This window comes from Enterobacter sp. MGH119 (assembly GCF_001037675.1).
Taxonomy (GTDB): Bacteria; Pseudomonadota; Gammaproteobacteria; order Enterobacterales; family Enterobacteriaceae; genus Enterobacter; species Enterobacter hormaechei_C.
The window spans coordinates 1115556-1172450 of record NZ_KQ089929.1; the positions used below are offsets into that span (position 1 = coordinate 1115556).

Annotated in this window: 58 protein-coding genes and 4 pseudogenes (2 of these 62 running past the window's edge); 41 read left to right on the forward strand and 21 right to left on the reverse strand. The window is 52.8% G+C overall.

The window, feature by feature from the left end; genetic code table 11:
- Positions 1 to 94 carry the 5' portion of a 1,2-phenylacetyl-CoA epoxidase subunit PaaA gene (gene paaA, locus SK53_RS05180; RefSeq protein WP_003857355.1) on the reverse strand. 836 nt of this gene lie to the left of the window's left edge, so only the first 94 of its 930 coding nucleotides appear in the window; the start codon lies at positions 92 to 94; the stop codon falls past the left edge of the window.
- A gap of 285 nt (positions 95 to 379) precedes the next feature.
- Here paaA and paaZ point away from each other — a divergent pair, with 285 nt between their 5' ends.
- The 5 genes and pseudogenes from paaZ to SK53_RS05200 all read left to right on the forward strand — a co-directional run bounded on the left by paaZ (position 380) and on the right by SK53_RS05200 (position 6920).
- The gene (gene paaZ / locus SK53_RS05185) at positions 380 to 2419 is read left to right on the forward strand and encodes a phenylacetic acid degradation bifunctional protein PaaZ (RefSeq protein WP_045333010.1); all 2040 of its coding nucleotides are present in this window, start codon (positions 380 to 382) and stop codon (positions 2417 to 2419) included.
- A 225-nt stretch (positions 2420 to 2644) separates the two neighbouring features.
- Positions 2645 to 2776 (forward strand): annotated as a pseudogene (locus SK53_RS23740) (type VI secretion system tube protein Hcp); the annotation flags it as partial.
- A gap of 85 nt (positions 2777 to 2861) precedes the next feature.
- Positions 2862 to 3257 (forward strand): hypothetical protein, encoded by a 396-nt coding sequence (locus SK53_RS05190; protein WP_048208703.1) that lies wholly within the window; start codon positions 2862 to 2864, stop codon positions 3255 to 3257.
- A 159-nt stretch (positions 3258 to 3416) separates the two neighbouring features.
- On the forward strand, positions 3417 to 5693 hold the full coding sequence (gene tynA / locus SK53_RS05195) for a primary-amine oxidase (RefSeq protein WP_048208704.1): 2277 nt from the start codon (positions 3417 to 3419) through the stop codon (positions 5691 to 5693).
- Positions 5694 to 5813: 120 nt separating this feature from the next.
- On the forward strand, positions 5814 to 6920 hold the full coding sequence (locus SK53_RS05200; RefSeq protein WP_048208706.1) for a GGDEF domain-containing protein: 1107 nt from the start codon (positions 5814 to 5816) through the stop codon (positions 6918 to 6920).
- Between the two features lie 39 nt (positions 6921 to 6959).
- On the opposite strand, the gene SK53_RS05205 is transcribed toward SK53_RS05200, so the two are convergent.
- Positions 6960 to 8459 (reverse strand): aldehyde dehydrogenase family protein, encoded by a 1500-nt coding sequence (locus tag SK53_RS05205; protein ID WP_048208708.1) that lies wholly within the window; start codon positions 8457 to 8459, stop codon positions 6960 to 6962.
- Between the two features lie 241 nt (positions 8460 to 8700).
- On the opposite strand from SK53_RS05205, the gene feaR reads away from it, so the two are divergent.
- Positions 8701 to 9609, forward strand: a complete 909-nt coding sequence (gene feaR / locus SK53_RS05210; protein ID WP_023314084.1) for a transcriptional regulator FeaR — start codon at positions 8701 to 8703, stop codon at positions 9607 to 9609.
- Here the strand turns inward: feaR and SK53_RS05215 are convergent, their stop codons facing one another.
- The 3 genes from SK53_RS05215 to SK53_RS05225 are packed head-to-tail and all read right to left on the reverse strand — an operon-like array spanning position 9610 to position 12762.
- Positions 9610 to 9927 (reverse strand): YdbL family probable chaperone protein, encoded by a 318-nt coding sequence (locus SK53_RS05215; protein WP_022651144.1) that lies wholly within the window; start codon positions 9925 to 9927, stop codon positions 9610 to 9612.
- A 7-nt stretch (positions 9928 to 9934) separates the two neighbouring features.
- The gene (locus tag SK53_RS05220) at positions 9935 to 10126 is read right to left on the reverse strand and encodes a YnbE family lipoprotein (protein ID WP_003857369.1); all 192 of its coding nucleotides are present in this window, start codon (positions 10124 to 10126) and stop codon (positions 9935 to 9937) included.
- Positions 10123 to 12762 carry a YdbH family protein gene (locus tag SK53_RS05225; RefSeq protein ID WP_048208710.1) on the reverse strand — a complete coding sequence of 880 codons (2640 nt, stop codon included), beginning with the start codon at positions 12760 to 12762 and terminating at the stop codon, positions 10123 to 10125. Before SK53_RS05225 ends, SK53_RS05220 begins: the two co-directional genes overlap by 4 nt.
- A 210-nt stretch (positions 12763 to 12972) precedes the next feature.
- Between SK53_RS05225 and SK53_RS05230 the strand changes: the two genes are divergently transcribed.
- Entirely contained in the window at positions 12973 to 13962 is a 990-nt protein-coding gene (locus SK53_RS05230) for a 2-hydroxyacid dehydrogenase (protein WP_003857375.1), read from the forward strand.
- A gap of 660 nt (positions 13963 to 14622) precedes the next feature.
- Positions 14623 to 15459 carry an alpha/beta fold hydrolase gene (locus SK53_RS05235; protein WP_023324588.1) on the forward strand — a complete coding sequence of 279 codons (837 nt, stop codon included), beginning with the start codon at positions 14623 to 14625 and terminating at the stop codon, positions 15457 to 15459.
- A gap of 87 nt (positions 15460 to 15546) precedes the next feature.
- Here the strand turns inward: SK53_RS05235 and SK53_RS22520 are convergent, their stop codons facing one another.
- Both SK53_RS22520 and SK53_RS05240 read right to left on the reverse strand, forming a co-directional pair.
- Positions 15547 to 15720: a GnsA/GnsB family addiction module toxin gene (locus SK53_RS22520; RefSeq protein ID WP_003857379.1), complete on the reverse strand. Its 174-nt coding sequence runs from the start codon at positions 15718 to 15720 to the stop codon at positions 15547 to 15549.
- A 308-nt stretch (positions 15721 to 16028) separates the two neighbouring features.
- Positions 16029 to 16307 carry a YdgH/BhsA/McbA family protein gene (locus SK53_RS05240; RefSeq protein ID WP_003857380.1) on the reverse strand — a complete coding sequence of 93 codons (279 nt, stop codon included), beginning with the start codon at positions 16305 to 16307 and terminating at the stop codon, positions 16029 to 16031.
- A gap of 228 nt (positions 16308 to 16535) precedes the next feature.
- Here SK53_RS05240 and SK53_RS05245 point away from each other — a divergent pair, with 228 nt between their 5' ends.
- Positions 16536 to 17126, forward strand: coding sequence for a DUF4142 domain-containing protein (locus SK53_RS05245; protein WP_048208713.1), 591 nt, complete (start codon positions 16536 to 16538; stop codon positions 17124 to 17126).
- Between the two features lie 74 nt (positions 17127 to 17200).
- Here SK53_RS05245 and SK53_RS05250 read toward each other — a convergent pair whose 3' ends face one another.
- Positions 17201 to 19297 (reverse strand): pyrroloquinoline quinone-dependent dehydrogenase, encoded by a 2097-nt coding sequence (locus SK53_RS05250; protein ID WP_048208715.1) that lies wholly within the window; start codon positions 19295 to 19297, stop codon positions 17201 to 17203.
- Between the two features lie 10 nt (positions 19298 to 19307).
- Positions 19308 to 19673 (reverse strand): hypothetical protein, encoded by a 366-nt coding sequence (locus SK53_RS05255; RefSeq protein ID WP_022651139.1) that lies wholly within the window; start codon positions 19671 to 19673, stop codon positions 19308 to 19310.
- Positions 19674 to 20305: 632 nt separating this feature from the next.
- On the opposite strand from SK53_RS05255, the gene SK53_RS05260 reads away from it, so the two are divergent.
- The 3 genes from SK53_RS05260 (at position 20306) to SK53_RS05270 (ending at position 22728) form a co-directional block, all read left to right on the forward strand.
- Positions 20306 to 21568, forward strand: a complete 1263-nt coding sequence (locus SK53_RS05260) for an amino acid permease (protein ID WP_080461310.1) — start codon at positions 20306 to 20308, stop codon at positions 21566 to 21568.
- Between the two features lie 87 nt (positions 21569 to 21655).
- Positions 21656 to 21895 carry a DinI family protein gene (locus SK53_RS05265; RefSeq protein WP_045342839.1) on the forward strand — a complete coding sequence of 80 codons (240 nt, stop codon included), beginning with the start codon at positions 21656 to 21658 and terminating at the stop codon, positions 21893 to 21895.
- Positions 21896 to 22044: 149 nt separating this feature from the next.
- Entirely contained in the window at positions 22045 to 22728 is a 684-nt protein-coding gene (locus tag SK53_RS05270; protein ID WP_032609110.1) for an SOS response-associated peptidase, read from the forward strand.
- Positions 22729 to 22787: 59 nt separating this feature from the next.
- Here the strand turns inward: SK53_RS05270 and SK53_RS05275 are convergent, their stop codons facing one another.
- Entirely contained in the window at positions 22788 to 23279 is a 492-nt protein-coding gene (locus SK53_RS05275) for a 2-thiouracil desulfurase family protein (protein WP_003857394.1), read from the reverse strand.
- A 108-nt stretch (positions 23280 to 23387) separates the two neighbouring features.
- Positions 23388 to 24191: an AraC family transcriptional regulator gene (locus tag SK53_RS05280; protein ID WP_039268873.1), complete on the reverse strand. Its 804-nt coding sequence runs from the start codon at positions 24189 to 24191 to the stop codon at positions 23388 to 23390.
- 109 nt (positions 24192 to 24300) lie between these two features.
- On the opposite strand from SK53_RS05280, the gene SK53_RS05285 reads away from it, so the two are divergent.
- Positions 24301 to 25092: a sulfite exporter TauE/SafE family protein gene (locus tag SK53_RS05285; protein ID WP_045336409.1), complete on the forward strand. Its 792-nt coding sequence runs from the start codon at positions 24301 to 24303 to the stop codon at positions 25090 to 25092.
- Positions 25093 to 25218: 126 nt separating this feature from the next.
- On the opposite strand, the gene dcp is transcribed toward SK53_RS05285, so the two are convergent.
- Entirely contained in the window at positions 25219 to 27252 is a 2034-nt protein-coding gene (dcp, locus tag SK53_RS05290) for a peptidyl-dipeptidase Dcp (RefSeq protein ID WP_048208718.1), read from the reverse strand.
- Between the two features lie 143 nt (positions 27253 to 27395).
- On the opposite strand from dcp, the gene ydfG reads away from it, so the two are divergent.
- Both ydfG and SK53_RS05300 read left to right on the forward strand, forming a co-directional pair.
- On the forward strand, positions 27396 to 28142 hold the full coding sequence (gene ydfG / locus SK53_RS05295) for a bifunctional NADP-dependent 3-hydroxy acid dehydrogenase/3-hydroxypropionate dehydrogenase YdfG (RefSeq protein ID WP_003857402.1): 747 nt from the start codon (positions 27396 to 27398) through the stop codon (positions 28140 to 28142).
- Between the two features lie 90 nt (positions 28143 to 28232).
- Positions 28233 to 28919, forward strand: a complete 687-nt coding sequence (locus SK53_RS05300; protein ID WP_003857403.1) for a GntR family transcriptional regulator — start codon at positions 28233 to 28235, stop codon at positions 28917 to 28919.
- 35 nt (positions 28920 to 28954) lie between these two features.
- Here the strand turns inward: SK53_RS05300 and SK53_RS05305 are convergent, their stop codons facing one another.
- On the reverse strand, positions 28955 to 29386 hold the full coding sequence (locus tag SK53_RS05305; protein ID WP_048208721.1) for a universal stress protein: 432 nt from the start codon (positions 29384 to 29386) through the stop codon (positions 28955 to 28957).
- A gap of 287 nt (positions 29387 to 29673) precedes the next feature.
- On the opposite strand from SK53_RS05305, the gene ydfZ reads away from it, so the two are divergent.
- Positions 29674 to 29877, forward strand: coding sequence for a putative selenium delivery protein YdfZ (ydfZ, locus tag SK53_RS05310; RefSeq protein WP_003857405.1), 204 nt, complete (start codon positions 29674 to 29676; stop codon positions 29875 to 29877).
- 44 nt (positions 29878 to 29921) lie between these two features.
- Here the strand turns inward: ydfZ and SK53_RS05315 are convergent, their stop codons facing one another.
- From SK53_RS05315 to SK53_RS05335, 5 genes are all read right to left on the reverse strand, one after another.
- Positions 29922 to 31385 carry a mannitol dehydrogenase family protein gene (locus SK53_RS05315; protein ID WP_003857406.1) on the reverse strand — a complete coding sequence of 488 codons (1464 nt, stop codon included), beginning with the start codon at positions 31383 to 31385 and terminating at the stop codon, positions 29922 to 29924.
- Between the two features lie 222 nt (positions 31386 to 31607).
- Positions 31608 to 32987, reverse strand: a complete 1380-nt coding sequence (locus tag SK53_RS05320) for an MFS transporter (RefSeq protein WP_023314073.1) — start codon at positions 32985 to 32987, stop codon at positions 31608 to 31610.
- 73 nt (positions 32988 to 33060) lie between these two features.
- On the reverse strand, positions 33061 to 34080 hold the full coding sequence (locus tag SK53_RS05325) for a Zn-dependent oxidoreductase (protein WP_003857408.1): 1020 nt from the start codon (positions 34078 to 34080) through the stop codon (positions 33061 to 33063).
- A 14-nt stretch (positions 34081 to 34094) separates the two neighbouring features.
- Complete coding sequence (gene manD / locus SK53_RS05330) at positions 34095 to 35309, reverse strand: D-mannonate dehydratase ManD (protein WP_023314071.1); 1215 nt, start codon at positions 35307 to 35309, stop codon at positions 34095 to 34097.
- Positions 35310 to 35420: 111 nt separating this feature from the next.
- The gene (locus SK53_RS05335; protein ID WP_003857412.1) at positions 35421 to 35747 is read right to left on the reverse strand and encodes a YnfA family protein; all 327 of its coding nucleotides are present in this window, start codon (positions 35745 to 35747) and stop codon (positions 35421 to 35423) included.
- Positions 35748 to 35897: 150 nt separating this feature from the next.
- Between SK53_RS05335 and SK53_RS05340 the strand changes: the two genes are divergently transcribed.
- The gene (locus SK53_RS05340; protein ID WP_023300007.1) at positions 35898 to 36236 is read left to right on the forward strand and encodes a DUF1283 family protein; all 339 of its coding nucleotides are present in this window, start codon (positions 35898 to 35900) and stop codon (positions 36234 to 36236) included.
- Positions 36236 to 36796 carry a spermidine N1-acetyltransferase gene (speG, locus tag SK53_RS05345; protein WP_003857416.1) on the forward strand — a complete coding sequence of 187 codons (561 nt, stop codon included), beginning with the start codon at positions 36236 to 36238 and terminating at the stop codon, positions 36794 to 36796. Before SK53_RS05340 ends, speG begins: the two co-directional genes overlap by 1 nt.
- Before the next feature lie 17 nt (positions 36797 to 36813).
- On the opposite strand, the gene SK53_RS05350 is transcribed toward speG, so the two are convergent.
- Positions 36814 to 37524, reverse strand: a complete 711-nt coding sequence (locus SK53_RS05350; protein ID WP_048208723.1) for a YnfC family lipoprotein — start codon at positions 37522 to 37524, stop codon at positions 36814 to 36816.
- 192 nt (positions 37525 to 37716) lie between these two features.
- Here SK53_RS05350 and SK53_RS05355 point away from each other — a divergent pair.
- The 7 genes and pseudogenes from SK53_RS05355 (at position 37717) to SK53_RS05385 (ending at position 44111) form a co-directional block, all read left to right on the forward strand.
- Positions 37717 to 38570 (forward strand): annotated as a pseudogene (locus SK53_RS05355) (benzoate transporter).
- A 102-nt stretch (positions 38571 to 38672) separates the two neighbouring features.
- Positions 38673 to 38978 (forward strand): DUF1161 domain-containing protein, encoded by a 306-nt coding sequence (locus SK53_RS05360; RefSeq protein ID WP_003857424.1) that lies wholly within the window; start codon positions 38673 to 38675, stop codon positions 38976 to 38978.
- A gap of 130 nt (positions 38979 to 39108) precedes the next feature.
- On the forward strand, positions 39109 to 41547 hold the full coding sequence (gene ynfE, locus SK53_RS05365) for a selenate/tellurate reductase subunit YnfE (protein WP_048208725.1): 2439 nt from the start codon (positions 39109 to 39111) through the stop codon (positions 41545 to 41547).
- A 10-nt stretch (positions 41548 to 41557) separates the two neighbouring features.
- Positions 41558 to 42175: a DMSO/selenate family reductase complex B subunit gene (locus tag SK53_RS05370; protein WP_003858259.1), complete on the forward strand. Its 618-nt coding sequence runs from the start codon at positions 41558 to 41560 to the stop codon at positions 42173 to 42175.
- Position 42176: 1 nt separating this feature from the next.
- Positions 42177 to 43031 (forward strand): dimethyl sulfoxide reductase anchor subunit family protein, encoded by an 855-nt coding sequence (locus SK53_RS05375; protein WP_045343453.1) that lies wholly within the window; start codon positions 42177 to 42179, stop codon positions 43029 to 43031.
- Positions 43032 to 43075: 44 nt separating this feature from the next.
- Positions 43076 to 43690, forward strand: coding sequence for a Tat proofreading chaperone DmsD (gene dmsD, locus SK53_RS05380; RefSeq protein WP_015570619.1), 615 nt, complete (start codon positions 43076 to 43078; stop codon positions 43688 to 43690).
- A 109-nt stretch (positions 43691 to 43799) separates the two neighbouring features.
- Positions 43800 to 44111 (forward strand): YebG family protein, encoded by a 312-nt coding sequence (locus tag SK53_RS05385; RefSeq protein WP_032634159.1) that lies wholly within the window; start codon positions 43800 to 43802, stop codon positions 44109 to 44111.
- 175 nt (positions 44112 to 44286) lie between these two features.
- Here SK53_RS05385 and catA read toward each other — a convergent pair whose 3' ends face one another.
- Both catA and SK53_RS23515 read right to left on the reverse strand, forming a co-directional pair.
- Positions 44287 to 44964, reverse strand: coding sequence for a type A chloramphenicol O-acetyltransferase (gene catA / locus SK53_RS05390; RefSeq protein WP_048208727.1), 678 nt, complete (start codon positions 44962 to 44964; stop codon positions 44287 to 44289).
- Between the two features lie 85 nt (positions 44965 to 45049).
- Positions 45050 to 45497: pseudogene (locus SK53_RS23515) on the reverse strand (LysR substrate-binding domain-containing protein); the annotation flags it as partial.
- A gap of 105 nt (positions 45498 to 45602) precedes the next feature.
- Between SK53_RS23515 and SK53_RS24030 the strand changes: the two are divergent.
- From SK53_RS24030 to osmV, 16 genes and pseudogenes are all read left to right on the forward strand, one after another.
- A pseudogene (locus SK53_RS24030) lies at positions 45603 to 45752 on the forward strand (alpha/beta hydrolase); the annotation flags it as partial.
- 257 nt (positions 45753 to 46009) lie between these two features.
- Positions 46010 to 46759, forward strand: coding sequence for a YoaK family protein (locus tag SK53_RS05405; RefSeq protein WP_023314061.1), 750 nt, complete (start codon positions 46010 to 46012; stop codon positions 46757 to 46759).
- A 250-nt stretch (positions 46760 to 47009) separates the two neighbouring features.
- Positions 47010 to 47720 carry an osmoprotectant ABC transporter permease OsmY gene (gene osmY, locus SK53_RS05410; protein ID WP_003857442.1) on the forward strand — a complete coding sequence of 237 codons (711 nt, stop codon included), beginning with the start codon at positions 47010 to 47012 and terminating at the stop codon, positions 47718 to 47720.
- Between the two features lie 18 nt (positions 47721 to 47738).
- Entirely contained in the window at positions 47739 to 48638 is a 900-nt protein-coding gene (osmX, locus tag SK53_RS05415) for an osmoprotectant ABC transporter substrate-binding protein OsmX (RefSeq protein ID WP_048208731.1), read from the forward strand.
- 8 nt (positions 48639 to 48646) lie between these two features.
- Complete coding sequence (gene osmW / locus SK53_RS05420) at positions 48647 to 49294, forward strand: osmoprotectant ABC transporter permease OsmW (RefSeq protein ID WP_006808875.1); 648 nt, start codon at positions 48647 to 48649, stop codon at positions 49292 to 49294.
- A 1177-nt stretch (positions 49295 to 50471) separates the two neighbouring features.
- Positions 50472 to 50708, forward strand: coding sequence for a hypothetical protein (locus SK53_RS05425; protein WP_048208734.1), 237 nt, complete (start codon positions 50472 to 50474; stop codon positions 50706 to 50708).
- Positions 50709 to 50787: 79 nt separating this feature from the next.
- Positions 50788 to 51519 (forward strand): hypothetical protein, encoded by a 732-nt coding sequence (locus SK53_RS05430; RefSeq protein WP_048208736.1) that lies wholly within the window; start codon positions 50788 to 50790, stop codon positions 51517 to 51519.
- Between the two features lie 276 nt (positions 51520 to 51795).
- A complete protein-coding gene (locus SK53_RS05435) occupies positions 51796 to 52200 on the forward strand; it encodes a hypothetical protein (RefSeq protein ID WP_048208738.1) in 405 nt (134 codons plus the stop codon).
- A gap of 26 nt (positions 52201 to 52226) precedes the next feature.
- Positions 52227 to 52661, forward strand: a complete 435-nt coding sequence (locus SK53_RS23520) for a hypothetical protein (RefSeq protein ID WP_126336239.1) — start codon at positions 52227 to 52229, stop codon at positions 52659 to 52661.
- A gap of 276 nt (positions 52662 to 52937) precedes the next feature.
- A complete protein-coding gene (locus tag SK53_RS23525; RefSeq protein WP_126336240.1) occupies positions 52938 to 53210 on the forward strand; it encodes a hypothetical protein in 273 nt (90 codons plus the stop codon).
- 170 nt (positions 53211 to 53380) lie between these two features.
- The gene (locus SK53_RS05445) at positions 53381 to 53872 is read left to right on the forward strand and encodes a hypothetical protein (RefSeq protein WP_048208741.1); all 492 of its coding nucleotides are present in this window, start codon (positions 53381 to 53383) and stop codon (positions 53870 to 53872) included.
- Positions 53873 to 53874: 2 nt separating this feature from the next.
- Positions 53875 to 54264, forward strand: a complete 390-nt coding sequence (locus tag SK53_RS23530; protein ID WP_156174851.1) for a hypothetical protein — start codon at positions 53875 to 53877, stop codon at positions 54262 to 54264.
- Entirely contained in the window at positions 54264 to 54443 is a 180-nt protein-coding gene (locus SK53_RS05450; protein ID WP_048208743.1) for a hypothetical protein, read from the forward strand. Before SK53_RS23530 ends, SK53_RS05450 begins: the two co-directional genes overlap by 1 nt.
- A complete protein-coding gene (locus SK53_RS05455) occupies positions 54444 to 55340 on the forward strand; it encodes a cell envelope integrity TolA C-terminal domain-containing protein (RefSeq protein WP_048208746.1) in 897 nt (298 codons plus the stop codon). It begins immediately after the preceding gene.
- Positions 55341 to 55624: 284 nt separating this feature from the next.
- The gene (locus SK53_RS23535; RefSeq protein ID WP_126336246.1) at positions 55625 to 55870 is read left to right on the forward strand and encodes a hypothetical protein; all 246 of its coding nucleotides are present in this window, start codon (positions 55625 to 55627) and stop codon (positions 55868 to 55870) included.
- 197 nt (positions 55871 to 56067) lie between these two features.
- Positions 56068 to 56895 carry the 5' portion of an osmoprotectant ABC transporter ATP-binding protein OsmV gene (gene osmV, locus SK53_RS05460; protein ID WP_003857446.1) on the forward strand. 321 nt of this gene lie beyond the right edge of the window, so 828 of the gene's 1149 nt are visible here — the first part of the coding sequence; its start codon is at positions 56068 to 56070; its stop codon lies off the right edge, out of view.

Genomic DNA, 56895 nt, shown 5'->3' on the forward strand with positions numbered 1-56895 from the left:
TCAGCGTCTTGCGGTAGGCATCCGGCATCCAGTCCTGCGGCTCGATGGCCGTCTCCTGTGCGATGCGTTGCTCAAAGCGTTGTTCTTGCGTCACATAACCACCTTTGTGATTCGTTAAATCACCACAAATAGCAAAATGGTGAATCATTTGGTTTCTTAAAAGTTACACAAAGGTTAAATATAACCCCAAGAAGCGTTTGTTTATTTTGTGACGACGCTCGCAAGCCTTTTCATGAAATGCCGATGGCGCAAGGCTTTCTGTTGGTCAGGCCAAGCAATACAGATCACAACGTTAACAATTCATTAAAACTCAGCTTGATTTTTATGATTCGAGATCAAACTATTTATAGTGAAATCACGAAACATCTGGAGAGAAGAAATGCAGCAGTTAGCCAGCTTCTTGTCCGGCATCTGGCAATCAGGCCGGGGCCGCGAGCGCACCATCACCCACGCCATCAGCGGGGAAACGCTATATCAAGTCACCAGCGAAGGGCTGGATATGGCGGCCGCGCGCCGTTACGCCATTGAACACGGCGGAGAAGCGCTCCGCGCAATGAGCTTTATCGAGCGCGCCGCCATGCTGAAGGCGGTGGCCAAACATCTGCTGAGCCAGAAGGATCGGTTTTATGCCCTGTCAGCCCAGACCGGCGCGACGAAGGCTGACAGCTGGGTGGATATTGAAGGCGGTATCGGCACCCTCTTCACCTACGCAAGCCTCGGCAGCCGTGAGCTGCCGGACGATACCCTGTGGCCGGAGGATGAGCTGATCCCACTGTCGAAGGAAGGCGGCTTTGCGGCACGTCACGTGTTAACGTCGAAATCCGGCGTGGCGGTGCATATCAACGCGTTCAACTTCCCGTGCTGGGGGATGCTGGAAAAGCTCGCGCCCACCTGGCTTGCCGGGATGCCCGCCATCATCAAGCCCGCCACCGCCACCGCGCAGGTGACTCAGGCGATGGTGAAAGCGATCGTGGAGAGCGGACTGGTGCCGGACGGCGCCATCAGCCTGATCTGCGGTGGCGCGGGCGATCTGCTGAACCACCTCGACAGCCAGGACGTGGTGACGTTTACCGGGTCGGCCAGCACCGGGCAGAGCCTGCGCGTCCACCCGAATATCGTCGCACATTCCATTCCGTTTACCATGGAAGCAGATTCTCTTAACTGCTGCGTGCTGGGTGAGGACGTGACGCCGGAACAGCCGGAGTTTACGCTGTTTATCCGCGAAGTGGTGCGCGAGATGACCGCCAAAGCCGGGCAAAAATGTACCGCCATCCGCCGCATCATCGTGCCGGAAGCGCAGGTTGAAGCCGTCAGCCAGGCGCTGATTGCGCGGCTGGAGAACGTGGTCGTCGGCGATCCGGCCCAGGAAGGGGTGAAGATGGGGGCTCTCGTCAACAGTGAGCAACGTGCTGACGTGCAGGAAAAAGTCGATCATCTGCTGGCCTCGGGCTGCCAGATCCGTCTGGGTGGTAAAGCTGATTTGCAGGCGCCTGGCGCATTCTTCCCACCCACCCTGCTGTTCTGCCCGCAGCCGGACGAAACCCCGGCCGTTCACGCCACCGAAGCCTTTGGCCCCGTCGCAACCCTGATGCCCTGCCGTAACACCGAGCACGCCATGCAGCTGGCGCGGGCGGGCGGCGGCAGCCTGGCGGGAACGCTGGTTACGGCAGATACCCGCGTGGCGCGGCAGTTTATTGCCGGTGCCGCGCGCGCCCACGGACGCATTCAGATCCTCAACCAGGAATCCTCGAAAGAATCTACCGGCCACGGTTCACCGCTGCCACAGCTGGTGCACGGTGGTCCGGGACGTGCGGGCGGCGGCGAAGAGCTGGGCGGCCTGCGCGCTGTGAAGCACTATCTTCAGCGCACGGCTATTCAGGGCAGCCCGTCCATGCTCGCCGCGATCGGTAAACAGTGGGTTCGTGGCGCGGAGGTGCAGGAAGATCGCGTTCATCCGTTCCGTAAATACTTCGAGGAGTTACAGCCGGGCGACAGCCTGCTGACCCCGCGTCGTACCCTGACGGAAGCGGATATCGTGAATTTTGCCTGCCTGAGCGGGGATCATTTCTACGCCCATATGGACAAAATTGGCGCGGCGGAGTCGATTTTTGGTGAGCGCGTGGTACACGGTTATTTCCTGATTTCCGCCGCGGCGGGGCTGTTTGTCGATGCCGGGGTTGGGCCGGTTATTGCCAACTATGGCATGGAAAACCTGCGCTTTATCGAGCCGGTCAAGCCGGGTGATACCATTCAGGTGCGCCTGACCTGTAAACGTAAAACGCTGAAGAAACAGCGCACTGCCGAGGAAAAACCCACCGGCGTGGTGGAATGGGCTGTGGAGATCTTCAACCAGCACCAGCAGGCCGTGGCGCTCTACTCCATCCTGACGCTGGTGGCGCGCCAGCAGGGTGACTTTTAATCAATGCAATGGCATTAACCTTGCTGCCTCGAGTGTTTGAGCGCATCAAAATAAGCGGAAGGTAAAACAGGGACTGGATGGCTTTGATTAATCGAACCATCCAGTCTGCCTGGTTTGGATAAGTTACAACCGGAAACACTAAGCAAATTGACCATGTAGTTAGCATGGTTATTATTTGGCGCAGGGAATATTTCCGCATTAAATTACATGGATGATTAACAAACTATGGCAATTCCTGTTTACCTTTTCTTAACTGAAGATGGTGGGTCAAAAATTACAGGCTCGGTGGATGTTCGTTACCGTGAGGGAAGCATTGAAGTCACCGGCTTTACACACAATCTTCGCCTCCTAATTGATCCTGCCGAATTTGCAAAATTCCAGAACAATAATAATTACGGTAATGATCCAGTCGATCAGTTATGGATAAGGGCAGGAATAGATTATGCGCGACGTTCGGGTTTTTAACTGGCGAGCTGGAATTATTATCTTTATTTTTCTCATATTCATTGCATACCCTTTCCGCGATCTTTTTACCGTGTATGAAAATTTGCAGGAAAAAATCAAGGTTAACGATCGTTTAACTCTTTACATCACCCAGGTTGAGACGGGCTCGCTGTCTAAAAGCAGGTATCATATTTATCTCTTTGATGCGAAAAAAAGTCCGGAAGAATTCATGTCTAACATTAAGAATATCAATCCCGTCATGATCACCGATGATGATAAAGCTTCAGTGGCAATTAAAAATGGAGACATTTATCTTCGCGTTCGCGGTACGGTTTATTCGTTCACGACGGTAGGTTTTGATGTCCGCACGCATCACGATAGCTCGCCTTACTGAAGCGCACTTTATCTGCCATGGGGGTGTGATGCACCCCCGCTCTTTTTTAACCTGGCAAGACTGACAAACAACCTGGCAGATGCAGGCAAACGCTTTACGTGCGCGCCTGTCAGGATAACGCTGACACTACACAATAAACACAACAAGATGAGGTCTGCGATGGGAAGCAATTCTTCTTTTTCTGCCCGTAGAACGGCACTGGCCATGGCCGTTGCGCTCTGTTGCGCCTGGCAATCCCCTGTTTACGCTCACGGCAGCGAGGCGCATATGGTCCCGATGGACAAAACGCTTCAGGCGTTTGGCGCGGACGTGCAGTGGGATGATTACGCCCAGATGTTCACCATCGTCAAAGACGGTGCCTTTGTGAAGGTCAAACCCGGCGCAAATACCGCCATCGTTAACGGCAAACCGCTGACGCTCCAGGTGCCCGTGGTGATGAAGAACAATAAGGCGTATATCCCGGAGACCTTTATCAACGATGTCTTTCAGTCCGGTCTTGATCAGACATTCCAGGTTGAAAAAAGCCCCCACCCGTTAAACGCGCTGACGGCTGATGAAATCAACCAGGCCGTAGCAATCGTGAAAGCCTCAGCGGATTTTAAACCCAATACCCGCTTTACCCAGATTGCGCTGGCGGAGCCAGAAAAGGCCAAAGTCTGGGACTTTGTGCTTAACGGCACGGCGGTGGATGCGCCCCGCCAGGCCAATATCATCATGCTTGATGGTAAACACATCATCGAAAGCCGGGTGGATCTGAAGGAGAAAAAGATCCTCCGCTGGGAGCCGATCAAAGACGCGCACGGCATGGTGCTGCTGGATGACTTCAATACCGTGCAGCAGATCATCAATGAAAGCCCGGAGTTTGCCGTCGTGCTGAAAAAGCGCGGCATTACCGACCCGAAGAAAGTGATCACCACCCCGCTTACCGTCGGCTTTTTTGACGGCAAGGATGGGCTGAAACAGGAAGACCGCCTGCTGAAAGTGATCAGCTATCTCGACGTGGACGACGGTAACTACTGGGCGCACCCGATCGAAAACCTGGTTGCGGTGGTGGATCTCGAGCAGAAGAAAATCCAGAAGATTGAGGAAGGCCCGGTCGTGCCGGTGCCGCTCACGCCGCGCCCTTATGATGGCCGTGACCGCGTTGAAACGGTGAAAAAACCGCTGGAGATTATCGAGCCGGAAGGCAAGAACTACACCATCACCGGGGATAGGGTGCACTGGCAGAACTGGGATTTTCATCTGAGCCTGGACTCACGCGTCGGCCCGATAATCTCCACCGTGACCTATAACGACAACGGCAAAAAGCGACAGGTGATGTATCAGGGGTCGCTCGGCGGCATGATTGTGCCGTACGGCGACCCGGATATCGGCTGGTACTTTAAAGCCTACCTGGACTCCGGCGATTACGGCATGGGTACCCTGACCTCCCCGCTCGTGCGCGGCAAGGATGTTCCGTCTAACGCCGTGATGCTCAACGAAACCATCCCGGATTACACCGGCGCGCCAATGGAGATCCCCCGGGCGATCGCCATTTTCGAGCGTTACGCCGGGCCGGAATATAAGCATCAGGAATTAGGAAAACCCAACGTCAGCACCGAACGCCGCGAGCTGGTGGTGCGCTGGGTCAGCACCGTGGGTAACTACGATTACATCTTCGACTGGGTATTCCACGAAAACGGCACTATCGGCATTGATGCAGGGGCTACGGGCATTGAAGCGGTGAAAGGCGTGCAGACGAAAACCATGCATGATGCCACCGCGAAGGATGACACCCGATACGGAACGCTGATCCACCATAATATTGTCGGTACCACCCACCAGCACATCTACAACTTCCGTCTGGATATGGACGTGGACGGCATCAACAATAAGCTGGTGGCCATGGATCCGGACGTCAAACCGAACACCGCTGGCGGACCGCGCACCAGCACCATGCAGGTTAATCAGTATGATATTGATACCGAACAGCAGGCGGCGCAGAAGTTTGACCCGGGCACCATCCGCCTGCTGAGCAATACCAGCAAAGAGAACCGCATGGGCAACCCGGTCTCATATCAGATCATCCCTTACGCGGGCGGTACACACCCGGTAGCGTCCGGCGCGAAGTTTGCCCCGGACGAGTGGATTTATCACCGCCTGAGCTTTATGGATAAACAACTGTGGGTAACGCGTTACCATCCCGACGAGATGTACCCGGAGGGAAAATACCCGAACCGTTCCACGCACGATACCGGCCTCGGCCAGTACAGCAAAGATAACGAGTCGCTGAACGACCAGGATAACGTCATCTGGATGACCACCGGCACCACCCATGTCGCCCGTGCCGAGGAGTGGCCAATAATGCCGACGGAATGGGTGCACACGTTGCTCAAGCCGTGGAATTTCTTTGACGAGACGCCAACGCTCGGCAAGAAAAAAGCCGAGCAAAAATAAGCAAACGCCGGGCGCAATGCCCGGTTTTTTTGTGCAAACATTTGAGGAATAATCGAGCCTGCTTATAGTTAATACTACCTGGCTTTAGCGAGCTATCCACCGGACGGGAAGAAAACCATAATGGAAAAAAGACACAACGCAACGCCAGAACCTGCGACATGGCCTACCCGTAAATCAATGGTTGTTCACGGGCTGGCCGTGAACCTGCCGTGGCTCGCCTTTGTGAATGCCAGCTTTGCCCTTATGGTCCTGCTGCGCAATTCGCTGTTCGGCCATATCGATGCCCTCCTGCACATCAGCCCGCCTCTGCGGCAGATGATAGACGCCTCCATGCTGGGCGTGGTGATCCTTTCCGTGGCGCTGGTGATCATGGCCTGGCGCCACATCCGCGGCGTCAGCGCCGTTTTGTTTATGTGCAGTCTGCTGTGGTCGATAAGTTGTTACTGGTTTATCAACGTGTTACATCTTCCGCATCCCTGGCCTATATTCGTTACCCTGCTGATGGCCGGTATGACCGCGCTCTATTTTCACCCGGTGGCACTGCTCTGCTTCACCGTTCCGCTATGGATAAGCCTGCCCGTTGCCAGCATGCTGCTGAATCAGGAAATTAATTATCGCTTCGCCGGGCTGTGGGTGGTGTTCACCTTCATTCTCGTGTGCGGGCGCTATATCCTGTTGAGCTGGTTTGAAGAGGCGTGGCGTCGCAACCAGCAGAATCAGCGTTTAATTTCGCGGCTGGATGCGCTGGCCCATCAGGATCCGCTGACGAAAACGGCCAACCGGCGGGCGATGGAGCTGGTGCTGGAAAACGCCGTGGAGCAAGGCAAACGCTTCGCGGTGCTGATGCTGGATGTCGATTACTTCAAACTGTATAACGACACCTATGGTCACCAGGCAGGAGACGCGTGTCTCGCGAGGGTGGCAGAGGTGCTGAACACCTCGGTGCGCACGCCAGAGGATGTGGTTTCGCGCTACGGTGGTGAGGAGTTCGTCGTGATCCTCTTTGACTGTGAAGAAAGCGTTGCTGAGAAAGTCGCCGCGCGGATCCAGGCTGGCCTGCGCACCGCAGCCATTGCGCACAGCGCGTCGAAGGTGAGTGAATGTGTGACGGTGAGTATGGGCATTGCCGGCTATACCCCAGGACTGGCCGGCCCGGAAATCATCGCCCGCGCCGATGCGGCGCTGTACAGGGCAAAGGAGGCCGGGCGGGATAGGTGGTCGCGTTAAATAATGCCGGGTGCCGGCTTCGCCTTACCCGGCGTTTTATTAATACCGCACACACACCGACTTGGTTTCACACCAGCCATCCAGCCAGTCGGGGCCGAAATCGCGCCCGGTGCCAGACTGCTTCATGCCGCCGAACGGCAGGTTGGCGTCTATCAGCGTGTGGCTGTTCACCCACACGGTTCCTGCCTGTAACCTGTCGGTATACGCTAGCGCTTTACTGATGTTCTGCGTCCAGACGCTGGCCGTTAAGCCATATTCAGTGTCGTTCGCCAGCTGAAGCGCCTCTTCCCCGTCGTCCACACGAACCAGGTTTACCACCGGCCCGAAGACCTCTTCACGCGTCAGTCGCAGATGATTATCCGGGTTGACCACCAGCGTTGGCGAAACGTAATAGCCTTTGCCGTCTGGCCCCCGGTTCCCGGCGATCAGCTCCGCATTGTGCGCCTTCGCCTCATCCAGGAACGCCTGAACCTCATCGCAATGGGCGCGCGACACCAGCGGGTTGATAAACGCATCCGGCGACATGCCCGGCCCGACGCTCAGAGATTTCACGGCCTGTTCAAAGCCGCTGACCAGCGTGTCGAACAGCGGAGCCTCAATATAAATACGCGAGCTGGCCGCGCAGACCTGCCCCTGATTCAGGAAGCTGCCGGTCATCAGCCCTTCAATTACCCACGCCGGATCGGCGTCTTTCAGCACGATGGCCGGGTTTTTGCCGCCCAGCTCCAGCGTCACGCCCGTTAGCGTATCCGCAGCCACGCGGGCAATCTGCTTGCCCGTCGCCGTCGAACCGGTAAAGCTTACTTTGGCAATGCGCGGGTGCGAGGTCAGCGCCGCGCCACAGACGGCGCCACTACCGGTCACCACGTTGAACACGCCATCCGGGATCCCCGCCTCGCTCGCCAGTTCCGCCACCCGTAACAGGGTGAGCGGCGTGGTTTCCGAGGGTTTGATCACGATGGAGCAACCTGCCGCCAGCGCGGGCATCACTTTCCACATGCCAATCATCAGCGGGAAGTTCCACGGCACAATCCCCGCCACGACTCCCACCGGCTCTTTACGCGTCCACGCCTGATAACGCGCGCCCTGCGGCAGTGGAATCGAGAGATCGAGGGTTTTACCGGCAATTTTGGTGGTCAGCCCTGCCGTGTAGCGCATCCAGTTCAGGGTGCATCCCACCTCGAAGGCGCGGGAGATGTTAATGGATTTCCCCTGCTCCAGGGTTTCGAGCTGTGCCAGCTCTTCGCCATGCTGTTCCACCAAATCGGCAAACCGCAGCAGGATGCGTTCCCGCTCTGCCGGCAGACGCCCTGCCCAGCTTCGGGCGACAAAGGCGCGCCAGCCAGACATCACCGCACGATCGACATCATCGACGCTGGCATCGGCGGTGGAGGCAATAACCTCTCCGGTCGCCGGGTTGTAGACGTTCAGGCGCTTTTCGCTGTCGGATGCCGCCTGACGCCCTTCGATCCACAGGCCGTGCTGGCGATCTAAAAACTGCTGCACGCCTGGCAGGATGGCGACGTGTGATTCGGACATAGGATACTCCTTCGTTATGCTTCGCAGGGTGTGTATGCAGTCTAAGAGGGGAATCGCATTCCTGCTTTTGTCTGTGTGACATTCGCTTTGTCAGCTGTGACAGGCTCCGCAAATCGTGATAATTCCCACTTATATCGCTGTAACCGTTGAGTGTTCTTTCCTATAGTCAGCCTCGTAGCCCTGACAAAATGCAACATAAATGCAACAATGCGAAAACAGTGACGGTGCAGCGAGAACATCAATGGCGTGTGCAAGCGAACAGGACAATTTTCAGCAGTGGCTGGCGCAAATTAACCAGGTTTGTGGGCGCTTTGCGGCACGTCCGTTAGAGGGGGCGTTTCTCGGCGAACTGGAAACCAGCTATACCCAAAGTCTGAAGCTGAGCACGGTGACCGCCGCAGGCGTTAACCTTTTTCGCACCCGTCAGGAGATCAAAAACGGCAACGACGCCTGGTTCTACACCGTGTTTCAGCTGGAAGGCAGCGCCGGAATCGAACAGGACAACCAGCGCGCGATGCTGAAAGCCGGGGATATCACGCTGATTGACGCCTCCCGCCCGTGCTCCATTTACTGGCAGGAGCGTTCCCGCCAGATTTCGCTGCTGCTCCCGCGACAAATCATTGAGCAACACGCGCGTTTTCAGGAAGTGAGGTGCGCGCTGCCCCTCTCCCGCAGTCTGCCTACCGTACAGCTGAGCTACCGGCTGCTACAGGAGAGCATGGGCAATGCCGATCTCAGCGCCAGCGAAAGCGAAGCGGCGCTGGAGGCGATGGTGTGTCTGCTGCGTCCGGCCTTCCAGCAGCAACACGAGGTGCTGCCGCGCAAGGAGCGTCAGTTCCGCCACGTTCTGTCCCTGATTGATGATCATATTCAGTCGGAGGCGTTAAGACCGGAGTGGATAGCCTCAGAGAGCGGCATGTCCGTGCGGAGCTTGTACCGCATGTTTGCCGGGAAAGGGCTGGTGGTGGCGCAGTATATTAAGAACCGTCGCCTCGATTTATGCGCTCAGGCGCTGCGTTCCATCAGCGATGACGAAAAGCTCGCGGGCATTGGCTACAGCTGGGGCTTTACCGACCATAGCCATTTTTCCACCGCCTTTAAGCAGCGTTTCGGGGTTTCGCCGGGCGAATACCGTAAGCGTTACCGCTAGTTACTTTTTTAGCCACTTGCCGTTAATCCCCTTCACGTATTCACCCGGCTGGGCGCGCGCCACCAGCTTTTGTCCCGCCATTTTCGCCACCTCGTCGACGGGCAAATTATTGCTGTCAGCTAACTGCTGGTAACTTTCCGTGCGTGCGGCGTTGATACGGCTCACCAGCGCCAGGGTTTCAGCGTCGTGCTGAACGGGCGCAAGATAGCCGCTCAGGGTTTCCCCTACGCGCCCCTGGGCACGTGCATCGTTGAGCGTAAGCGTGGCGGCGTGAACGTTCATCCCCAGCGCCAGTAACATCAGAGCTAATCGTTTCATGGCATCCTCAGAACAGATCGCTGCGGGATTTCAGCAGGGCTTCAACGTCTTTATCCACCTTGATATGGATTTCATGCTCAATTTTCACGTTCATGTTGATAGTGATCGGCTCTTTGGGCGCCGCCACTTCAATGCGCGGCGTGCAGCCTGACAGCAGCGCGACGACGGCCACGGTGAGTACACCAGCCCTCTTTTTCATTGTTGTTCCTCACTTTCCTTGCCTGTCGAACCGCGGAGAAGGGGTATCGCCGCATGTTGCTCAAACCATGTTTGCAGATTGTCCCCAAAGCGCAGGCTGCGCCAGAGGGTAAAAATGTTCTCTTCATGGGTGTAATTCAGGTTTACGAAACTGCTTTTGCCCTCGACGCGGCTGGTGCCTTTAATGGCCGCCTGCATGGTTAACACACCCAGATTATCCACATTGAGTTTTGTCCACGACTGCGAAATTTCCATATAGCGGAGCCAGTTGATCGCCGCCCCGGCAACCACGTTGTCTTTCACAATGGCATCCGCCGTGTCCTGGTCGATGCGCAGCGTCATCGGCCCCGGGTTGGTCAGCCAGCCATCTTTAATGATCCATTTTTCATTGTCCAGCCAGAACGGCAGCGCGCCGCTCACCGGGCCGGACATGGCAAACTGCTTCGGATTCACCGCGCTTATCAGTTCGCTGGAGGAAATATTATCCACGCGTAGTAAAGCCGGATCGTGCTGCGGCATTCTCAACTGCTGCATGGTGATTTTCCCGCCGAGCGCTTCCACCTTCACGTTGGTGAGCAGGAGCGGGTTCGCTTCGGTCCAGGGATAATCGCCCTGGAGATCCGCGGTGATATTTCGGGCTGTGACCAGGTTTTTTACCTCGTCGATTCGTAACGTTACCGGCCCGCGCGTGCCCAGCGACCAGGTACCCTGGCTTAAGCGGAACGGCAGAACAAAATCAACGCCGTTGATTTCGTTATCCGGCATCCACGCGCTGCCCGCTTTCAGCACCCCGTGCCCCCCGGCCTCAAACCCCTGATCGGAGGCCGCTGAGAAAGCCACCTGTGCGTACATTTCGCCGCCGCGCAGGGTCAGTTTCCAGTCTGGCGGGATCAGCGGCTGGAACACCGTAAGAGACTGTTTTGGCCACCAGGCCTGACCGCGAAGGCGTTCGCCATCCCAGCGTCCATTCACCTGGACCGGGCCGATGTCGTCCGCATGCAGGTTCCCTTTAAACTGGAACACCGTCGGGTCTGTCCCGTCAACGCTGAAGGTCAAAACGGACGGCGGCAGCACGCTTCCGCCCGAGAAGCTTGTTTGCCCGGCATTGAGCGCGAGCGCGCCGCTAAAGGTGGGGTTATCCGGGTCCCGCGACCAGCGCACCGGGTGATCCAGCACCAGGCGCGGCTTGCTGACCAGCATCGTACCGTACTGCAATTTGTCGAACCCCGTGGAAAGATCGGTCAGTTCGATAACGTTGTCGCGCCACTCCCCGGTTCCCCGGACATCCCAGCGCGCATTCATCGGCGTGAAATTCCCTTTACCCCAGTAGCGCCACTGCCACAAACCGTTGTCCGGTAAAAAGTCGTTAGCCTGGCCGTCCAGATGCAGCTCAAAATCGCCCATCTCGTTTTCATGCGCCCGCAGAATGGCTTGCAGGCGGCCGTCCACGCCCTTCTGCGTGAGCTTCACGCCTGCCAGCGGCCAGCGGATCTCATCGATATCCAGCGAGTCGATGATGCGCCCGCGCGAGCGCAATAATGCGCCGGGTTCAAACGTAAGCTGCGGATCGTAAAGGCTGCCGGTCAGCTTCGCCGGGAGGCTGGCATACAGGATCAGATCGTTTTGCTTGGCTTCCCCGCTCAGGTGCAGCGGCATAGCGCTGTTTTCCATACTGAGCGAGCCGGGACCAATATTCAGCACCGCGTTGCCCTTCCCCGCATCACCCTGGGTCAGCACGTTGAGCCGCCCCGTGAAGGTGGCTTTCTCCAGCCCCTGCTGCCAGTTATCCACTTTCAGCCCGACGCGACCGCTCATCGGCATACCGGAGGCTGACCAGTTCCAGCGTCCGTCGCTGATGGTTAACTGCTGAGCGGTGATCTGCCACGGTAAATCGAGCAGTGGATCGGGGTTGTCCCGCGCCATGACCACCAGCTGGCCCTGATTGTCCTCCCAGTCCAGATCGGCATCGACCAGCGAGGATAACTGTGGCACGTTAAAGGTCGCGACCGTATGCCCTTTCACCGGCACGCCGTCCGGTACCAACGGCAGGGTAAATTCACCGATCAGCTTCACGGGCTGCGGCTGATCCGGCAGTTGCACATCGAACTGGCTGATGGAGAGCGTCTGGCCGCGCAACTGCCCCTTAATGCTCACCTGCTCGCCGTTATAAGTGATGTCCTGGCGGGCTGGCGTGAGTGAAGCATGCAGCTCACCCTCCCACTGCTGCCAGGGAGAAAGGGTAAAGCGGTGGATGGTCAGCCAGGTGTTGGGCAGGATGGCCTGCCACTGCGCCAGCGTTTTCGGCGCCACCGTTGAGGACGCTGACTGCGGTAATTTGCTCAGGCAGACAGAGTTAAGTTCAAGTGCGCCAATATCAAGATCCCAACGGCTGGGGTGTGACAGGGTCACGTTTTCCACACGGGCAATTTCGCACTCTTCTACCAGATAGCGGAGATCGGGGATGATCAGGGCGTGGCGCGTGAGCCGTGGGCTTTCTTCAAACGCGATGCGCGTTCCAACAGGGAGCCAGATCCCGGCAAGCGTGGGTACCCACTGGGCGAGCGTCATCAGCAGCGTCAGCGGCACGAGTAATAGCAGCAGTAATAGCGCGATTGCGGCTTTGTATTTACCCTTCATGGGCAGTTAATATCCTGATTTTGCGAAAAAAATAAGCCGTTCTTACCGCTCATTGTCGCATGTTTAGCCAGTCAGTTGAAGGTAATGCCATTTTTAAGAGTAGATGCTCTACAATAATTCATAGAACTTATTGATTTCAATGAATTTTGAAAAATTGTAAGATAATTTTAAACATGCTAACGTGGTTCCAAAATCACTGGAGAAAGTCTTATGAAACTCGCGGTATATAGCACAAAGCAGTACGACAAAAAGTATCTGCAACATGTTAACGAGACGTACGGTTTCGATCTTGAATTTTTCGACTTTCTGCTGACTGAAAAGACGGCTAAAACCGCTCACGGCTGCGAAGGCGTGTGTATCTTCGTTAACGACGACGGTAGCCGACCGGTGCTGGAAGAGTTGAAAAAACAGGGCGTGAAATACATTGCCCTGCGCTGCGCGGGCTTTAACAACGTCGATCTCGATGCCGCCAAAGAGCTGGGTCTGAAGGTCGTTCGCGTCCCAGCCTATTCTCCGGAAGCCGTGGCTGAACATGCCGTCGGGATGATGATGTCGCTCAACCGTCGTATTCACCGTGCCTATCAGCGCACCCGTGATGCTAACTTCTCTCTGGAAGGGCTGACCGGCTTTACCATGTACGGTAAAACCGCAGGCGTGATCGGTACCGGCAAAATTGGTGTGGCCGCCCTACGCATCCTGAAAGGATTTGGCATGCGCCTGCTGGCGTTTGATCCGTACCCTAGCGCCGCTGCGCTGGAGCTGGGCGTGGAGTATGTCGATCTGAAAACGCTCTTCTCGCAGTCTGATGTTATCTCCCTGCACTGTCCGTTGACCCCGGAAAACTATCACCTGCTTAACCAGTCGGCGTTCGACCAGATGAAAGACGGCGTGATGATCATCAATACCAGCCGCGGTGGACTGATCGACTCTCAGGCCGCTATCGAAGCGCTGAAAACGCAAAAAATTGGCGCGTTGGGTATGGATGTGTATGAGAACGAACGCGACCTGTTCTTTGAGGATAAATCTAACGACGTGATTCAGGATGACGTGTTCCGTCGCCTGTCGGCCTGCCACAACGTGTTGTTCACCGGCCACCAGGCGTTTCTGACCGCCGAAGCGCTGATCAGTATATCGGAAACCACGCTGGGGAATTTACAGCAGCTTGATAAGGGCGAAGCGTGCCCTAACGCGATCGTTTAAGACCGTCAGGCCGGGTGGCGGTAACCTCTGCCCGGCCAATAACAAGCCCATCAGAAAAATAAGCACAGGTTAACTATTAAGACGGGTAACGTTCACCGTAAATATAACAATCAAGGATATGACTGTTCCGGTGTGACCATATCAGAATGAGACTCTGATGAAGGCTGCGTGATTTGCTGCACTATCGTAACCAGTTGTTCAAAAACAGCTCTCATTTGCGTCGGGTAGGTTAAAGACAACCAGGTTGCCAGCACTGCTCCAGCCAAAAAGCCCAACTTCATACACCATCCCTAATAAATTCAGCGAGATTCAAGCTTTAACGTATGTGTGGTGCCGGGTGCCTCCCGGTGAGTCGTTGGCCAGCCACCTTGACCCGCTACTGATTGCCTAAGCTACACGTGCTGTTTAGCCCCTCCGCACAGGGGGATTCACCACGCGAGAAAAATAACACAGTGCCCCGGCTGGTTTAGGGGATATTTCGTTTAAAAATAAATAATGACCATACAAATTTAATCTATAACTGTTTTCAGGAACCCTTCTACACTTTAAGCGGATATATCAGTAATAAGATTAATATAAGTCAGTTTTATTACGTCCCTAAATGCTGGGCTATTTACTTAGCCTTCACACGTTTTTGCCATTAGCAGAGGAGTCTGAAATATGGCATTCGTAACAACGAAAGATGGTGTCAGTATTTATTACAAAGACTGGGGTCCGAAGGATGCGCAGCCGATCGTTTTCCATCACGGCTGGCCGCTGAGCGCCGATGACTGGGATAACCAGATGCTCTTTTTCCTTGCAGAAGGCTTCCGCGTCATCGCCCTCGACCGTCGTGGTCATGGTCGTTCCGATCAGGTGAGTGAAGGTCATGATATGGATCATTATGCCTCCGACGCCTCGGCCGTGGTCGAAAGCCTTGATTTGCGTAATGCAGTGCACGTCGGCCACTCCACCGGCGGGGGCCAGGTCGCCAGGTACGTTGCGAAGTACGGCCAACCTCAGGGGCGAGTGGCCAAAGCGGTACTGGTCAGCGCCGTTCCTCCGCTGATGGTAAAATCAGACGCTAACCCCGGCGGAACGCCCATTGAGGTGTTTGACGGCTTCCGCCAGGCGCTGGCCGCTAACCGCGCCCAGTTTTACCTCGACGTCGCCAGCGGTCCTTTCTATGGATTTAACCGAGACGGAGCAGAGGTTTCGCAGGGCACAATCCAGAACTGGTGGCGTCAGGGAATGATCGGTAGCGCCAAAGCCCACTATGAAGGCATTAAGGCGTTTTCAGAGACCGACCAGACGGACGATCTTAAAGCCATTACGGTTCCCGTCCTTGTGTTGCAGGGTGATGACGATCAGGTTGTCCCCTATAAAAATGCCGCCCTTCTACAGGATAAGCTGCTCGCAAACAGCGAACTCAAAATTTATCCAGGCTTCCCGCATGGGATGCATACCACGCATGCAGATACCATAAACGCCGATATACTGACATTTATTCGCTCATAAAGACGATGATTATCCATAATACAACCGGGCATCACGCCCGGTTCTCTTTTGCGGCAAGAATTGAGCGACCATTTCAGGAAGAAACGCTTACAGGAGTTTGATTTTTACTTCATACCCCTCGAGGCCCGTCATGGCCTCACGAGCGATAAACTCTATTTCAGAAACTTCCTGCCCTGTTTTTTTTCGTAACTCTGCAATTTTTTTGGCTATAAGCGCTGAAATCTCTTCCTCTGCCTTTTGTGTCAGTGCGTCAACTTTCATCTTTACCTCTTACGACCGTTAACTGTATCCATTCTCTAAATGGTTTTAACCATAACCCTTTGTAAAGCGTAGACTATCTGCGTTACGTATGCTGCATTAACCTTAAGATGAGCAGAATGATGGAGCCGTCACATTTAAACATGCATTTATGTTGCATTATTTGAACAAGCTGTTATTGTCCCAAAGCCTTAGAGCACATAAACATAAGAAAAGTTTTGACTTAAACTCGCCCCGCATCAGGGGCATTTTTTTGGCTGTCTGTAAACAAAAAACCCGCCAGAAGCGGGTTTTTGTGGTATTCGAAAAAATTATTTAAAGACTTCTGCGACGGCCTGGAAGTTAGGGCCATGCTCGCGGGCAGCGATAATGACGTAGTATTTCCCGCCCTTCTCGTCTGCCAGTTTTGAGAGTTTTTGATGAAGATCTGAAGGTGAAGAAATTTGTCCACCTGAAGCCCCTACAGATACATTACCAAGGTATTCAAGTTTGAAGTGGTGCGCTTCATCCTTGGAAATCATATCTGCCGCAGATGCGCCGAAGCTTGCTACTGTTAAAGCCAATACACTCCCTAATAGTGCTTTTTTCATATCATTCCTCCTGTTGATGAATCTATATATTTAACATTAGCACCAAATATGTAAATGATCCGTATCAATATTGTAGAAGAATTGAGCATCACGACCAGCCATCACTGACCTGAACGGCGGGTGCAGCAGTTTCATCTACTATACTGACCCTTGTAGTGAGCATTTATCTGTCCGGTTGCGCCTGAAGCAACCGAAACTTACCTGTACCATGACCATCAGGAGAACAATATGCACACGAGTAAAACCCTGAAAAGGCTGCTAGCCGTATCAGCAGTTGCAGCAATGTTCAGCACCGTTGGCGTACAAGCCCAGACGACAAGCGCCGCACAAACTCAAACTGCGGGCAAGGCTCAACCGGACGCCAGACTCAGCTCCGGCGACGAGAAAGCATTGAAGGACATGGCGCAGGCCAATATCAACGAAGTCGCCGCCGCCAGGCTCGCCCTGGACAAGGCCCAAACCAGTGAAGTGAAAACATTCGCTCAGAAAATGGTCGACGATCACGGCGCCGCGCTGACCAAAGTTAAGACCGTTGCCCAGAAAAAGGGCGTGGAGCTGCCGACCGAGCCAGACGCCGCGCATAAAGCCCTGAACTCAAGGCTGGAAAACCAGCGCGGTGACGCTTTTGACAAGATGTATATGGAATATGCTGGCGTGAAGGACCACGAGAAGGTGCTGTCGAAGCTTAAGAGCGACGCCAGTAAAATCGACGATCCGGATGTGAAGGCTCTGGCCAACGAGCACACGCCGGTCGTTGAGCAGCATCTGAAGTCCGCCGAGCAGATGTCAACCCACTCCGGCGCATCAGCCGATAAATAACGCGTCGGTAAAACGACAATTGCAAAACTAAGTGGGGCCCGCAGGCCCCACGCTTATTTCCCCTTCCTGATGAATTATTCCGGCAAGGCGTAGACCACCACCTGATCGCCCACCTGATCCTTCAGGATCGTATTCCCGCCTGCCACGAAGGCCACATACTGGCGACCTTTATATTCATAGACTGACGGGTTCGCTACTGCCGGCGCTTCTGCCTGATCGGACCACAGCTCTTCACCGCTCTCGACCGAGTAGGCACGCACTTTGGCATCCATTGAAGCACCGATGAAGATCACGCCGCCCGCCGTCACTGCCGGGCCACCAATGGTAGGTGAACCCCAGCTCTCCGGCATGAAGAAGCCATACTGCTGGGAGGCGCCAACCGGACGACGCCATTTCACATCGCCCGTATGCATGTCCAGCGCCACGATTTCGCCAAACGGCGGCTGCCAGCACGGCATGCCCAGCCAGTTGCTCGCCACCAGCAGACGCATACCGTACGGGGCGCCTTCCTGTGGGGCAAAGCCGCTTTCGTTACCGGAGTCTTTGTCTGCGTTATCGTAATCTTCGCGGCTGTAGAGCTTCACGTACTGGACGATATGCGAGGTGTTGACGATGGCGATCTGTTTTTGCGGATCGAACGCCACCCCACCCCACTGTACGCCGCCCGCGCTATCAGGATAGGTTAGCGTGCCTTCGCCCTTTGTGGTCGGCGGAGTATACATTCCCTCATAGGTCAGGTTATCCCACAGACGAGAGCACTGGCCGCCACCGACGATATCCGCCAGCTTCCAGATTTCCGGTTTTTTCGACTGGTCGAGCAGCGGTGCGGGTTTGGTCGGGAACGGCTGCGTGGGCGAGAGAACTTCACCCTGAACCGAACCATCACCCTGCGGAACCGGACGTTCTTCGATTGGCCATACGTCCTCCCCCGTCAGGCGGTTAACCACGAACAGGAAACCCTGCTTGGTGGCCTGAATCAGCGCCGGGATCTGCTTGCCGTCTACGGTGATGTCCATCAGCGTCGGGGCGGAGTTAATATCGTAATCCCAGACGTCGTGGTGTACCCATTGACGGGACCAGACCACTTTACCGGTGTTGATGTCCAGCGCGGTGGTCGAGGTACCAAGCGGAATAGCGTCCACGCGGTTGCCGCCCCAATAGTTGGGAGATGGCGATGAAACCGGGAGATAGACCAGCCCGTTGGCCTCATCGGCGGACATGTGCGTCCAGACGTTGGCGGTACCGGTACGCTTGCGAATCTCTGCCGGGATCGCCTCAAAGGTCCATTCAAGCTTACCGGTCTGGGCGTTGACTGAAAATACGGTGCCCGGAGGGGCTTCGGCATAGGCCCAGTCCTTCCCGGCCCAGCCCACCAGCAGATGGTTGCCGACAACGGTTGGCGGTTGCAGGACAGAGAGCGGATACTTCGCGTTAACGGTATTCCACTGGTTCAGATCCAACACGCCGTTATTCGCAAAGCCGCTGCAAGGTTTGCCTGAATCGGCGTCCAGCGCAAAGAGCTTGCCGTCAACGGTGCCCATATAAACCATCTTCTGGCATGCCTCTCCGCTCACCGGATTTTTGGCCTGCCAGTAGGAAACGCCGCGGTTTTTCAGCACTGGCTGGGTCAGCGCCTTGCGCGACGATTTCGTGTCATAATGCCACTTCTCTTTACCCGTCCCCGGATCCAGCGCAATCAGGCGATCGAATGGCGTGCCAATGTAGAGCGTATCGTTGGCGAAAATGGGCGTTGCGGACCAGACGGTAGCTGGCGTATCGCCTTTACCATCCGAGACGTCGCCGGTATGGAATTCCCAGACTTTCGTTAATTTCCCGACATTATCCGCCGTAATTTGGGTCAGGGGGCTGTATTTCTGCGCGTTAAGCTGGCCGTGGAAGCTGTCCCAGGTGGGCGAGCCGGGCACCAGCGGCGTCGCGGGCTGGCTGGCCGAGGCGACTTTCTTTCCGTCACCGCTGCCGGTTGAGGCATCGTCGGTGGTTTTTGTGGTTCCGGGTGCCTGCTGATCGGCGGCATCAATGTTAAGCGATTCCTGGGTCCCCTGAGAGGCCTCAGTGGCCTTATCCTGCGCCTGTAGCGCGAGCGGAGCGACCAGCAGCGCCAGCGCCGTCATGCTGACTTTTATGAAGGGATAATGCTTATCGTTGTGCACGGGCGGCTCCTCAGCTTCTGACGCGATGGTTGTAACGGGCGGAATGGCTGCTCAGCATAATCAGACCTATCAGGCCGACCACCATGGCTGCCGTTATGATGTACTGGTGCAGCAGCGCGGCGGCAAAACCAATACCCGCCAACACCACCAGGGTGACAATAATCAGGAAAACGCGCGCCCCGCGACGCGATGCCGCGCGTAGCATAACGGTCAGGATCGCCAGCACTACGCTGGCAATGACCACGCCCAGTGCGCCAATGGTGCCAGTGACGCCGGTAAGCGGCGTCCACCAGGCGTATAGCGCCACCGCGAAGGCTATTATCGCGGTCAGCAGCAGCAACATGCTGCCGACCCGCGAGGATTGAGAATGCAACATACCAGGAATCCCCCTCTAAAAATGCAAAATTGACCATTATTAAGGCGTTTTCGTGGATATATGCCCCTGCTGCTCGCTGCTATTAAGGCAACGCGACGTGTGGAGCGGCGGCATATTTCACTAAACGTAACTGAGTATAGAAGAGGATTTTTTTATGGGGCGTTTAATAGCAGGCATAAGACGCCTTGTGCCCCTTCGCCACCATAAAGATAGCGTTATGTTACAAGACAGTTCGAAAGCTACGAGCAGGTTACGTGATTGTCTATATCCTGTTTTTTAATTTGAGGCATAACGGGATAATTTTCCATCCAATAAAATAATTAAATAAGCCCCCCTTCAATATGATGGCGCCTTATGTTACTTAATAAAACAGGGTTTTTATTTTTTAATTAACAGACGTGCAGGCAGGGAAAGTCAGTCGTTATTTGTTCGTTAATTTAACAAATCCCCTTCTTAATTAACCGCCTGTTAAAGCATCGTCAAAGAATAACGATAGTTATTGCAGGCATACACATAAGGTTTACGGTATGCGAAATCAAACCCCTCCCACCCGTGGTGTAATGGCGCAGCAACGACTACAGGCAGATAAAAACTAAATAAGTCGTCGCTCCTCTAACAACGCGGTAAATATGATGAATAAAGCCACCACTCTCTCAGCTAATATTACAACACGCTCTAACTGGCACTGGCAGGATAACATCTGGACGCTGGGCCTCTACGGTACAGCCGTCGGGGCGGGAACGCTGTTCCTGCCCGTGGAAATCGGCACCCGTGGTCCGGTTATTTTCCTGGTCATGCTCCTGCTGGGGCTGCCGTTATCCCTGATCCCCCATTTACTCCTCTGTCGCGTGTATATGCGTGAGGAAAAGACTGAAAACGGCACGTTGCCGATCTTCGGCTCCTTCTTCAGCGGACGGGGTGAAAAGCTGATCACCCTGTTCTATTGTGTGACCTTCTTCCCGGTAACCCTGGTTTACGGGGTGGCGCTGATTAATGCGCTGAGTAATATACTGGTGGAGCATCTGCATATTACCGCCCTCAGCCGTGGGCCATTGTCGTTTATCGTGGTTGCCGCACTTTATGTGGTGCTTAGCAAGGGCCGGGACAGAGTCGTGGCCATTATGAGCGCGCTGGCGCTGCCGTTCGCGGCATCTGTACTGCTGATCGCCGTATCACTTATCCCGGGATGGCATCTGTCTAACCTGACCGATACGGCCGCTGAAATGAACGCCACGCCGCTGCCGGTAACGCTGAAAAATATCTGGCTGACGCTGCCGCTTATTACCTTCTCGTTTTGCTGTGCGCCTATGGTCTCCCCGCTGAGCTCTTACTACCGGGAGAGGAAAGCGGAGGGCGAGAAAAAGGCACTGTTCGTGATCCGCATCGCCTATTTAGCCATCTTCGCCAGTATCCTCTTTTTCGTGCTGAGCTGCGTGCTGGGGATCCCGCATGACAACTTTGTACGGGCGAAGGCGGAAAACCTGAATGTGCTGTCCGTGATGAAAGGAAACGGTGATTTCAGCCTGATTTACCACATTGCCCCGCTCATCGCTATCATCGGTATGACGAAATCCTTTCTCGGCGTAGGCCTGTCGGTCGCACAAACGTTTGGTCAGCTGGCTGCCAGCGTATCCGGCAAAAAGGCCAGCGCCAGCAAGCGGCTGGCCTCTCTGGCGCTGTTCCTGCTGACCTATGGCATTGTTTATGCCAATCCGGATGTGCTCAGCCTGATTGAAATGTTCTGCGGACCACTGATCGCGGTGATCCTGTTCCTTATCCCTGCGTACCTCATATACACCCGCCCCTCGCTGGCGGAGCTTCGCGGCGTGACGGTGTTTCTGGTTGTTCTGGGCGGACTGGCAACGCTGTCTGCATTGCTCTGGACAATGCTTTAGCCTGAACGCCGTTTGACTGTACCCATATACAGTAGTATTTTACGTTCAGGCTGAATCACATGCGTAATATCCATAAGGTAAACAATCATGTTTGTGGAACTGGTTTATGACAAGCGAAACGTACAGGGGCTGGAGGGAGCCAGGGAAATCATCCTGACCGAGCTGACAAAACGCGTGCACCGGATTTTTCCTGATGCCAGCGTGACGGTTAAGCCAATGCAAGCGAACGGCCTGAACAGCGACGCCAGCAAAAGCGACCGTGAAAAGCTTAACCGCATGCTCGAGGAGATGTTCGAAGAGTCGGATATGTGGTTGATACAAGAGTAACCGGGCGCAAAGCCCGGCTCTGTTTTCAACTAACAATACCCCTGTGTATTCAGGCCGCGATTTTCCAGCATCGGTTCAATCTCAGAAGCATGCCCGCGCGACTTTTTCTCCCTGCCCTATACTTTCAGTCTGACTGACTGGAGGTTTCTATGTGTGGACGTTTTGCACAAGCCCAAACCCGTGAAGAATATCTGGCTTACCTGGCCGACGAAGGCGAACGCGATATCGCATATGACCCTGAACCCATTGGCCGCTACAACGTTGCGCCCGGTACCAAAGTGCTGCTGTTAAGCGAACGTGACAAACAACTGCACCTCGATCCGGTATTCTGGGGCTACGCGCCTGGATGGTGGGACAAAGCACCACTGATTAACGCGCGTGTAGAAACCGCAGCCACCAGCAGAATGTTTAAACCTCTTTGGCAGCATGGCCGGGCGATCTGCTTTGCCGATGGGTGGTTCGAATGGAAAAAGGAAGGCGACAAGAAACAGCCGTATTTTATTCATCGGGCCGACGGGCAGCCGATATTCATGGCGGCGATCGGCAGTACGCCGTTTGAGCGCGGCGATGAAGCCGAGGGATTTCTCATAGTGACCTCTGCTGCGGATAAAGGCCTCATTGATATACACGATCGACGGCCGCTGGTTCTGTCGCCAGAAGCAGCAAGAGAATGGATGCGACAGGATGTTGGCGGGAAAAAAGCGGAAGAGATCATTGCCGACGGTACAGTACCCGCCGACGAGTTTATTTGGCATGCTGTAACTCGCGCCGTGGGGAACGTGAAGAATCAGGGGGCGGAGTTAATCGAGGTGGCTCATAAAATGGAAAAATGAGCTGCATACCCATTATGACCAGGAAGCAATGCCGCTCGGCGTTAATCCTGGAGAATCGTTCATTCCCTTTCTTCAATCCAGTTCACAAGCTCCGCAAACTGAGTTTCTGAAAATACCGCAATACCATGCTCGGAGAGTAATGACGCTGCCACTCCCATACCCGATTTACGCTGATTACTGAAAGAACCGTTGTAGATAAACTGAGTTCCGCACGTTGGACTACCATCAGTTAACAAAGCAGCAGTACATCCTGCTTCTTGTGCTGCTCGCAGAGCCAGCCAGGCTGCAAGTTGATAATGCCCGGTAACATCTGTTCCGGTGTTTTCAATTATTCTGGCTTGTCCACGCATTACGTCTTTACCCTCAGCAGACATAATCTCAGCGGGTGGTCTCGGAACAGGTAGCCCCGCAGCCAACTCAGGGCAGTGGATCACCAGGCGCTGCTCCTGTTGCCAGCGAGCAAGTTGATGAGTCATCTGCGCTTTCTCTTTCCCGTTATAACGGACTTTAAGGCCCATCAGGCATGCACTGACCAGTATTTTATTTATCATTATTTAATAGTATTAAGATCCAAAACGCCTACGATTTTAACACCTTAACCCTTCTCATGAATTAAAGAATTTGACGTGGCAGCGTCTTTAGCTGGTACATAGCTGACGCTATGATCGGTGCCCTGTCCCGTGGAACTTTTTGAATAATGCCGGGTGATAATACGAAGGTGGCTGTCCTGTGACACGGCGGAACATCGTTGCGAAGGATGATGCATTATCGTATCCAAGAGTCAAGGCTACTTCATTTACGGGTTTTCCCGTTATCAACAATGCCAGCGCGCTAACCACGCATGCTCGTTGGCGCCAGACAGAAAATGACATGCCCATTTGCTTAAGGAAATGGCGACGAAAGGTGCTGTCGCTCATGAACAGCGCATTTGCCCAGCGCTCTGCTGGATCATGGATTGAGGGATTGAGTAAAAACGCCTGACAAAGAGCCAGTAGGGCCGGATGTCGCGGCAGCGGAATATCGAATTCGCGAACCGGCATAGCCGCCAGCTCCAATATCATCAGATTTATCAGTGCACGGTCACGCGTGCTTTCATACAGTGGCGGTAAATCCACTGACTCAAGCAATAGCTGACGTAATAATGGCGATACGCTAATAACTTCACAACGAGGATATTTTAAGAAGGCATTCACGAAATCTGGTTCTATATACAGACTGCGAGTGGTCACGCCAACAAATTTGACGGCGTGCATAGTTTCGGGTGGGATCCAAACAGCATGTTGTGGAGGAACAATCCACTCTCCATCCTGGGTTATGACATGCATTAATCCGGTCGCGCCATATAGCAGCTGCGCGCGGCGATGTTTGTGCTGTGGCAGCATAAATCCCTGCACATAGTCATTGCCTATCGCTACCACTTCACGATCTAGCTGCTCGACCTCTTCAATCTTTACGTTGCGCACACCCGTCTCCTTATGACCGATTTACAAAGGTAATTGAGCGCGGCGCTAATGGGAAGCAGGACGCTACCGGTATAAGCTGCGAAATCATTTTCAGGTCGAGGGTATGATTTTGAATGATATCGCAATCATTGCGCTGGCAGGCTTTACTACCGGTATTACCACCGTGCTTTTTGGCTTTGGCGGCGGCTTTGTCGTAGTACCATTCGTTTATCAACTAATGCTACGGCAGACCGAACTGGCACTAAACGCCATGCATATCGCGGTTGCTACCTCTACATCGGTGATGATATTTAACGCGGGCTGGGTCACCTATCGAAACTGGCGAGCTTGCGAGCTTTCATCGCAAATGTTATTCCCGTTACTATGGTTTATAGCCATTGGGGCTATCGTGGGTTCCTGTCTGGCAGGAATATTTAGTGAGAGTGTTGTTCGCGCGCTGTTCATTTTCTACATGCTGACAACAATCAGCGATTGTTTGTTGCGTAAGGGTTTTCTCGGAGGAAGTTCTCTGCGTCGCTTGTCATTTCCTGTAGTAACGGGCGGCGGAGTGACCATTGGTATGATAGCCGCATTGCTTGGCGTGGGCGGAAGCGTAATGACGGTACCCCTGTTACGGCGCCATGGTTATGCGATGCGTGAATGCATTAGTGCTTCTAATCCGCTTTCCCTGCCCGTCGCGCTATGTGGTGCCGTGACGTATGCAGTTATTGGCTGGCAAACTATACCTGTGAATGGATTTCTCGGTTTTATCAACCTGAAAATTTTAGGTATGTTGGTACTAACAGGCTGGGCAGGAATAGTTTTTAGCCGTCGGGTTATACCTGCTGTACCTGATATTTGGCACGCACGAATCTATGTCATGCTGCTGTTCCTGGTGTTACTGGCGATGCTATTTCAGTAACCCTCTTTTAAGCGACTAATGGCCCGTAATTATACTTGTCTCAATGTTCCTTTCAGACACAAAGCGGACCAAAGCGTACAAAAAACCGGGCCTCGCGCCCGGTTCTGTTTACACACTAAAAAAGCCTTACGCACTCAATCCGCGATTCTCCAGCATCGGTTCGATCTTCGGATCGTGCCCGCGCCAGTTCCGGTAAAGTTCAGCTAGATCAGTGCTGTTGCCGCGGGACAAAATCGCCTCGCGGAATGCCTGTCCGTTTTCGCGGGTCAAACCACCCTGCTCGACAAACCACTGATAGCCATCGTCCGCCAGCATTTGCGTCCACAGGTAAGCGTAATACCCCGCCGCGTACCCGCCGCCGAAGATATGGGCGAAATAGCTGCTGCGATAGCGCGGCGGTACGGCTGGAAGATCCAACCCCTCTTTTTTCAACGCGGCGGCTTCAAAGGCTTCCACGTCTTCAACGGGCTCCTGAATGCCGTGCCAGTTCATATCCAGCAGCGCGGCGCTCAATAGCTCCGTCATGTCATAACCCTTGTTAAACTGGGTCGCATTGAGCATTTTTTCCCGCAGCGCATCCGGCATCGGTTCGCCGGTTTGATAATGACGAGCAAAGTGCGCAAACACCTGCGGATGGCTGGCCCAGTGTTCATTGATCTGCGACGGAAATTCAACGAAATCACGCGGCGTGTTGGTGCCTGAAAGCGTGGCATAGCGCTGGCTGGCAAACAGACCATGCAGGGTATGGCCAAACTCGTGGAACAGGGTAATCACATCATCCCAGGAGATCAGCGCGGTCTGCCCGTTCGCCGGTTTTTGATAGTTGCAGACGTTATAAATCACCGGACGCGCAGCAAACTCGTAAGACTGCTCAACAAAATTCCCCATCCACGCACCGCCCGCTTTGGAATCACGCGCGAAAAAGTCGCCATAGAACAGCGCCATGCCTTCACCCGTGTGGTCGAAAATTTCCCACACGCGAACATCCGGGTGATAAACCGGAATATCGAAACGCTCGACAAAACGGATACCGAACAGCTGCGTGGCGGTCCAGAATACGCCATCTTCAAGCACGGTATTGAGCGCGAAATAGGGTTTGAACTGCGACTCATCCAGCGCGTATTTCGCTGAGCGCACGCGTTCGGCATAAAACGCCCAGTCCCAGGCCTGCACCGTAAAACCGCCCTGCTCGTCGTCGATGACTTTCTGAATATCCGCCTGCTCCAGCGCAGCCCTGCCGCGCGCCGCAGGCACTATTCCGCGCATGAATTCGAGCGCGGCTTCCGGCGTTTTAGCCATTTGATCGGCAATGCTCCAGCTCGCATAGTTGTCAAAGCCGAGCAGCTGCGCCTGTCTTGCCCGTAACGCGGTAAGCCGACGGATCAGCTCACGCGTATCGTTTTCGTCGCCTTTCTGAGTGCGTTCCCAGCCCGCGCTGAACAACTTTTTACGGGTCTCGCGCAACGCCAGCGCCGCCAGCGCGGGCTGTTGCGTGGTATTCAAAAGCGGGATCAGCCAGCGCTCCTTCAGCCCTTTTTCTGCGGCAGCGTGAGCCGCGGCAGCCATCTCCTCCGCACTGAGCCCGTCAAGCTGGCGAACATCGTCCACCACCAGCCCTCCCGCCTTATTCGCCGCGAGCAGGCGCTGGTTGAACTGGCTGGTCAGGGTGGCGGCTTCGGTATTCAGAGATTTCAGCTCGGCTTTTTCATCGGCGTTCAGACGCGCGCCCGCAAGAACAAAGTGCTGATACGTCTCCTCCGTCAGTCGGCGGGATTCGGCATCCAGCGCCTCGCGATCCTGCCAGACGGCTTCCACGCGGGCGAAAAGCGTATCGTTTAGCCAGATATCGTTCGCCAGCCCGGCCAGTTCGGTGGAGAACTGCTCGTCCAGCGCCTGAAGATCATCGTTAGTGTGTGCGGACGTCATGGCGAAGAATACGCTGCTCACGCGCGACAGCATGGCCCCGCTTTTTTCAAGCGCCAGCACGGTGTTATCGAAGTCCGGCGCGGCGCGCTGCGCGATAATCGCGTCAATGTCTGCACGCTTCAGGCGCATTGCTTCATCAAACGCCGGGCGATAATGGCTGTCGTTGATCGCATCAAAACGTGGCGCCTGATAAGGCAACAGGCTAATTTCAAAAAAAGGATTGTTGACCGACATCGTTTAATCCTGAGCACGGTATTTCTCCCCAGAGTAGGCCAGCCTGCGCCAGCCTGCAATGGCGTCATACAAATGTTGCCTTAACGACGTGCCGGAGAGCGTGCTATGTTAGTACAACACAAAAAGCGTTGAGGAACAGTGAGATGATTATTTTAGTTACCGGGGCGACAGCGGGTTTTGGTGAAAGCATCACGCGTCGCTTCGTCGCCAACGGACACAAAGTGATTGCAACGGGGCGTCGTCAGGAGCGTTTGCAGGAGCTAAAAGACGAGCTGGGTGACAGCATTCTGACCGCACAGCTGGACGTCCGCAACCGCGCCGTCATTGAAGAGATGATTGCCAACCTGCCTGCCGAATGGCGTGAAATTGACGTGCTGGTCAATAACGCTGGCCTGGCGCTGGGTATGGAGCCTGCTCACAAAGCCAGCGTGGAAGACTGGGAGAACATGATCGACACCAACAACAAAGGCCTGGTGTACATGACCCGCGCCGTGCTGCCGGGCATGGTTGAACGTAACCGTGGTCATATCATTAACATCGGTTCCACCGCCGGAAGCTGGCCTTACGCGGGCGGCAACGTCTATGGCGCGACCAAAGCCTTTGTCCGCCAGTTCAGTCTGAACCTGCGCACCGACCTGCACGGAACCGCGATCCGCGTGACCGATGTTGAGCCGGGTCTGGTAGGCGGAACCGAATTCTCCAACGTGCGTTTCAAAGGCGATGACGCGAAAGCGGATAAAACCTATGAAAACGCGAATGCGCTGACGCCGGAAGATATCACCGAAACCGTCTGGTGGGTCGCGAATTTGCCGAAGCATGTCAACATCAACACGGTTGAGATGATGCCCGTCAGCCAGACCTATGCCGGACTCAGCGTGCATCGCGGGTAATTCACCCTTCCCGGCCTGCGGGCCGGGTATGTGATGGCAGGGAAAAGAATGGTAGTATGTTCAGGTTAACTCTCTGAGAAATCACAACCCATGGCCGCTGAATCGCAACTTAATCCTACCCAGCCCGTTAATCAGCAAATATATCGCATCTTACGCCGTGATATTGTTCGCTGCCTGATCCCACCAGGAACGCCACTCTCAGAAAAAGAGGTTTCGGTACGTTTTGACGTTTCCCGTCAGCCCGTGCGCGAGGCGTTTATTAAACTCGCAGAAAACGGCCTTATTCAGATCCGCCCACAGCGCGGCAGCTATGTAAATAAAATTTCGCTTTCGCAGGTACGGAATGGCTGTTTTGTTCGCCAGGCCATCGAGTGCGCCGTGGTGCGTCGCGCCGCGTCGCTCATCAACGATAACCAGTGCTACCTGCTGGAGCAAAACCTGCATCAGCAACGAATCGCCATCGACCGCAAACAGTTAAACGACTTTTTCCAGCTGGACGACGAGTTTCACCAGAAACTGGCGCAGATCGCCGAGTGCCAGCTCGCGTGGGATACCGTTGAAAACATCAAAGCGACCATCGACCGCGTGCGCTACATGAGCCTCGACCATGTTTCTCCGCCAGAGATGTTGCTGCGCCAGCATCATGATATTTTCAGCGCGCTGGAAAAACGCGACGTGGAAGCCGTAGATAAAGCGATGACGCTTCACCTTCAGGAAATTAGTGAGTCAGTTCAGTTAATTCGTCAGGAAAACCGCGAGTGGTTCAGCGAAGAATAAAACCTCGCCGCCCCCTTTCGGTTGCGGCGAAGTAATTAGCGGACCACTAACACCGGAATAGTGGCGTAGCGCAGGATAGTTTCAGCATTTGAACCCAGCAGATGGGTTGTCATGCTCGGATTTCTTGATCCAATAACAATAACGTCATATTTCCCCTCTTTGCTGAGCTTGAAGATTTCATCGCGTACGTTGCCGAAGCGAACTTCACAATCAATATTTTCCGGGGACATATCAAAGAGCCGTTTCAGCGCCTTCATCTTCTTATCAGACTCGGCGGTCATATACTCTTCGAACTTCTTAATATCGGCATTGAACCCCCGCAGTAATGAACGGCTGCTGTTAGGGAGAATGTTTACCAGGGTGATCGTCGCGCCTTCAGCCTTCGCGAGGTTGACCGCATGGCGTACCGCTTTATCGCTCAAATCCATTTCAAACACGTCAACAGGCATCAAAATTTTCTTATACATAAGCCTGACTCCTTTTCCGATGAAGGGTTATTTTCTGTCTCCAGAATGACATTGTGGATATAAACAAAGCCTAAACACTTGCATCCGGAAACTATCAATTAAGGAAAATAACTGTCCGCTTTGTAAAGTGGTGTCCTGAACCGTCAACGCCTGCATGAAATAAGAAAAAAGTGTGAGCTTGATCAAAAGCAAATAATTTCGTTAAAGAGAGGCGTATTAATAGTGCCCCGTGAACGGCAGCCGTCGAATTAGCGCCGTAGCGGATAAGTACGAGAGGAGAAAATACCATGATGACATACGACCGTAACCGAAATGCAATCACCACTGGCAGCCGCGTCATGATTAGCGGCACAGGTCAGTTCGGCGTGATTAAAGCGATCCACAGCGACGGCCTTAATGCCGAGCAGGTGCGTCGTGGTAAAACGGTTGAAGTGGAAGGATGCGAAGGTAAGTTCGAACCGATTGAGCTGATTCGCCTGGGGATGCACTAAGCTGCGCCCCGACATGCCGCCGCGGACGGCGGCATGTCATAGCGTTAAAGCCGGGTGGCGTACTCAGCAACCGTGGCCTTCGCGCCTTTTTGCAGCAACGTCTGATAAGCCTGCATGACCGACGCCACAAACACCGCGTCCTTCGGCAGCTCGTTACCGAAAATAGCCTCAATGCCCAACAGCGCATTAACGCGGCTTTCGCCTTCAGCGCTACCGTTTACCGCCGCCTGAATCACCGCCAGCTGCGGGTCACTCACCTCAATCGGGTTACCCTGCTCATCCACACCGCCGACATAACGCATCCAGCCCGCCACACCGAGGGCCAGCAGCGGGAAGGGTTTCTGGTGGACCAGGTGCCAGCGCACGGAATCGAGCATCCGCTGCGGCAATTTCTGGCTACCGTCCATGGCGATTTGCCAGGTGCGGTGACGCAGGGCCGGATTGCTGTAGCGCGCGATCAACAGGTCAGCATAGTGAGCTAAATCCACCCCCTTCACTTTCAGAGTCGGCGCCTGCTCTTTCAGCATCAGCGCATGCGCGGCTGCGCGATAATGTTCATCTTCCATGCAGTCGTTAATGTGCTGATAACCGGCAAGGTAGCCGAGATAGGCCAGGAACGAGTGGCTGCCGTTAAGCATTCGCAGCTTCATCTCTTCAAACGGAATGACATCAGAAACCAGTTCCGCACCGGCCTTTTCCCACTTTGGACGTCCGGCGACGAAATTATCTTCCACCACCCACTGGCGGAACGGCTCGCAGGCGACACCTGCCGGATCGCGTACGCCGGTCAGCTGTTCGATTTTATCCAGCGTGTCAGCCGTGACGGCGGGCACAATACGGTCCACCATGGTTGACGGGAAGGTGACGTTCGCTTCAATCCAGTCGGCCAGTTCGCCGTCAACAGCGCGCGCGTAGGCGCAGGTGACATTGCGCATCACGTGGCCGTTCTCCGGCATGTTATCGCATGACATCACGCTGAATGCTGGCAGCCCCGCCGCCTTACGCCGCGCCAACGCTTCAACCACGACGCCCGGCGCAGATTTCGGCTGATGGGGGTTTTGCAGGTCGGCAACGATTAACGGATGATCGAACATCAGTTGTCCTGTTGCCGGGGAATGGCAATACCCTTTCTCGGTGATGGTCAGGGAAACAATGGCGACCTGTGGCTCGCACAGCGCCGCCAACACGGTTTCCAGCCCGTCGACCTGCGCATGCAGCGCGTTTTTGACGACGCCGACCACGCGCGCTGTCCACGCATCGGCAGACATCTCTGCCACGGTATAAAGGTTATCCTGTGCCTTCAGATCGGCGATCTGCTGTTCGCCGCCAATCAGGTTAACTTCGCAGTAACCCCAGTCGCTGCCCTGTTCAGCGGCGAGTATATCGGTGTACACCGCCTGGTGCGCGCGGTGGAACGCGCCAAACCCTAAATGAACAATGCGTGCCTTGAGGCTGTCGCGATCGTACTGAGGACGCGTTGCCTTCGCCTGTAATAACTGGTTTTCCATGATTGAGACTCGTTAATTAATGAACGCTGTGATCCGCTGCCGCTTCCTTTTCAGAGCGGCAGCGCCTGCTGACTACACCAACTAGAATGGCAGTCAGAGTCAAAAAAGCTGCCATTAACCATACTGATACGTCGTTTTCAGATCTTGATTTACATTAACTTTTCGCCATGTGGTGTGACATCAGTAAAAAGTTGTGTGACAGGTAACACAAGATGTAAACCACTAGCGGCGTGAAGAGAGCGCGCCGTAGGCTACCGCTTCTTTATGCGGCGCTTCGGCTGCATCTTCGGCTTCACTCAGATCGCGGTCGCGCACTTCCGGCATCAGCAAAGCGGAGACCAGCCCAATCAGCGAGTACGCCACCAGCATCGCCACAATTGGCCACCAGGACCCGGTCATATTGCAGAAGATCCCCGCCAGCACCGGACCAAAGCCTACGGCCACCAGCCCTCCCGCCTCTTTCGAGATTGCCATGCGGGTAAAGCGGTTCCGCGAACCAAACATCTCTGCCATGGTGATGTTTTCCAGCGCAAACAGCCCGAGGACCGCAAAGTTATGAATAACGATGATAGAGAGCATAATCACGCCCGGCGCGTAACTCTTATCAACAATAATCGACAGCATCGGGTAAGCCAGAATAATGGCTGAAATGTTAAGGATGATATACGGCAGACGGCGCCCCACTTTATCGGACAGCCAGCCCAGCAGCGGAATGGTGAGGAAGCCGAGAATCGAACTGATCATCAGCGCATCGGTTGGGATCGCCTTATCAAATAACAGCGTCTGCACCAGATACCCGGCAAGGAAGGTCTGGATAAGCCCAGAGTTACCGGCCTGGCCAAAGCGCAGCCCCGTCGCCAGCCAGAACGATTTGCTCTTAAACATCGCGCCTAATGAGGTATCCTGCGCCGCCGCTGGCGCAACGGTTTCGGCGTCGTTAACCTTCTCAAACACCGGGCTCTCTTTAAGGTTCATACGCAGCCAGATGGCGAAGATCATCACCACCACGCTGGCGAGGAATGGCACGCGCCAGCCCCAGGCAATAAGTTCTTCACGATCGAGGGCAAAGAACATCACGGCCCAGATCGCCGTGGCGCTCAGCGTTCCGCAGTTGGTGCCCATGGCCACCAGCGAGGAGATGATGCCGCGTTTACCCTTCGGCGCGTACTCCGCCAGCATGGTGCCCGCACCGGAGATTTCTGCCCCCGCGCCCAGCCCCTGAATAATACGCAGCGTCACCAGCAGCACCGGTGCGAAAATCCCGATCTGCGCGTAGGTCGGCAGCACGCCGATTAAGGTGGTGCAGATCCCCATCATGGTGATGGTGATAAACAGCACTTTTTTACGGCCAATTCTGTCGCCCATTCTGCCGAAAATAAATGCCCCGACGATACGCGCGATGTAGCCTGCGCCGTAGGTGCCCATCGCCAGGATCAGCGCCATGGCCGCCGATTGCTCAGGGAAGAAAATTTCATGAAACACCAGCGCGGCGCCAAGGGAGTAGAGCTGGAAATCCATAAATTCCAGGGCGGTGCCCAGCCAGCCAGATACGGCGGCTTTCACCAAATCTGACGTACTTCTTTGAGGTTGTGCTTGAGTCATAATGGCTATCTCTGAAAGGTAAGATGCGTACCACTTAGAGCCTGTCTTCGCAGGCTCTTAACCGCGTGAATTATTATTGGTCGAACGTGAGCAAGACTTTGCAGCACTGCCGCTGGTCTTTTTCAAACAGTTCGATGGCGTCTGTAACGTGGTGATAGTCAAATGTATGGGTGACCAGTTTTTCAGGGTCGATCAGCCCTTTTTCCAGCCAGTCAATGACCACCGGGAATTTGTTGGCATTCAGGCGCGAAGAGAAGATCGACAGCTCTTTGCCGGTGATCCCCTGCTGCACGATCTGGCTCGGGTCGCTGGAAAATCCCATCAGCACGATGCGCGCCGCCGGAGACGCCAGCGTAATCGCTTCCTGCAAAATGGACGGATGACAGGCAGCATCGATGATTAATGTCGGCTTGATGCCTTTTTCATCCAGCGCAGTCTGTAACGACTGCTCGCCGTTGTTGAAGACCCAGTCTGCGCCGCTGCGTTGCGCCATCTCCAGCCGCTCATCAATGCGGTCTACCACGATGACCTGCTTCACCTTGTAAACGCCCTTCAGCGCCTGCACGGTGACCAGCCCCATCGGGCCTGCGCCGTAGATCAGCGCCACGTCCTGTTCGGTGGGTTTCGCCTGCCCCGTCACGTTGGCGGCAATGGTGAATGGCTCAACCATCACCGCGTGTTTGTCAGGGATCGCATCCGGAATGTGCCAGGCATTTTTCGCCGGCACGACGGCGTATTCGCTGAAACCACCGTCGCGATGGACGCCCAGCACCACCAGCGAGGTGCAAACGTTCGGTTTTCCGACGGAACAGGGGTAACAGTGCCCGCAGCTGATCACCGGATCCACCGAAACGCGCTGGCCGAGTCGGGTGCCCTCCACGCCTTCGCCAACCGCGTCTATTTCGCCAAAGAATTCGTGACCGATTACCCGCGGATATTTTGCAAACGGGTTATGCCCGCGATAGATATGGCTGTCTGAACCGCAGATACCGGCGAGCTTAATTTTGACGCGGACGTCGCCTGCCCCCGGCAACGGGAGAGGACGCTCCTCAATCTCCAGCGCATTCGGCTGTTGGATCACTACGCTTTTCATCATTCGCTCCTCGTTTACCAGTTCCAGAGAGTGCCGTCTTCCAGACGGGCCACCGGCAGATAAGCCGGATCGTACGGGTATTTCGCTGCCAGCTTCTCATCAAACTCAATGCCCAGCCCTGGCTTGTCGCCCGGGTGCATATAGCCGTTATCGAAGCGCCAGCTGTGCGGGAACACTTCCAGCATCTGCTCTGAATAACCCATATACTCCTGCACACCAAAGTTCGGTACCCACAGGTCAAAATGCAGCGCCGCGGCGTGGCAAATCGGCGACAGATCCGACGGGCCGTGTGAGCCGGTACGCACCTGGTAGAGTGAGGCAAAGTCCGCAATGCGACGCATCCCGGTGATGCCGCCCGCATGGGTTATGGTGGCGCGGATATAGTCAATGAGCTGCTCTTCAATCAGCTGCTTGCAGTCCCAGATGCTGTTGAACACTTCCCCCACCGCAATTGGCGTGACGGTGTGCTGGCGGATCAGGCGGAAACACTCCTGGTTTTCAGCGGGAGTCGGATCTTCCATCCAGAACAGGCGGTAATCTTCAATACTTTTGCCGAACCGCGCCGCTTCGATGGGCGTCAGACGGTGGTGCATGTCGTGAAGGAGATGTTCACTGAAACCGAACTGGCTGCGCACTGCGTCGAACAGTTTGGGCGTGAAATCGAGGTATTTCTCGGTGGACCACAGCTGCTCTTCCGGCCAAGCGCCCTTGGTCGCAGGTTCATACGCCAGCCCTTTGCCTTTGGCCATGCCGTAGGTGGTTTTCATTCCCGGCACGCCGCACTGCACGCGAATTGCCTTGAAGCCCATCTCTTTATGACGGGCATAATCTTCCAGCACGTCGTCAATGGTGTGCCCGGTGGTGTGACAATAAACCATCACCCCTTCCCGGGAAGCCCCGCCCAGAAGCTGATAGAGCGGCATGTTCGCGGCTTTCGCCTTAATGTCCCATAGCGCCATATCCACGGCAGAAATCGCTGACATGGTGACCGGACCACGACGCCAGTAAGCGCCTTTATAGAAGAACTGCCAGATATCTTCGATGCGGTGCGCATCGCGGCCAATCAGCTGAGGGCACAGGTGATCTTTCAGGTAAGAGGCAACGGAAAGTTCACGTCCGTTAAGCGTGGCATCACCCAGGCCGACAATGCCTTCATCGGTCGTAATTTTAAGGGTGACAAAGTTACGCCCCGGGCAGGTGACAAATACTTCAGCCCCGACAATCTTCATAATCCATTTCCTTACATCGCTCGTTGTGATGCAGGAAATTTACGCAACTACACTACTACCATACAAGTATAATGATCGTAAAATCAGCGGGTGATCACACTATAAGGACGCTTATGCGCGTCCCCAACCGGCCACGATGATCAACATGCCGCACAGGGCAATCAGCGCGCCTGCCCAGTCATACAGGCTTAGCCGGACGCCATCGACAACGCGCAGCCACAGCAGCGCGGTACAGACGTACACTCCGCCGTAGGCCGCATATACCCTCCCGCTGGCGGCCGGATGCAGGGTGAGCAGCCAGACAAAAAGGGCCAGGGACACACCCGCCGGGATCAGCAGCAGCGCGGAAGCGCCCCGCTTTAGCCAGAGCCACGGCAAAAAGCATCCGATGATTTCGCACAGCGCGGTCGCGAAAAAAAGCAGCGTCGTTTTGAACATTTTTCTCGTTTCGTGAGGATTGATTTAGACATCATACGCGATAATGTTCACATCGTTCCCATACCTGCCGCGCGGGTATGACACCCTTTCGGATTGGTGTAGAATCCAACGGGGTAATCCGATTCTCTGCACCCGTTTAAAGGAAACGCTATGACTACATTAAGCAAACGCCTTTGTCTGACAGCCGCACTGGCACTGTCCTCGTTCGCCTTCGCCGCAACGGCATCAGCCGAAACCAGCAAACTCATCATTGAGTCTGGTGACAGCGCGCAAAGCCGCCAGAATGCTGCCATGGACAAAGAACAATGGAATGACACCCGCAGCCTGCGTCAGAAAGTGAATAAGCGCGTGGAGAAAGAGTGGGATAAAGAAGACGTCGCGTTTGATGCCCGCGACAAATGCCAGCAAAGTGCCAACGTCAACGCTTACTGGGAGCCTAACACCCTGCGCTGTCTCGATCGTCGCACTGGCCGCACGGTAGCACCGTAATGTCGACGCCGTGTGACGTTAAGCTCCGTCCGCTGGAGCGCGAAGATTTACGCTTTGTTCACCAGCTCGACAACAATGCCAGCGTGATGCGCTACTGGTTTGAAGAGCCTTATGAGGCGTTTGTCGAGCTGTCCGATCTCTACGATAAGCATATCCACGATCAGAGTGAACGCCGGTTTGTGGTGGAGTGCGAAGGTGAAAAAGCCGGGCTGGTTGAACTGGTTGAGATCAACCACGTTCACCGTCGGGCGGAATTTCAGATCATTATCTCACCGGAGCACCAGGGGAAAGGTCTTGCGTCGCGAGCGGCAAAGCTGGCGATGGATTACGGGTTTAACGTCCTGAATCTCTACAAGCTTTACCTTATCGTCGACAAAGAGAACGAAAAAGCGATTCATATCTACCGTAAGCTGGGCTTTATGGTGGAAGGTGAACTGATCCATGAGTTCTTTATTAACGGCGAATACCGTAACACCATACGCATGTGCATTTTCCAGCATCAGCATCTGGCCGGGCATAAGTCCTCCTCCGCCAGCCTGCTTAAACCCACCGCGCAGTAACCTGCGCGGTTTTATTCTCAATAATATTCAATGCTGTTTTTGATGGTGTACTTGCGCTCAACGGCAGGTTTGACGCTGTCATCTGTTATCAGCAGCTCACAGTTCACCGGGTTGTTGTGGCGATCGTAATCACAGCTCTGCTTTACATTGCCCATCGGTTTATCGTTCAACAGGCTTACCGCCGTATAATCCATGCGCTTGCGCAGATCTTTCGAAGGCACCGACTTGACCGATAAACGCTGGTCGCCGGAAACCGTAGTTTTACCCAGCGGGTAGCCGTCGGCGTCATACTGGTACTTCACTTCCATCTCTTTACTGTGCGCTGCAACCACAAACCCGTTATCGTCGGTGTCCCACGTCAGGCCGGCAGACGGCAGTTCCGCCAGCTGGCATTTCCCCTGCAACTTTACCTTCTGCTGCTGGGTTTCCGCATCGACGTAGTAGTTAGCATCCAGCACCAGCGCAACGCCCGTATTCGCTTCGAGATCGTGCAGTTCAAGCGTATCGAAACACCCTTCCGTTGACATCGTGCCGGTCACACGTTTAGAGACTTCACCCTTATCGTTGAATAGCGTCTGGGTAAAATCCTTCACCGGCCCGCGCAGAGGATCAAAGTCAAACTCGTTCGAAAAGCTCGCCATCTCTGGCGTAAATGACAGCGGCGCGGTGTTGTTGTCGCATCCCACCAGTACCGTTGCCAGTAGCGTTATCGCTGCGTATTTGTTCACATCATTTACCGTTCAGAGAGAGATACAATCATATTAGCAAATACAGCAACTTACATAACAGCACTTCATTTGACTCTTCGCGCTGTATAAATCCGTCGTTTGCATTGACGAGACCTGCCAAAGTGGCTACTTTGGGCGCGGAAGATTCCACACTATTATAAAATTAGATTCTTAAATTTTCGGGTTAACATCATGATTTACGACTGTTTTTTATACTATGACGAAGATATGTTGCTCGACATCAGATTACATACTCTCGCTGATGTTGTTGACCGTTTTGTCATTGTAGAAGCAACACACTCTTTTACGGGCATACCGCGAGAATTGCATTTCGATATTACGAAGTTTGCCAAATTCAAAGACAAAATCATTTACGTGCCTTTTGACGCGCAGCCTATTTTAAACCGGGCGGATAATAACCAGGTTGATGCATGGGCAAATGAAGCAGCGCTTCGCAACTCCATTATGAACGGGTTAAAAGACGCGGCAGACGACGATCTGATTCTGGTGTCAGACGTTGACGAAATCTTCTCTCCCGACACGGTCAGGGCCATTAATCCGCGCGCGCTCTGCACGACTATTCATCAAAACGTATTCAACTATCAGTTTAATCTCCAGGTTCACAACACGGATGGTACGCCGAGAAAATGTACCTTGCCCGCGCGACGTCCTATTACAACCTTAAGCATTTCTTCCACGGTGAGCCTGAATCTTTCCGAAACTGGAAGCGTGCGCGCAAAGATAAAAACTGGTCATGGTTTAAATGGAACTGGCTAAAAATCAATAATAAGATTGTGAAAGATGGCGGCTGGCATTTCTCCTGGGTAATGACCCCAGAAAGAATTTCCGAAAAAATGTCTACCATTTCTCATACCGAATACGATCTGCCGGAATTCAATAACCCGGAACATATTATGAAGGTTATCACCAACGCCGAAGATATATGGGGACGAGACCGAAAACTGGTCAGGCAAGAGGTATCAAAACTCACCCTGCCTTCTTATCTGGTAGACAATCAGCACCATTATTCGCAATTTATTTTATGACGCAGGCAGGGCTCCAGGACAATTCAGAAAGACAGACCCAAAAACAAAAGCTTACCCTAGCCCTGCTATGCTTACAGTCTACACAGTGAAAAGGAGCTACAGATGAAACGGTTACCCTGGATTACCGCCCTGCTGTTAATGAGTGCTTCACCCGCTCTTCTTGCGGCCCCGGATTCCTGCGAGCGCGTGAAAAGCGACATTCAGCAGAAGATTATCAACAACGGCGTACCGGAGTCTGGCTTTACCCTGAACATCGTCCCGAACGATCAGGCCGATCAGCCGGATGCGCAGGTCGTTGGGCATTGTGCCAACGATACTTTCAAAATTTTGTACACCCGCACCAGTAGCGGCAACTACCCGGTGAGCGGCGCAGGTACGCAGGAGAATGCGCCCGCTGAGCCGCAATGATTTTCCCACTCAATTCCCCTGATTTGACGAGGATTAATATTTAATACCTCTAAATAAGTAACACTCCCCCCATCATTAGCCCGGTTGTAGTCACGGGTGAAAATAATTATTAACAATGATGGGGTGAGTCATGTCCGAAGTTGAACATCACGGCGGGATAAGCCGTCGAACTCTGGTTAAATCTACTGCCATAGGATCTCTGGCGCTTGCCGCCGGTGGGATCGCATTACCTTTTGGTCTGAAAAGCGCCGCCGCCGCTGTGCAGTCCGCTATTCAGCCCGCAGAAGATAAAGTCGTCTGGGGCGCCTGCTCGGTAAACTGCGGTAGCCGCTGCGCCCTGCGTCTGCACGTTCGCGATGACGAAGTCTATTGGGTTGAAACGGATAATACCGGCGAGGATGTTTACGGCAACCATCAGGTTCGCGCCTGCCTGCGAGGCCGTTCAATTCGCCGTCGCATCAATCACCCAGACCGTCTGAACTATCCGATGAAACGCGTGGGCAAACGCGGAGAAGGCAAGTTTGAGCGTATCACCTGGGAAGAAGCGCTGGACACCATCGCCGCGAGTCTGAAAAGCGTGGTCGAAAAATACGGCAACGAAGCGGTCTACATTAACTACTCCTCCGGAATTGTAGGCGGCAACATCACCCGTTCCTCCCCTTACGCCTCGCTGGTCGCGCGCCTGATGAACTGCTACGGCGGCTTCCTCAGCCACTACGGCACCTACAGCACCGCGCAGATCGCCTGCGCAATGCCCTACACCTACGGCAGCAACGACGGCAACAGCACATCGGATATCGAAAACACCAAACTGGTGGTGATGTTCGGCAATAATCCGGCGGAAACGCGCATGAGCGGCGGCGGGATCACATACTACCTTGAGCAGGCGCGCGAACGGTCAAACGCGCGGATGATCGTTATCGATCCGCGTTATACCGACACTGCCGCAGGGCGTGAAGACGAGTGGATCCCGATTCGTCCGGGTACCGATGCCGCACTGGTGGCAGGTATTGCGTGGGTGCTGATTAATGAAAACCTCGTCGATCAACCTTTCCTCGATAAATACTGCGTGGGTTATGACGAAAAAACCCTGCCGGAAGGCGCACCGGCTAATGGTCATTACAAAGCCTATATTCTCGGCCAGGGTGATGACAAAACCGCGAAAACTCCGGATTGGGCGTCTCGCATAACGGGCATCCCTGCCGAACGCATCATTAAGCTGGCCCGTGAAATCGGTTCGGCGAAACCGGCCTACATTTGCCAGGGCTGGGGCCCGCAGCGTCAGGCAAACGGGGAGCAAACGTCCCGCGCCATCGCCATGCTGCCGATCCTGACCGGCAACGTCGGCATTAACGGCGGTAACAGCGGCGCACGCGAATCGACCTACACCATCACCATCGAACGCATGCCGCTGCCGGAAAATCCGGTGAAAACGCAAATCTCCTGCTTCAGCTGGACGGATGCCATCGTGCGTGGACCGGAGATGACCGCCCTGCGCGACGGCGTACGCGGCAAAGATAAGCTCGATGTGCCGATCAAGTTCATCTGGAACTACGCGGGTAATACCATCATCAACCAGCACTCCGATATCAACAAAACTCACGACATTTTGCAGGATGAGAGCAAGTGCGAAACGATCGTCGTCATTGATAACTTCATGACCTCGTCTGCGAAGTATGCCGATATTGTTCTGCCGGATCTGATGACCGTCGAGCAGGAAGATATCATCCCCAACGATTACGCCGGCAACATGGGATACCTGATTTTCCTCCAGCCGGTTACCGCCCCGAAGTTCGAGCGCAAGCCCATTTACTGGATCATGAGCGAAGTGGCGAAACGCCTCGGACCGGATATCCATCAGAAATTCACCGAAGGCCGTACGCAGGAGCAGTGGCTGCGCTACCTGTACGCCAAAATGGTCGCCAAAGATCCGCTGCTGCCGTCCTACGACGCGCTGAAAAAAATGGGTATTTATAAGCGCAAAGATCCAAATGGACATTTTGTGGCCTATAAAAAATTCCGTGACGATCCGGATGCCAATCCGCTGAAAACCCCGTCGGGCAAAATCGAGATCTACTCCAGCAAGCTGGCGGATATTGCGGCAACCTGGGAACTGCAAAAAGACGAAACCATCACCCCGCTGCCGGTCTATACCTCAACCTTTGAAGGCTGGGACGCGCCCGAGCGCAGCAAATTCCCGCTGCAACTGTTCGGTTTCCACTTTAAAGCCCGTACCCACTCCAGTTACGGCAACGTAGATGTGCTCCAGGCCGCCTGTCGCCAGGAGGTGTGGCTTAACCCTGTGGATGCAGAGCAACGAGGTATCAAAAATGGGGATATGGTGCGCGTCTTCAACGACCGCGGCGAAGTGCGCATTGCTGCGAAAGTCACCCCGCGCATCATGCCCGGCGTAAGCGCGATGGGCCAGGGCGCCTGGCATGACGCCAACATGAACGGCGATCGTGTCGATCACGGCTCCTGCATCAATACCCTGACCACGCACCGCCCGTCACCGCTGGCGAAAGGCAACCCGCAGCACACGAACCTGGTGCAGATCGAGAAGGCATAAGGATTAACCGATGACAACCCAGTATGGATTTTTTATTGATTCCAGCCGCTGCACCGGGTGCAAAACCTGCGAGCTGGCCTGCAAGGATTACAAAGACCTGACCCCGGAGGTCAGCTTCCGGCGTATTTATGAATACGCGGGCGGCGACTGGCAGGAGGATAACGGCGTCTGGCATCAGAATGTCTTCGCCTATTACCTGTCGATTGCCTGCAACCACTGCGAAGATCCGGCCTGCACCAAGGTCTGCCCGAGCGGGGCAATGCACAAGCGCGACGACGGTTTTGTGGTGGTGGACGAGGATGTCTGCATCGGCTGTCGCTACTGCCACATGGCCTGCCCGTACGGCGCGCCGCAGTACAATGCCGCCAAAGGCCACATGACCAAGTGCGACGGCTGCCACAGCCGGGTGGCGGACGGCAAAAAGCCCATCTGCGTCGAATCCTGCCCGCTGCGCGCGCTGGACTTTGGCCCGATTGAGGAGCTGCGCAAAAAACACGGCCAGCTTGCTGCCGTCGCGCCGCTGCCGTCTGCGCACTTCACAAAGCCGAGTATTGTGATTAAACCTAACGCCAACAGCCGTCCGACGGGTGACACCACCGGCTACCTGGCAAACCCGAAGGAGGTGTGAGATGGGAAGTGGATGGCATGAATGGCCGCTGGTGATCTTCACCGTTTTCGGGCAGTGCGTGGCCGGCGCGTTAATCGTGATGGGCTTCGTCTGGCTTAAGGAAAATGATGACAAGGCCAGAATGCGCATCGTGCGCAGCCTGTTTTTTCTCTGGCTGGTAATGGGTATTGGGTTTATGGCTTCGGTGCTGCATCTTGGCTCCCCGCTGCGTGCCTTCAACTCGCTTAACCGCGTGGGCGCGTCAGCGCTGAGTAATGAGATCGCGGCGGGTTCGATCTTCTTTGCCGTGGGCGGTTTCTGGTGGCTGGTGTCGGTTATCGGTAAAATGCCTCCAGCTTTGGGCAAAATCTGGCTGGTTGTCAGCCAGCTTCTGGGTATCGTTTTTGTCTGGGCGATGACCCGGGTCTATCAGATAGAGACTGTCCCGACCTGGTATACGGGTTACACCACGCTGAGCTTCTTCCTGACGATGGTCCTTGCTGGTCCTCTGCTGGCCGCGCTGCTGCTACGCGTCGCAAACGTGACATTCAAAGGTACTCTTGCCGCGTCTGTCAGCGTACTGGCAATTATCGTCTGCGTGGCGGTCGTCGTGTTGCAAAGCAATACGCTGGGGACGATACAGAGTTCCATCCAGCAGGCCAGCGCCCTGCTGCCAGATTATGGTTCGCTTCAGGTATGGCGCATCGCGTTGCTGGCGGCGGGTTTAGGCTGCTGGATCTGCCCGCTTATTCGTCGTCAGGAGCCAAAAACGCTCGGCCTGTTTGCAGGTGTCGTTCTGGTGGCGCTGGGTGAACTGATTGGCCGTGGGCTATTTTATGGTCTGCATATGACCGCAGGGTTAGCAATTGCAGGTTAACACAGGTGCGCGGGGCTACCCGCGCGCAAGTAAGGAAAGTTGTAATGAATGATGTCTCACACCGCGAATCGTTCGCGTTCAGCGCCCGGGTACTGGGCGCGCTGTTTTATTTCGCCCCAGACAGCGAGCAGACCGCGCCGCTGGTGAGTGCCCTGACCGCAGGTGACTGGGTTCAGGATTGGCCGCTGGCGGAGGAAAACCTGCTGCCTGTCGCCAGTATGTTTAAGACCCCATCGGATGAAGCGTTGAAAGACGCCTGGCAGCGTCTGTTTATTGGCCCGTATGCCCTGCCCGCCCCTCCGTGGGGCTCGGTCTGGCTTGATCGCGAGTCAGTGCTGTTTGGCGATTCGACCCTCGCGTTGCGTCAGTGGATGCGTGAAAACCATATCGCCTTTGAGATGCAGCAGAATGAGCCTGAAGATCATTTCGGAACGTTGCTGATGCTGGCGGCATGGCTTGCCGAGAACGGTCGCGAAACAGAACGCGACCAGCTTCTGGCCTGGCATCTGCTGCCATGGAGCACGCGTTTCCTTAGCGTATTCGTTGAAAACGCGGCCCATCCGTTCTACACCGCGCTGGGTAAACTTGCCCAGCTGACGCTGGCGGAATGGCAGTCCACTTTGCTGATCCCGATTGCCGAAAAAACGCTGTACCGATGACAGCACCTGGCTTGTCCACCCGTTGTGCAGGCCAGGCTCGCACATTTTTGCTGCAACACAACGTCACAACTGCTATACTGTATATAATTACAGTATATGGGGGTGCACAATGGCTGTTGAAACAAAATTTGTTGTCGTAAGAAAAGGTGAAGAGAAAATGACTTTTGCCAGTAAGAAAGAGGCTGACGCTCACGACAAACTGCTCGATATGGCAGAAGCGTTCACTGACTGGCTGTTGCAAAGCGGAATGCAGATGGATGAAACGCAGGCGGAGAACCTTGGTCTGTATCTCGCCGAGCAGAAAGAGTCCGTGCAGCATATCCTGCGTACCAGCAAGCTTCCCGAGCTCAATGCTGCAACGGATAAAACAGCATCAGATGCGGATAGCAGCAAAAAAATCCGGGCCGTCAAAGCCGCCTGATCGTCAGAACGACTCATCACCTGTCATGCCGCCGCGGGCCGGAAACGGCTCGCGGCTTCATCATGCATTATTTCGATCTTCTCGAAAACAATGCGATTGAACATTTTAATCTGTTCTGGCGTAAAATTTGGTTACAGCATTTCCTCTCGTCAGACGTATGTTAAAAACACGTGAATCACACGTTCGGCGCCTCTGAATGGTGTGGTAAATTATCACATAACTCTTGCAACTCGTTGATCATCCTGCCTACATGGAAGCCATCACAAACAGAATGATGGACCTGAACGGCGAAAGGCAACAAGACTTTTTCATCCTGGTTATAGTATTTTCCAAACGTGAACATGGGCGCAAAAAAATTCCGCATGTTAGCGACGTTGACGTTAAAACTGCTAAAACTGACCCACGGAATATCAGATATGAAAAATATATTCTCCCGGGACTCTTCCTTAGGCCAGTAAGCAAGGATATTGCCATAGCGGGCAACATCTTCTGCATAAACGCGCTGAAAATGGTGAATATTTCCATCGTAATGACTCCACAACGATGAAAACGTTTCCGTTTCTTTATGGAAAAGGGTATAGCTTGGATGAACCTCATTCCATATTACAAGCTCATCATCCTTCATGGCCATACGGAATTCCGGATGCCGGTTTACGACGTGAGAAATAAGGGAAATAATCGCAGGATAAAATTTCCAGCCAACCTCTTTGATATGCTTTAGCAGCACGGTAATGTCCAGCTGAACCGTTTGGTTAAATGTAGATTGAGCAAAGCCCTGAAATACTTCAAAGTGTTCCTTTCTTGCCCAACGTGATAAGTCAACTACCGTATATTCTGGCGTTATTTTTGTCATTTCAGAGCCTTAGTTGAGCTGCGCTATATAAAATAGTAGCGTATCACAAACGCAGGGGCTGTATAGACCGTAGCGCAGAGGCACTCTAAATTTTCAGCGTATCAATCACCACTCTCAGCGCCGGGGACACGTTGCGGTGTGGATAATAGAGGTACAGTCCGTCCATCCGCAGGCTATAGCGCTGTAAAACGCGTATAAGCGTGCCACGCTCCAGATCGTCAGCCACCAGCTCAACCAGGACATAGGCCAGCCCGAGTCCGAGCCGGGCCGTTTCGGCCTCCATGTAGCTGTCGGAAAAGGCCCATTGCCCCTCCGGGCGGTGAGTCACTCGCTTCCCATCCTGCACAAGCTCCCATTGATAGTGGTTACCGTCGGCGAACTGGTAGGCAATGCAGGGATGAGCATCCAGATCGGCGGGCGTCTGCGGAAAACCATAGCGCCGAAAATGCGCCGGAGCGGCAACCACAGCCATCTCCATATCGGGCGTGATGCGCACGGCAATCATCCGGCCCCAGCCGGACGCCAGCGTCGAATGAAAACATTCACCCAAACTGTCCGCTGTGCTGCTATGCGCATCATTAAGTTGAGTTAAAACAATGAATTAGTAAGAAACACGAAATCCTGACGCCCGCGTTTCGATGGTGACAACCTGGGATAAGACCTTCGCCGAGAGCGATAAAGTCGACCACCGCAAGGTGACGTTCGAGAACCGATACGGGATCACCCTGGCTGGCGATCTGTACATTCCCAGGAACATCGGCGACCAGATGCTGGCTTCTCTTCTCGTCGTTGTGAATTACACCTATGTCTACACTGAATCAAATCTCATCCCGCTCCAGCGAGCATGCATACTGGGCCGGTATTTATGCCCGCCAGTCTGCTCGCGTCATCAGCAATAAAGCATTATATTAACAAGGTTATTTTATTTAATTACAAAACCTCGCACTCCTCCCGTTGAAATAATAATTAAGCAATATCCTGGTCAGCCAGCGACATCGCTTTGTTAGCTTGAGCGTTCAGGCAAAGCTCAAACCGGAGGTATTCTTTGCTGATTAAATTAAAGAAAGAACGAACGCATCAGGAGGATCGTCGTCTTGCCCTCTGGCTGGCGACCTCCGCGGGACTGCTGAATGCCATTGCGCTGGGCGCATTCGGCTTTTTTCCCTCGCATATGACGGGCAATACCTCGCAGCTATCCAGCGAAGTTTCCTCCACCGATCTCAGCGATATTCTTTTCTTCGGCGCCATTATTCTTTCGTTTGTCTCAGGTGCCATCGCTGCGCGGATTATTGTTATCTGGGGGATTATCCATAACATCAGGCTGGTATTCAGCCAGGTTCTGTTTGTTGAAGGGCTATTACTGGCAGGGGTATCCCTGTACGAAATGTATTTTCACTCCTTTGCCACGAATCAGGAGATTATTATTTTCCTGTGCGGGTTGATGGGAATTCATAATTCCACCTCCACTCAGCTATCCGGTGGACGGGTAAGATCCACACACATCACCGGCACGCTGACCGATGCGGGCATTTCGCTGGCCTCCGTTATGGTCGCCATGATGCGCCGGGATTATTCCAAAGATACGGCCGCGCAAAAGAGTCAGCTCAAAACCCATTTAACTACCCTTTTCTCCTTTATCAGCGGAGGTATCGCGGGGCTGATCCTGTTCAGAGAGTTTGGATTCCACGCGATGCTGGCGCTGGGCCTGATGCTGGTAGTCGTCGCCGCCTTCTCTATCGTCCGCATCTCGTGGCGGGTACGAAAAGTGCGCGCCGCGCTTAGTCGACAGGTTTAATCAGCACGCCTTACGTGACATTGTCACGTAAGGCGTGCTTCTTTAAGACTATTCTGCCTGCCCACTGACAGCCCTTATGCCATAAGGCTTCACCCAGGTTGTCACTAATTTCATAGGGTTACTGTTTTACCCCCTTCGCTGGAACCCTTCCGTTTCGCTTGCTATAGGTGAAGTACCCCTGCCGAAACATGGCATAACAACAGGCAACCGGTGGTTGCTATAACGCATGCGCACAGGGAGACACACCGCAATGCACCCATTACTTAAACGTTCGCTGCTTTTTGTCGGCGCGATTATCGTGGTTCTCGCTCTCCTCACCTGGGGAATTGGACTGGAGACGATTAAGGCGCGCCAGGTTGACCTGATCTACCTCGGGCAACAGCACCTGATTCTGGTCTTTTCATCAATGTTCTTTGCCCTGCTGGTGGGCATTCCAAGCGGTATTTTGCTGAGCCGTCCAGCCGCGCGTGGTATCGCCGAATATGTGATGCAAATCTTTAACGTGGGTAACACCCTGCCGCCGCTGGCCGTTCTGGCGCTGGCGATGGTGGTGATTGGCATCGGTGATAAACCGGCCATTATCGCCCTCTTTCTGGCCTCTCTGCTGCCGATTGTGCGTAACACCTATGCCGGGCTGTGCTCTGTTCCCGCGTCGTTGCTGGAAGCGGCAAACGGTATCGGCATGACCAAATGGCAGCGCCTGCGTCAGGTTGAGATCCCTAACGCGTGGCCGGTGATGCTTTCTGGTATTCGCATTGCCACTGCGATTAACGTCGGTACCGCACCGCTGGCATTCCTGATTGGCGCCAGCAGCTACGGCGAGCTGATTTTCCCTGGGATCTATCTGAATGACTTTCCGACGCTGATCCTGGGCGCGGCGGCCACCGCCCTGTTCGCCCTGATTCTGGATACGCTGCTGGCGGCACTGGGTCGACTACTGAGCCCGCATCTCGCGCGATAATTATAACAAGGAGCTTCTATGAGACTGTTTTCCGGCCTGACGGCGCTATGCGCCGCCGCGCTCTTCACCAGCCAGGCGCTCGCCGCGCCGCTGATCCTGGCAACCAAGAGCTTTACCGAGCAGCACATTCTCTCAGCCATGACCGTGCAGTATCTGCAAAAGAAAGGGTTTCAGGTGCAGCCGCAGACCAATATTGCAACGGTGATTTCCCGTAACGCGATGATCAACAGGCAGATTGATATGACCTGGGAGTACACCGGCACGTCGTTGATCATCTTCAACCACATCAACAAACGCATGTCGCCGCAGGAGTCTTACGAGACGGTGAAACGTCTTGACGCGAAGCACGGTCTGGTGTGGCTCAAACCTGCCGACATGAACAATACCTATGCCTTTGCCATGCAGCGCAAGCGTGCCGAGGCTGAACATATCAACACCATGTCTGAGATGGTGGCGAAGATTGAACAGATCCGTAAAACCGATCCGGATAACAACTGGCTGCTGGGACTTGACCTGGAGTTTGCCGGGCGTAGCGACGGGATGAAACCGTTGCAGGCCGCCTACAACATGACGCTGGACCGCCCGCAGATCCGCCAGATGGATCCGGGACTGGTTTATAACGCGGTACGCGACGGGTTTGTCGATGCGGGGCTGATCTACACCACCGACGGGCGCGTGAAGGGCTTCGATCTTAAAGTGCTGGAAGACGATAAAGGCTTCTTCCCGAGTTACGCCGTGACGCCAGTTGTTCGAAAAGACACGCTGGAGGCTAACCCGGGGCTGGAGGAGGCGCTGAACACCCTCTCAGCCCAGCTCAATAACGACGTTATCACCGACCTGAATAAGAAGGTGGATATCGACCATCAGTCACCGCAGCAGGTCGCCCGTGATTTCCTGCGTAGCAAACAGTTGCTGTAGGAGGCGCTATGGAGACGATTCACTATATTCTCGACAACTGGGACTATCTCTTAACCCTGACGCTGCAACACCTGTGGCTGGTGGCACTCGCCGTCGGCCTGGCGATTATTATTGGCGTGCCGCTGGGCATTTTAATTGTCCGCCATAAATGGCTGGCAACGCCGGTGCTGGGGATCGCCACCATTGTGCTCACCATCCCGTCAATTGCGCTTTTCGGCCTGATGATCCCGCTCTTTTCGCTGATCGGTCAGGGCATTGGCGCCCTGCCCGCGATTACGGCGGTGTTCCTCTATTCGCTGCTGCCGATTGTGCGTAACACCCACACGGCGCTCGACAGCCTGCCGCCGGGCCTGCGAGAAGCGGGACGCGGTATCGGCATGACCTTCTGGCAGCGTCTGCGCTGGGTGGAGATCCCGATGGCGCTGCCGGTGATTTTTGGCGGCATCCGCACCGCCGTGGTGATGAACATTGGCGTCATGGCGATTGCCGCCGTGATTGGCGCGGGCGGTCTGGGCCTGCTGCTGCTTAACGGTATTGGCGGGAGTGATATTCGTATGTTGATTGCGGGCGCGCTGATGATTTGTCTTTTAGCGATTGTGCTCGACTGGTTGCTGCACCGTTTGCAGGTGGTACTGACTCCGAAGGGGATTCGATAATTATGCAAACCCGAACGGTAGTGAGGAGTCAATAGCTTACAGAGTTTTCTATTATGTTTGTGTAAGAACAGTGCAATGAATCCATTTACGATTGATTATCATTCACTGTGAGCAGCATTGTTCACTACCGTTAGTAGCATCATCGGTTGGTATGCCTGCAACCTTTGACCAATCACTATAGCTAAATGATGAGGTACAATTAGTGGTATGGGTGTTTTTCTGTTAAATATCCAATTTAGAGTATGTTTTTCTTTCTTTCAGTGTATGTTTACGAAGTAAACGTAATATACAACTCCGCAAACTCTTTTACGTGTTCTGAGCGTGTTCTATGTGCCTATATCTCTCCTGTTCAGTACCGTTCTGTTCACCGTATCTTCACCGTATTCCATAGCCCCTGTGTAACGCTAATAAGAAGGGCATAACTTACAACCTGCACAGCTCAAGCCCTCCCACAGATGCAAGCCTTTTCTTGTCCATATTTACATTCCAATGATCTACCGATGATCAATGAGCTACATCGTTAACCAGAAATTAACATTTACGTTAGGTAATTGTGCTCATTTAGTGTATTTGTGCTGCACCACATCGTTTAGTGATTGACACAATTTAGCCATATATAAGATAATTCTCATCATAGCAACGAGGAAACTAAACGACAATGTAAACGACATGAGCGCCAAAAAGTTAAACGCTCAAGCTCTGCTGAATAACATCAATGGCTACATCGAAATGCTGCTAACACTCAAGCGACTATGAAAGCAGTAGTGAAAGATTGAAATGCATGTATTGAGCAATCCGGTGCTGACTTCCTTACCTTTAACTTCCCAATTGAAGAATGGATACGTAAGGCTACATTGAATGCTGAATTTTAACGTTTAGCTGTTCAACCGAAAAAATCAAAGAAGGCCATGATGCTTTAGAGAACGAACCTGTGAAGCATTAAACGATGGTACAGGACATTAAGAAGAGTGATGTAGCTATGCGCCCAACTCGCCCTGCACAACGTCAGACAGTAAAAGATGTAGATGATTTCTCTTGCTATTTCATCATTACTTTCGGTGGTGATATAGAGTAACAATATTTTGAACGTGGTGAAACGTTAATGGTATGTGAGCCTAACACCTTAGAGGCTAGTTCACAGACTATTAATGTTATTCCAACTAATGAGGATTTAAATATGCGTAAAGTAATCTCTAAGGCTGCTAAATTGCTTTCCCTTTGTGGTGCTCCAGTTAACGCTACAACCGTATCTAATGTAGTTACATTACTTAAAGAGGCTGGCGATGATGTGGATGAACTGCTTTATGTGGCTTATCTGGTAGGGGCTGAATGGCATGTTTCAAGTGAACGGCTTAACAGCACTCAGTTTATGCAAGATGTGCGTGATGAATTTAACCGTATTGATGCTGAGTAAGCATAATTAACTAAACTCTTGGGTATTTAGAGTGAGAGACTAAACGCCCTTGATTAAATACTTTCGAGAGAGAAACAAAATGGCTATTGAAGCAATTGCTATTGATGATCTGGTTGATGTAGCACGTGAAGTGAACTGTGATCTGCATAAACTTGTTATCACTGGTGCAGACAAAGAAGCGAAAAATGCTCAGAAGCATGAACTAGCTAAACTGCTTCCTGCTCTTGAATCTGGTGCAGTGAACCAGAGCGTGATTCTTAAATTTGCAGCACAGGCTAAAGAGGGTTCAGAGTTCAGCACTATCAGTAGTGCAACATTGAACAAGTGGGTAAATGAACTGAATGCTAATGGCGGTAAAGCCCCTGATGCACCAGCAGCTTCTACAGAAGCTTCTAAAGGCCGTGGACGTCCAGCAGATAGCACAGGTAACAAAGTAAGCATTACCCGTGACGATCTGAAAGTATTGCAGCAAACGCAGAGCGCCTATCATGCCCTTCTATCTGAGCGTATTGGTAAGAAGCTAGTAAGTGAAGCTGACGCTTTAGTTATTGAGTCCATCAAGACTAATAACGCCGCTTATTACAATTCTGTGCTGGAAGGTATTCAGAAACAGGAATCTGAACGCATTAAAGAAGAAATTAGGCTGAAATATCAGGCGATGATGGATCAAGAGATTCAAGAGAAGTTAGCCGCTTTCCAGCCTATACCAGTGGAAGAAGCGCCTGTGATTGATCCTGGGCAGGAGGATGAACCAACGTTCACGCCAGCAGACGAACCAGAAACGCCTGTAAGCGGTTCTAAGAAGAAGTAAGGAATCTATCGCCTATGAGATTAAAAAACACTCTGGCTAGCGCACAGGATCATTTTAAAGGGGTATGTAGCGGCAAATAAACAACTTTCTTTGCAATTGGTGCATTTTCAGGTTAACGGAGTAACCGGATTTATTGAGATCGAACCTAACAGTTCTATGTGGTGTAACTTTTGTGGACAACGTTTAGCGTATAGCGCTTTGCAGGTTAAATTAAAATCCTCTGTCCATAGTGTGATGGTTCAATTTGGCATAATTAGTAGCTGGAGGCGTTGAAGAATGAAACGTTTAATTTTTGCTGTATCTCTGCTGTCTACTTTCGGTGCTAATGCCGCTGTTACTATTACCACCTGTGAACAGGGTTATACATTCAAAACAAATACCCTTAACGATAAAAGTGGTAGCGCAGAAGTATTTAAAAACGGTAAACGGTTAGCAAAAGTAGCCTCTAATAATTTCTTTGATGATTTTCAAGAGGCCGCTAATGACCTGAACGGTGATCTGTTCATGAATATCACAATATTAGATTTTAAGGGCAATAACCCGCAAGACCCATCAAGCTATTCAAAAATGACTTCTTATGTTTTAGTTGAAAAAGTAGATTTCAGCAAAGGTAATCAGGCACGTTTAATTATTAATGAGCCTCTTAAAGATCAGGTTATTGTTAACTGTGAGGCGAATTAATTAAACGTTTATTAATCCTAGCCCTTGTGGGTTTAGCTCTGACAGGGTGTGATAAGTCAGAAGATTATATAGTTATTCAGGATCACGATAAAGCTGTTAATTCTTCTGTAATTGTGAACGTTAAACACTTTCCTGAATATGTTTCGGTAAATGGTGTTCACTTACATCCTGATGATAATCCTGTTTCCGGCGCTGGAACAGATAACGCAATGTATGAGTTTAAGGTAGAACTGAAAACAGATGATTATTCATATCATTCTTTAGTTGCTCAGCTTATGCGTGATGAAACTCATAACCCTATTTCCGGTTTAGGTTGGATAACTGAACAGAAAACAGATAAACAACCTGTTATAGCGTGGCGTGAGTCCGTAGGTAAATTCTATTACGGTACTTATTCCGATTATCAATCCAATGTTAAAGATACTCCTGTAATTATCGGCTATGTAAAAGGCTGGGACTAATGAAACTAAAGCCTGTGCAGATCTACCTGACTTGCAGGGATGAAATAACGCCCACAGGACGGACTAAAGAGCGTTTAATCTATCATCCCTATGTTAAATCAGACAGGCACGAACGCTGGACACAGAGCGATACACGAGCTTTACGGGCTACGAGGAACCGGAACAATGAAGAAGCAGGTAATAGGGCTGTGTTTTATTGCCCTCTAACCGTGTGCTAACGCACAGACGGCAGACAATTCGCCTATCCAGGACGTTTACAAGTGTGAACAGGGTTATGTGTACACATTCACCTCTGACAATTACGAAACGTTTTACGCTACACAGGTAAGCCAGAACGGAAATATTATTGCACAGTGGCGTAATAATTCAGGCGGTATGGCTCAGGTAAATACACCAGAAGGGGGAACGATTTTCGAATCTTTTGCATTAGGGCAAGATAAATTATTTAGACTGATTGAAGGATATTATAAATATCCTGTGCTGTCAGTCTTAGGTCAAACAACTGGAAAAGTGGAGGCAATTTATAAATGCAAAAACTTATTGTTATAACGCTGATGTTATTTAGTGCTGGTGTAATGGCTTGTCCTAAAGGGCAACATCCCCACGGAGGATATAATTCACACCACAAGGGCGGCTATTGTTCCTACTACAAATAAATAAAATAATGATGATTGCAAAATAAACATTTAGTTTTTAATCACACTCAGGAAAACATTAAAATGAAAATTAAAGCCGTGGCTTTCGGCCTGTCTGTTATTGTCGGTTCTATGTCTTTATCTGCTTGCTGTTTAACAGTGGATGGAAAAACACAGCCTGTAGCCATTAAAACTAATGCCCCTGCATTATATGAAGTGAAGAATGCAGACGGTGTAGTGGTTTCACAAGGTACAGCGCCTACTACCGTTAACCTGAAACGTGGTGATGCACCCTACACAGTGACGCTACGCCGTTCTAACGAATCTATGCCTAACACTGGAACCATCACGGACAATATGAATGGTTGGTTATGGGGTGATGTGCTATGCGGCGTGATTATTTGTGGGGGCGTAGATCTGGCTACTGGTGCTGCATGGGATTTAGACGAATCGGTAACGGTTGACACTGTAAGTAATGGACATGACAGCAACGGAACACAATTCCAGATGATCACCCCTGCCCCTACTACAGCGCCGATCACCATCAATAACACCCTGAACAATGGGAAAGCGTAGTCATGAAAAAACTAACGCTAGTAGTTATCATGGAGGGCTTGTTAGCTGGATGTGCTTATAATCCATCACCAGTTGAAATTAGTCAGTGTAATGCAGGATTCCCACCAGAGAGAACGGCTTATCAGGGAGATATAGTAAACACCATTAAAGTCAATTTAAAAGATCCTGATTCAGCTAGGTTCAACTTTGATGCTCCTCGTAAAGTGTGGATTAATGCTGATATGTCTCACGCTGATGTAAGGTGCGGTTATTTTGTAGGCACCACTGTAAACGCTAAAAATTCATTTGGAGGCTATACTGGATGGGAACCAATAGCAGCTATATGGAATAACGGTACAGTAATCACACTTGACCCAGCTGTATTTGATAATATGAAGCATGAATTCTATTAATGAACAATACTTATGAAGCCTATCAGGAATACGCTGATGTAAATAGCGGAGTGGATAAAGGGCAAGAGGCGCATGATAAACATGTAGCTGAGGTGTTCAATAAACCGAAATACAGAAATCAAGATCCAGAGCGCCTCTGGTTCGATCCTGATTTTAATTCAGATATGTTAGGTGTCTAAATGAAACGCTCTGCTCTGGCAATCGTGCTAACTGCTCTTTCATGCTCTGCACACGCTACGGATATTTCCTCTGGTGTAGGACAGATAGAAGCCATTCAGCAGATGCAAAACCATCCTATGACATTCTTCAAATGTTCAGAGATAGCGCCTAATGGTTTTGTTAATCCGAACGATGGTTATTATGTTCAGGGAAAACTAGATAACGGGAATAATGTAATATTCTTAGGTCTGGTTTATGGAACTGATTTAGGTATGGGTGATGTATTTGTTTATGACACTCTAAATGATCTGAAAGGTGGCGTTTATGACCCAATGCAATTAGCTACCGTTCAGATTGACAGAGGGGATAAGTCGCAAGTAAACATTACTCTGAAAACGGCAAAGGAAACAGATCAGGCGCAATGCAAGCTTGATACAGAGCTTACACAGAAAGCCGCTGATGAATACCGTTATCAAAATCCTACACCAAAAGGGGGTGATATCACTGAAAAGGATTTAACCCCTAAACAAAAAGAACAATACAAAAAATATGAAGCAGCTAATATAGATGATGTTTTAGGTGATTTGTCAGCAGGTAATCCGAAAGCTAAACAACATCCCACTAGCAAAGTGGCAAGTAGTTCAGGAACAGATATTAGCCCATATGTTTCTAAAGTGGCAAATTATGTCGCTGGGCTAATCACTGATAAAGATCAGTACAAAGGTAAACGCTGTGAAATTGGGATTCATATACAGCGTAATGGCTATATTAATTCAATTGATAATGATGGAGGTGATGCAGATCTCTGTTCACACGTTATGAACATCATGAACACGGTGCATAAACTACCTACACCGCCTAGCGATGATGTTTACAATGTAGTGAAGGATGCACCATATAATTTTAAATTTGATTAAGTAGTTATTTATTTCTCTCTTTCTTTTCTCTCAGCGTAAAGGCGGCCTTGTGTCGCCTTTTTCTTTTCATTTAAAGGATAGATTAATAGGTTAGAAAGAAAGGTTAGTATACAAGAAATAATTTCACCCCCTCCCCTGAAATAATTTCACTACCCCCCTGCAAAAATTTCATGAGTAGTAGAACAATGAACATCACCCCTACATTTATCATTCACCCCCTAGAACGATTTTCTATCTGATAGTACCTATGCCATATCTAAACAATTTCATAGGAGAGCTACCAGATGGAAAGCTTTTTAATCCCTCGTGCAGAACTATTAAATCTGCCCTCATATATCACCACTTTGGATCTAGTAGTTTTCGGCTATCTGGTAACTGCTGCAAATGGTGAAAATGAATCTGTAACTGTTTCACTAAACAACATCTCTAAAAAACTAAAAACATCACGCCGTGTATTAACTACCGTGATGCAGCGTTTAGATCGTGCTGGTTTACACGCTACTATGATGAATCCGGTAATCCCATCGTGAGGTTACTAAGACAATCCAGAAAATGAACACAAACCAGTTTTAAGCCCTTTCCGAATGGAGGGGACTTTTTTATTGTCTATACTTTCATAACCTTACAACCCTGTGTATAGAAGCGCTTGCATTATTCCTACACGCCTAACACAATTACAGATCACAGGGTTATCTAACTTACTGACTTTAAAAGGAAGTAGGCAGTTATGATAAAACTGGAAAACCTCACCAAACAATTTTCACAGAAACACGGCCAGACGTTTAAGGCCGTCGACAACGTCAACCTGAACGTGCCTGAAGGGGAAATGTGCGTGCTGCTCGGCCCGTCCGGCTGCGGGAAAACCACTACCCTGAAGATGATCAACCGTCTCATTACGCCAAGTAGCGGGACAATCCTGATTAACGGCGAAGACACCAGCGGAATGGACACCGTGACCCTGCGCCGCAACATTGGCTACGTGATCCAGCAGATTGGCCTGTTCCCGAACATGACCATCGAAGAGAACATTACCGTCGTGCCGCGCATGCTGGGCTGGGACAAGGCACGCTGTAAATCCCGTGCCGAAGAGCTGATGGATATGGTGGCAATGGATCCGCATAAATTCCTTCACCGCTATCCGCGCGAAATGTCCGGCGGGCAGCAGCAGCGTATCGGCGTCATCCGCGCGCTGGCAGCCGATCCTCCGGTCCTGCTGATGGATGAACCGTTCGGTGCAGTCGACCCGATCAACCGTGAGGTGATCCAGAACCAATTCCTTGAGATGCAGCGCAAGCTGAAAAAGACCGTGATGCTGGTGAGCCACGATATTGACGAAGCGCTGAAGCTGGGCGACCGTATTGCCGTCTTCCGTCAGGGGCGTATCGTGCAGTGCGCCAGCCCGGACGAGCTGCTGGCGAAACCCGCGAATGAGTTTGTTGGCTCGTTTGTTGGTCAGGACCGGACGTTGAAACGCCTGCTGCTGGTATCGGCGGGCGACGTCACCGACCAGCAGCCTACCATTACGGTACGCGAATCGACGCCGCTGCCGGAGGCC

Excerpts from the sequence above, each read along its gene's own strand:
- paaZ (WP_045333010.1), top strand. The coding sequence starts at position 380 with ATGCAGCAGTTAGCCAGCTTCTTGTCCGGCATCTGGCAATCAGGCCGG.
- SK53_RS05190 (WP_048208703.1), top strand. The coding sequence starts at position 2,862 with ATGCGCGACGTTCGGGTTTTTAACTGGCGAGCTGGAATTATTATCTTT.
- tynA (WP_048208704.1), top strand. The coding sequence starts at position 3,417 with ATGGGAAGCAATTCTTCTTTTTCTGCCCGTAGAACGGCACTGGCCATG.
- SK53_RS05200 (WP_048208706.1), top strand. The coding sequence starts at position 5,814 with ATGGAAAAAAGACACAACGCAACGCCAGAACCTGCGACATGGCCTACC.
- SK53_RS05205 (WP_048208708.1), bottom strand. The coding sequence starts at position 8,459 with ATGTCCGAATCACACGTCGCCATCCTGCCAGGCGTGCAGCAGTTTTTA.
- feaR (WP_023314084.1), top strand. The coding sequence starts at position 8,701 with ATGGCGTGTGCAAGCGAACAGGACAATTTTCAGCAGTGGCTGGCGCAA.
- SK53_RS05215 (WP_022651144.1), bottom strand. The coding sequence starts at position 9,927 with ATGAAACGATTAGCTCTGATGTTACTGGCGCTGGGGATGAACGTTCAC.
- SK53_RS05220 (WP_003857369.1), bottom strand. The coding sequence starts at position 10,126 with ATGAAAAAGAGGGCTGGTGTACTCACCGTGGCCGTCGTCGCGCTGCTG.
- SK53_RS05225 (WP_048208710.1), bottom strand. The coding sequence starts at position 12,762 with ATGAAGGGTAAATACAAAGCCGCAATCGCGCTATTACTGCTGCTATTA.
- SK53_RS05230 (WP_003857375.1), top strand. The coding sequence starts at position 12,973 with ATGAAACTCGCGGTATATAGCACAAAGCAGTACGACAAAAAGTATCTG.
- SK53_RS05235 (WP_023324588.1), top strand. The coding sequence starts at position 14,623 with ATGGCATTCGTAACAACGAAAGATGGTGTCAGTATTTATTACAAAGAC.
- SK53_RS22520 (WP_003857379.1), bottom strand. The coding sequence starts at position 15,720 with ATGAAAGTTGACGCACTGACACAAAAGGCAGAGGAAGAGATTTCAGCG.
- SK53_RS05240 (WP_003857380.1), bottom strand. The coding sequence starts at position 16,307 with ATGAAAAAAGCACTATTAGGGAGTGTATTGGCTTTAACAGTAGCAAGC.
- SK53_RS05245 (WP_048208713.1), top strand. The coding sequence starts at position 16,536 with ATGCACACGAGTAAAACCCTGAAAAGGCTGCTAGCCGTATCAGCAGTT.
- SK53_RS05255 (WP_022651139.1), bottom strand. The coding sequence starts at position 19,673 with ATGTTGCATTCTCAATCCTCGCGGGTCGGCAGCATGTTGCTGCTGCTG.
- SK53_RS05260 (WP_080461310.1), top strand. The coding sequence starts at position 20,306 with ATGAATAAAGCCACCACTCTCTCAGCTAATATTACAACACGCTCTAAC.
- SK53_RS05265 (WP_045342839.1), top strand. The coding sequence starts at position 21,656 with ATGTTTGTGGAACTGGTTTATGACAAGCGAAACGTACAGGGGCTGGAG.
- SK53_RS05270 (WP_032609110.1), top strand. The coding sequence starts at position 22,045 with ATGTGTGGACGTTTTGCACAAGCCCAAACCCGTGAAGAATATCTGGCT.
- SK53_RS05275 (WP_003857394.1), bottom strand. The coding sequence starts at position 23,279 with ATGATAAATAAAATACTGGTCAGTGCATGCCTGATGGGCCTTAAAGTC.
- dcp (WP_048208718.1), bottom strand. The coding sequence starts at position 27,252 with ATGTCGGTCAACAATCCTTTTTTTGAAATTAGCCTGTTGCCTTATCAG.
- ydfG (WP_003857402.1), top strand. The coding sequence starts at position 27,396 with ATGATTATTTTAGTTACCGGGGCGACAGCGGGTTTTGGTGAAAGCATC.
- SK53_RS05300 (WP_003857403.1), top strand. The coding sequence starts at position 28,233 with ATGGCCGCTGAATCGCAACTTAATCCTACCCAGCCCGTTAATCAGCAA.
- SK53_RS05305 (WP_048208721.1), bottom strand. The coding sequence starts at position 29,386 with ATGTATAAGAAAATTTTGATGCCTGTTGACGTGTTTGAAATGGATTTG.
- ydfZ (WP_003857405.1), top strand. The coding sequence starts at position 29,674 with ATGATGACATACGACCGTAACCGAAATGCAATCACCACTGGCAGCCGC.
- SK53_RS05315 (WP_003857406.1), bottom strand. The coding sequence starts at position 31,385 with ATGGAAAACCAGTTATTACAGGCGAAGGCAACGCGTCCTCAGTACGAT.
- SK53_RS05320 (WP_023314073.1), bottom strand. The coding sequence starts at position 32,987 with ATGACTCAAGCACAACCTCAAAGAAGTACGTCAGATTTGGTGAAAGCC.
- SK53_RS05325 (WP_003857408.1), bottom strand. The coding sequence starts at position 34,080 with ATGAAAAGCGTAGTGATCCAACAGCCGAATGCGCTGGAGATTGAGGAG.
- manD (WP_023314071.1), bottom strand. The coding sequence starts at position 35,309 with ATGAAGATTGTCGGGGCTGAAGTATTTGTCACCTGCCCGGGGCGTAAC.
- SK53_RS05335 (WP_003857412.1), bottom strand. The coding sequence starts at position 35,747 with ATGTTCAAAACGACGCTGCTTTTTTTCGCGACCGCGCTGTGCGAAATC.
- SK53_RS05340 (WP_023300007.1), top strand. The coding sequence starts at position 35,898 with ATGACTACATTAAGCAAACGCCTTTGTCTGACAGCCGCACTGGCACTG.
- speG (WP_003857416.1), top strand. The coding sequence starts at position 36,236 with ATGTCGACGCCGTGTGACGTTAAGCTCCGTCCGCTGGAGCGCGAAGAT.
- SK53_RS05360 (WP_003857424.1), top strand. The coding sequence starts at position 38,673 with ATGAAACGGTTACCCTGGATTACCGCCCTGCTGTTAATGAGTGCTTCA.
- ynfE (WP_048208725.1), top strand. The coding sequence starts at position 39,109 with ATGTCCGAAGTTGAACATCACGGCGGGATAAGCCGTCGAACTCTGGTT.
- SK53_RS05370 (WP_003858259.1), top strand. The coding sequence starts at position 41,558 with ATGACAACCCAGTATGGATTTTTTATTGATTCCAGCCGCTGCACCGGG.
- SK53_RS05375 (WP_045343453.1), top strand. The coding sequence starts at position 42,177 with ATGGGAAGTGGATGGCATGAATGGCCGCTGGTGATCTTCACCGTTTTC.
- dmsD (WP_015570619.1), top strand. The coding sequence starts at position 43,076 with ATGAATGATGTCTCACACCGCGAATCGTTCGCGTTCAGCGCCCGGGTA.
- SK53_RS05385 (WP_032634159.1), top strand. The coding sequence starts at position 43,800 with ATGGCTGTTGAAACAAAATTTGTTGTCGTAAGAAAAGGTGAAGAGAAA.
- catA (WP_048208727.1), bottom strand. The coding sequence starts at position 44,964 with ATGACAAAAATAACGCCAGAATATACGGTAGTTGACTTATCACGTTGG.
- osmY (WP_003857442.1), top strand. The coding sequence starts at position 47,010 with ATGCACCCATTACTTAAACGTTCGCTGCTTTTTGTCGGCGCGATTATC.
- osmX (WP_048208731.1), top strand. The coding sequence starts at position 47,739 with ATGAGACTGTTTTCCGGCCTGACGGCGCTATGCGCCGCCGCGCTCTTC.
- osmW (WP_006808875.1), top strand. The coding sequence starts at position 48,647 with ATGGAGACGATTCACTATATTCTCGACAACTGGGACTATCTCTTAACC.
- SK53_RS05425 (WP_048208734.1), top strand. The coding sequence starts at position 50,472 with ATGCGTAAAGTAATCTCTAAGGCTGCTAAATTGCTTTCCCTTTGTGGT.
- SK53_RS05430 (WP_048208736.1), top strand. The coding sequence starts at position 50,788 with ATGGCTATTGAAGCAATTGCTATTGATGATCTGGTTGATGTAGCACGT.
- SK53_RS05435 (WP_048208738.1), top strand. The coding sequence starts at position 51,796 with ATGAAACGTTTAATTTTTGCTGTATCTCTGCTGTCTACTTTCGGTGCT.
- SK53_RS05445 (WP_048208741.1), top strand. The coding sequence starts at position 53,381 with ATGAAAATTAAAGCCGTGGCTTTCGGCCTGTCTGTTATTGTCGGTTCT.
- SK53_RS23530 (WP_156174851.1), top strand. The coding sequence starts at position 53,875 with ATGAAAAAACTAACGCTAGTAGTTATCATGGAGGGCTTGTTAGCTGGA.
- SK53_RS05450 (WP_048208743.1), top strand. The coding sequence starts at position 54,264 with ATGAACAATACTTATGAAGCCTATCAGGAATACGCTGATGTAAATAGC.
- SK53_RS05455 (WP_048208746.1), top strand. The coding sequence starts at position 54,444 with ATGAAACGCTCTGCTCTGGCAATCGTGCTAACTGCTCTTTCATGCTCT.
- SK53_RS23535 (WP_126336246.1), top strand. The coding sequence starts at position 55,625 with ATGGAAAGCTTTTTAATCCCTCGTGCAGAACTATTAAATCTGCCCTCA.